This is a genomic window from Streptomyces sp. NPDC047072, from assembly GCF_040643855.1.
Classification (GTDB): domain Bacteria; phylum Actinomycetota; class Actinomycetes; order Streptomycetales; family Streptomycetaceae; genus Streptomyces.
In genome coordinates this window covers 1-55,939 of the sequence record NZ_JBEYVC010000014.1, presented here as the reverse complement: position 1 = coordinate 55,939, position 55,939 = coordinate 1, and the positions used below count along the sequence as shown (strand labels likewise).

The window sequence follows — 55,939 nt, the reverse complement described above, 5'->3', positions numbered from 1 at the left end:
CTTCGGGTCGTTGAGCGTGGTCTTGTCACCGTCCCAGAAGGAGGTGATCCCGCTCTGCCCGTACGCGGCGTCCAGCGCCTGGGCGATGGACCCGGCGCCACCGCGGATGGTGTAGCCGAACTCGTTCTTCTTGGCGTCGGTGAGCTTCGCCGCGGCGTCGTAGAACTTCTCCCACGTCGTCGGCTCGTCGAGACCGGCCTTCTTGAACAGGTCGGTCCGGTAGTACAGCACACCGTTGTTGGCGGAGGTGGGGATCGAGTACAGGGTCCCGTCGCCGCCGCCCGCCGCCTTCAGCGAGTCGACCATGTTCTCGTTGAGCTTGCCGTTCAGGGAGGACCCCGCGAGCCGGTCGTCCAGCGGCTCCAGCGCGTTCTGCGCGGAGAAGCCGGCGAGCATGGCCGCGCCGACACCGCCGACGTCCGGCAGGCCGCCGCCCTGGATCGCGGTGTCGACCTTGGACTGGTACTCGGTGGAGGCGATGCCGACGTACTCGACCTTGATGTCGGGGTTGGCCTTCTGGAAGTCGGCGATGATCTCCTTCCAGATGTCGGTGCGCACACCGCCGTTGTTGTCCCAGAAGACGATCTTGCCCTTGCCGCTGCCCTCGTCGCCCTTGTCGCCGCCGGCCCCGCTGCCGTCGTCACCGCAGGCGGTGGCGGTCAGCGCGAGGACGGAGCCCAGGGCGACGGCCATGGCGGCGCGCCTGCTTCTGCGGATGCTGATCTTCATTGGTCGGCTCTCTTCTTCCTGATTCCAGCGGATATGAAGTTGTGGGGGTCAGTGACGGGCGGACGGCGCCCAACCGTCCGTGCCCTTGAGGTAGTTGGCGACCGTGTACGCCCGGGCGTCCTCGCTGCTCAGCTGCGGCCGGTCCGCGCTCGGGGTCGCGCCGGGCCCGACGTTGCGGTACTCGGCGAACCGCGCGTCCCGCCACGAGAAGCCGCTCATGTCGGTCCAGGGCGAGGACTTCACCGCGGCCGGCAGCTCGGTGTCGCGGATCAACACCTGGGCCACGGCGTCTGGTTCACCGCCGGGGTGCCAGGGCCGTCCCAGATGGAAGGTGCCGGCCGGTGCGTCGCTCACGACCTTCGACCGGGTGATGAGGAAGCCGTACGGGTTGCCCGTCCAGGTCGAAGCGGCCGTGATGTAGCCGTTGTTGGAGTCGGATCCCCGGCTCAGCGCCCTGATCACCGACCGCTCGATGACCGTCGTCGCCCGGCCGTAGATGAAGTCGACATCACCCTCGATGTACGAGTCGCGGATGTAGACCCGGCTGATCACGTCGAGCTTGGGGCTGTCGGTCATCAGGGTGTCCTGGTTGCCCAGGAAGGCGGTGTCCTCGAAGACGATCCGGTCGCCGGTCGTCTTCATCGCCAGCGCCTGCTCGCCGTTCAGCTCGACCGCGGCCTCGTCGAAGTCGTTGCTGAAGGTGAGATGGCGGGCGGAGACGTCGTTCGCGGCGATGCGGACCGTCGCGCTGCCCGTCGAACCGCCGTACGCGGCAGGCGTGTCGAAGACGATGACGGTGTCGGACCGGTCATGTCCAGTCCCCTGGAGCACGATGTTCGGCTTGCTCGCCGGAATGAGGACCTTGGCACGGTAGGTGCCGGGGGCGATCGCGATCGTCAGCGGTACGGCGTTCCCGTCCGGGACCGCGTCCACGGCGGACTGCACGGTCGGGTAGTCGCCGGGGACGTGCAGGGTCACGCCGATCCGCTTCTGCGGGCCCGAGAACCTCGACACCAGCGCGGGCACGGCGGCGGCCGGGTCCAGGCGGTAGTCGTAGAACTCGTGGGGGTCGAATGCCGTGCCCCACGCGTCCGTTCGCCCGGTCGTGTTCCTCAGGATCGACCCGCGCTGCACCAACTCGGCGGCGGCGTCGGCCTGGTAGGGATGCTGGACGCCGTCGTAGTAGCTGTTCTCGATGACCATCTTCGTCTTGCCGCGCGCCCAGTTCCCGTACGTCCACACCGGGTCGCCGTCGGCGACCTGGGACGACAGGTAGTTGTTGTAGAGGTGGGCGTAGGCGAGGTTGTCAGCCGAGGGGTTGCGCTGCTTGGTGCCGTGGAACCAGTTGTGGTCGATCGTCATCTCGGTGAGGACATTGGTGGTCCAGCCGATCCCGAACGCCTTGTTGTGGTTCGTGAACTGGTTGTAGGAGACGGTGATGTAGCGGCTGTCCTTGCGGATGTCGAGCAGCCCGTCGCCCATGTGCGTGAAGCGGTTGTGGTCGATCCAGACGTGGTCGACGGTGTCCATCTGGATGGCGTCGAAGTCCGTGGTCTTGCCGTCCCAGTCGCCCTCGACGTACGAGTCGCGGATCGTCAGGTTGCGGATGATCACGTTGTGCGTACCGGGGTTGAGGTGCAGCTCGCCGTGGACGATCTCGCCGGTGTCGCCGACGCCGATGATCGTCTTGTCCGAGCCGACCACGATGTCCGAGCCGAAGGGCTCGACGGCGATCGCGCCGGACACCCGGATGACGTACGGCTCCTCGGCCGACGCGTACTCGGCCAGGGCGGCCTGGTCGGTGACGGTGACGACCTTGCCGCCGGCCCCTCCGGTGGTACCGCCGGCGAGGGAGGCGAAGCCGTGTGGCTTGTCGCCGAAGCGGCCGGCCGGGACCGGCTTCCCGGAGGTCGGTGCCACTGCGGCAGCCGCCCCGGATACCGGTGCCATTGCGGCCACCGCCCCAGAGGCCGGTGCCACGGAAGCCCGTCCTTCTCCGGCCGCCCCGAGGCCCAGCGCGGCCACGAGGCCGAGCACGGCGGCCACGACTCTGCCGTACCCCGGTCTCGGCAAGCGCTTGCTATCAAGGTGCTGCGTCATTGCGGCTCCCAACAGGCTTACGGGTGCGGTGCGTTACAGGGGGTCGATCCTGAAGTGCGAGAAGGTTGCCGCTCCGGCGTGGCCGGATCCGACGGGCGCGAGGGCGAACAGGCCGAGCAGCGCGCCGACCCAGCGCCAGGGGGTCGCCGCGAAGACGGGACCGGAGGGGCGCAGGCCCTCGCCGATGTCGTAGAAGAAACGACACCGCGCGCCCGGGCCGATCTCGATCCGCAGTCGCGCCCTGTCGTCGACGGCGGGTCGCGGGTGGTCGGCGTCCCGCTCCCGTTCGGCGACGCCCTCGGCGAACCGGTGCACGAGGTGGACCGTCCCGTCCCCCTCGCGCTGGAGTCCGATCCAGCCGAACGCGTCCCCGAGGACCGCGAGCCCGGCCCGCGCCCCCGGCTCCTCGCTGTGCAATTGCAGTTCCACGTCGACGGCCGATGGCATACCGGGCAGCCGCTGGGTGAGGACGTTCGGCAGGGTGCGCAGGTCGTGCGCGTCGGCCGAGCGGACGCAGGTCAGCCGGAGGCCGTCCCCGGAGTGCTGGGTGGCCCAGCCGTCCTGCGGGTTGGCGGTCCAGCTCCACTGGCGGCCGAAGCGTCCGCCGGGGAAGTCGTCGTCGGTGGCGGGCGCGGCGGGCTGCTGCGCCGGCAGGTCGGGCTTCTCGTGTACGACGACGGGGGCGCCCTCGTCGCCGACCACCGGCCAGCCGTCCTCGTCCCAACGCATCGGCTGGAGATGCACGACCCGGCCGTAGGCCCCGCGCTGCTGGAAGTGCAGGAACCAGTCCTGCCCGGACGAGGTGCGCACCCAGCCGCCCTGGTGGGGGCCGTTGACGTCGGTGTCCTGCTGTTCGAGGACGACCTTCTCCTCGTAGGGGCCGAAGAACTCCCGTGCGCGGAAGGCGCCTTGCCAGCCGGTCTCGACTCCGCCGGCGGGGGCGAGGATCCAGAACCAGCCGTCGTGGCGGTAGAGCTTGGGGCCCTCCAGGGTGAACCAGCCGGGTATCCGGTCGCCGTCGACGATCAGCTTGCCCTCGTCGAGGAGTTCGAGCCCGTCGGGGTCCATGCGGTGGCCGGTGAGGCGGTTCTTCACGCCCGAACGGGACTTGGCCCAGGCGTGCACCAGGTACGCCTCACCGCTCTCCTCGTCCCACAGGGGACAGGGGTCGATGAGGCCCTTGCCCTCCTTCAGCAGGTGCGGGCGGCTCCAAGGGCCCCTGATCTCGGGGGCGTTGATCTGGAAGATGCCCTGGTCGGGGTCGCCCCAGAAGATCCAGAACCGCTCGTCGTGGTAGCGGAGCGAGGGCGCCCAGACCCCGCAGTCGTGCCGCGGCTTCGCGAACTCGCCTGCCGGTTCCAGGCGTTCGAGGGCGTGGCCGATCAGGGTCCAGTTGACCAGGTCCCGGGAGTGCAGCAGGGGAAGGCCCGGGACCCGGCCGAAACTGGAGGCGGTGAGGTAGAAGTCGTCGCCGACGCGGACGACGTCGGGGTCGGACCAGTCGGCGTTCAGGATCGGGTTGGTGTACGTCACTGGCTCACCGCCTTGCGTACCAGCGCCGCGACTTCGAGCTTGGGCAGGCGCCCGTCGGCGACGACGGTGACGATCCGCCGGACGACGGTCTCGCCGGGCGGGATCGGTAGCCGGGTGTCGTGGGCCAACGAGGAGCCGACGCCCGGGTATTCGTCGGCGCGCACGAACCACGGGTCCTGCCGGGTCTGGTCGGTGGCGCCCGCGAAGACCAGCGTCCAGCCGTCGCCCGCGAGGGCGACCCAGTCGGCGCGGGTGCCGTGGATCGCGGACTCGCCCTCGCGGTCGACGGTGAAGACCTCGGGCGCCCGCGACTCCTTGCGGGCCCGCCAGAAGAAGCCGCCGTAGGCGGCGCCGGGGCGGCCGTTGGTGGCCGGGCTGCCGATCGACAGCGGGTCGGGCGTGACGTTGGTGAGGGAGAAGGTGAAGTCCAACGCCCAGGCGAAGACGGTCAGTTCGGTGGCCGCGACCGTACGGCGCTCGCGCAGCAGCTCGTTGCCGCCGGCGACCCAGCGCAGTTCCTCCACGAAGCCGTCGGGGTCGCGGAGTTGGAAGGAGCTGTGGCGCTGGGCGCCGTGGTTGTCGAGCTCGGTGGGGCCCTGGTCGCGGACGTAGGTGCGGCCGCCCCAGAAGTTGTGCCCCTCGACGTCGGGAACGGCGACACCGACGCCGAGGTGGTGGATGTGGTCGGCGGGGCTCAGTTCGGTGACCGCCGTGCCGGCCAGGGTGGTGACGGGGTGGAGGTAGGGGCGGGGGGAGAGCCGGGCGGGGAGTTCCGGCCGGGTGACGTAGCGGCCGACCGGGCGGCCCGCGACGCGCAGGACCGGGGAGTCGGGGGTCGTCATGTGCTCACCTCGTTCTGTGGGGGGTCCTCCGGGGAGGCCTGCGCAGCGGCGTTTCCGGAGGCGCTCGGGGACGCCCAGGGGGCGCCCAGTTCGGAGTAGAGGGAGAGGGTGTCGGCGGCGGCCGCGACCAGGCCGTCGATGCCGCGCACGACGCGGCGCTCCTCGTCGGCGAGCAGGAACCAGCTCTCCTGCGGGAGCGGGGCCGGGTCGGGGGCCGTCCGGATCGCCTCGACGACCTTCATGAAGGCACCGGTCACGTCCGGGACAACCAGGAGATCGGCGCCGTCGGTGAGGTGGTCGACCAGGTTCTCCAGCAGGTCGGTGCGGCCGTACTCGTACTCCTCGGGGCCGTGCCCGGCCCGCTGGAGCAGCACGCGGTCCTGCTTGTACCAGTAGGTGATCCGGCCCCGGGTGCCGTGCGCGACGACGTACGGCTCGTCCGGGTCCTCGGCGCACAGGGTCGCGGCCACGGTCACCTTCCGGCCGTTCGCGGTGGTCACGCGGACGCAGGAGGTGTCGTCGGACTCGATGTCGTTGGCGCGCAGCAGCTCGGTCTCAATGCCGGTGACGTCCTCGGCGCGGGTCGCGTCCGCCAGGGCGAGGGCGGTCGCGACGGCGTGCGCGAGCGGGTTGGTCAGCGCCCCGTCGATCACGTCCACGCCGTTCAGACGGCGCTTGCCGGCCCAGGGCGCACGGCGGTAGTACGCCTCGGCGCGGGCCCACGCGCCGGCGCCGCCGACCCCCTCCAGCTCGCCGATCGCGCCCTCGCCGATCAGCTCGCGGATCGCGGGCACGGCGTGCGAGCCCAGCGACTGGAAGCCGATCTGGCAGGCGACACCGGCCGCGGCGACCCCGTCGGCCATCCGGCGGAATTCGGCGTACGACGGCGCCGGGGGCTTCTCCAGCAGGAGGTGCACGCCACGGCGGGCGGCTTCGAGCGCCAGGTCCGTGTGGGTGGGAATCGGCGTGCAGATCACGGCGACCCGCGCGCCCGTCGAGTCGAGGAGCGCGCCGAAGTCGGCGGACTGCTCGGGAGCGCCCAGGCCGTCGGGGATCTCGTCCGGCGCGAGCGGAGTCAGCTCGCAGATCCCCGCCAGTCGTACGATCCCCTTGTCCTGGAGGCGGCGGATGTTCTCCAGGTGCCAGCGGCCGTGCCCGCGCGCGCCCGCCAGGACGATGTCTACGGTGCTCATGGAAGCCTCCCTGCGCCCGCGCCGCGTGCCACCTCTCGGTCGGCCGTCTCGGCGCTGTCGATCTTTGTGTGCAGGGTAGGCGTCCAGCCGACGTCTTCCGTGAGATCCCGCTCGCTGCCGGAGTTGTAGGCGTTGTAGACGGCCACGAGATCCACCGGATAGCCGTTGAAGAGGGTGCCGGTCTGGTGGAAGGCGCTGCCGTTCCAGCTCTTGACCAGGTCGGCGACCTCGATGTGGCCGGGGGTGTGGAAGGCGTTGTTCTCGGCGTAGAGCGCGGACTCGGTGGAGACGCCGATGGAATAGCGGTAGTCGTCGCTCGGCACGACGTACCGGTTGTTGTACAAGTGCACCTGTCCGAAGCGGACGCGGGGTGCGCGCTGTACCACCGACTCGAACTGGTTGTGGTGCAGTGTCACACGGAGCCTGCCGCGGTCCCCGCTCGCCGTGTCGCTGCTGCCGATGAGCATCGCCTTGTCGTGGTCGGCGAACCGGCTCCAGGAGACGGTGACCAGGTCGGAGCCGTTGGTGATGTCCAACAGGCCGTCGTGGCGCAGGTAGTTGCGGGCGAAGCAGGTGGGCTCCTCGGCGTCCGGGTGGCCCTTGTCGCTGAGGGTCACGTGGTCGACCCAGACGTGCGAGGCGCCGGAGAGCCAGATGGTGTCGTACGCCGTCTTCCAGTCGCCGAGGCCGCCGGTGTTGGGCTGCCAGACGGGGAAGCAGTCGTAGGCGTCGCGGACGTCGAGGTTGCGGATGATGACGTTGGTCGCGTTCCTGACCTGGAGGCTGCCGCCCTTGAGCACGGCGTTCTTCAGGCCGACGATCGTGGTGTTGGAGCCGACGGGCAGCTCGACGCGCTCGGCCTGCCCGGAGGAGGCCGAGTGGGCCTCCTCCGGTTCGCCTTGGGGTTCTGCCGAACCCTGAGTACGCGGGCCGATCGCAGCCAGGTACTTCTTCAGGCCTTGGTGTCCTCCACAGCCCTGAAGCCGCAGATTCCGGTCCGTGCCGCTACGTGGCACCACCTCGGGTTCCTGCTTCACAAGCCCTCGCCGGCCACCGAGGTGAGCGGTCTTACGTGGGCCTCCACAAGCGTTACTTCCCGCCCACCCGGCGGTAGGACCGACAGTCAGGCCGACGGACGACGCCACGCTATCGACGACGGTTCGGCCACCGATGCCGGGCCCCCCAAACCCACCCTTACGTGGGACATCGACTGTGCCAAGTTGACGCGTCACCCCTTCACCGCCCCCGCGCTGAACCCGGTGATCAGCCACTTCTGGATGAAGGCGAAGACGATCACCACGGGGACGGCGGCGATGATGCCGCCCGCGGCGAGTGCGCCGAGGTCGACGCTGTCCGCGCTCATCAGGGTGTTGAGACCGACCGGGATCGTCTGCTTGTCCTGGTTGTTGAGGAACATCAGGGCGAACAGGAAGTGGTTCCAGGAGTGCACGAAGGCGAAGGAGCCCACCGCGATCAACCCGGGCCGCAGCAGCGGGAGTACGACGATCCTGAAGGCCGTCATCCTGTTGCAGCCGTCGACCCAGGCCGCCTCCTCCAGGGAGTACGGCACGTTCTTGATGAAGTTGCTGATCAGGATCATCGACAGCGGCAGTTGGAAGACCGTCTCGGCGATGATGACGCTGCCCAGCGAGTTGATCATCTTCAGCTCGGCGAAGATCTCGAACAGCGGCACCAGCAGCAGTGCGCCCGGCACGAACTGGGAGCAGAGCAGGGCCAGCATGAAGGCGTTCTTGATCTTGAAGTCGAACCGGGCGAGGGCGTAGCCGCCGGCCAGGGCGACCAGCGTCGTCATCACCAGGGTCGCGAGACCGACGTACACACTGTTCTCGAAGTAGGTGCCGAAGGCCCGCTGGGTCCACACCTTCTCGAAGTGGTCGAAGGTGATGGGCCAGGGCACGAGCGAGGTGGAGCCGGCCGGGCGCAGGGCGAAGAGCAGGATCCAGTAGAAGGGGATGAGCGTGAAGACGAGGTAGATGCCCAGCGGCAGATAGATCTGCCAGCGGGGGGCTTCGTCCCAGGCGCGGCGCTGTTTCGCCGGACGGGTCGCCTGAGGTGTCTCCGGCAAGGGAGGCGCGACCTCCGTGGCCTCCTTGGTGATCACTTGGAACCCCCTCCGAACTTGCTCAGCCGCAGATAGACCATCGAGCAGAAGAGCAGGATCACGAACGCGACCGTGGTCAGGGCGGACGCGTAGCCGAAGTTGTGGGCGTCGACGCTGGTGTTGGCGATGTAGAGCGGGAGGGTGGTGGTCTCCCCCGCGGGACCGCCGCCGGTCAACGTGTAGAGCAGGTCGACGTTGTTGAACTCCCACACCGCCCGCAGCAGCGTGGACAGGATGATCGCGTCCTTGAGGTGCGGCAGCGTGATGTGCCAGAACTGCTTGATCCGGCTGGCCCCGTCGACCTCGGCGGCCTCGTACAGGTCCTTCGAGACGGACTGGAGGTCGGCGAGGATCAGGATCGCGAAGAAGGGGACACCGCGCCACAGGTCGGCGACGACCGCCGCCGAGAAGACGGTGGAGGTGTCCGACAGCCAACTGGTGCCGTAGGTGCCGATGCCCATGTCGGCGAGGTAACGGGTGATGCCCGTCTGGGAGTTGTAGAGCAGCACCCAGATCGCCGAGGTCAGGACGCCGGAGACGGCCCATGGCGAGAAGACGAGCGCGCGGCCGAGGCCCCGGCCCACGAAAGTCTGGTTGACGATCAGCGCGAGCGCGAGACCGAACAGCAGCTGGAGTCCGACCTCGACGAAGACCCACTTGGCGCTGAAGGCCAGAGTGTCCCAGAACTGCGGGTCCTTGGTGAAGATCTGGACGAAGTTGTCGAAGCCCGCGTAGCCGTTCCGCCACGGCTTGGTGGGGTTGTAGTTCTGCAGGCTGTAGTAGAAGACGCTGAGGACCGGGTAGGCGATGAAGCCCAGCATCAGCAGGGCCGCCGGCGCGATCAGCAGGTACGGCAGCCTGCGGGGCGTGGCGGAGGCACGGCGCCGCCGGGGTGGCGTGGGCGGTTTCGCCACGGCTGCGGCTTGGGCCATGACAGGGTCTCCGTTCTCGGTGCGGTAAGCGCTTTCTCGCTAGCGCGGTGCGGGGTGCCTCTTGAGGTTGTGTGGCGTGTGCGGCTTGCGTTGTGGCTGGTCGCGCAGTTCCCCGCGCCCCTTGGGTGGGTGCAGTCAGCCTGCGTACGGGTCCGGGACCTTGCCTTGTCTTGCCAGGAACTCGAAGTCGCAGCCTGTGTTCGCCTGCGTGATCTGGTCGTTGTACAGGGCGCCGTAGCCTCGCTCGTAGCGGGTGGGCGGGGGTGTCCACGCCGCCCTCCTACGCTCCAACTCCTCGTCGTCCACGTTGAGTTGGAGAGACCTCGCCTCTACGTCGAGCGTGATCATGTCCCCCGTGCGAACCAGGGCGAGCGGGCCGCCGATGTACGACTCCGGGGCCACATGGAGCACGCACGCGCCGTAACTCGTGCCGCTCATCCGGGCGTCGGAGATGCGGACCATGTCCCGTACACCCTGCTTGAGCAGGTGGTCGGGGATCGGCAGCATGCCGTACTCGGGCATGCCCGGCCCGCCCTTGGGGCCGGAGTTGCGCAGCACCAGGACGCTGTCTGCGGTGATGCCCAACTCGGGGTCGTTGATGGTGCGTTGCATGGTCTTGTAGTCGTCGAAGACGACGGCCCGCCCGGTGTGCTTGAGCAGGTGCTTCTCGGCGCTGATGTGCTTGATGACAGCGCCGTCCGGGCACAGGTTGCCGCGCAGAACGGCGACCCCGCCCTCGTCGGCGACCGGGTTGTTCCGGGTGCGGATGACGTCGTCGTTGTGGACGACCGCGCCCTCGATCTGCTCCCCCAGCGTGCCGCTGACCGTCGGCCGGTCCAGATGGAGCAGATCGGTGATCCGCGACAGGAACGCGGGCAGTCCGCCGGCGAAGTGGAAGTCCTCCATGAGGTACGTCTGTCCGCCGGGCCGTACGTTGGCCAGCACCGGGACGGTGCGGGCGATGCGGTCGAAGTCGTCGAGGCTCAACGGGACTTGGCAGCGGCCCGCCATCGCGATCAGATGGATCACCGCGTTGGTGGAGCCGCCGAGACCCAGGACGGTCGTCACCGCGTCCTCGAAAGCCTCCCGGGTGAGGATCTCCGACGGCTTGAGGCCGGTCCAGGCCAGCTCCACGGCCCGGCGCCCGGAGGCGGCGGCCATCCGCTCGTGCCCGGAGTCGACGGCCGGGAGCGAGGAGGCACCCGGCAGCGTCATACCGAGCACCTCGGCGGCGGCGGTCATCGTGGAGGCGGTGCCCATGGTCATGCAGTGACCGGGTGAGCGCGCCAACCCGCCCTGGAGTTCCCGCAGTTCGCAGTCGGTCAGGTTGCCCGCGCGGTGCTCGTCCCAGTACTTCCACATGTCGGTGCCGGACCCGAGGGTCTCCCCGCGCCAGTGACCGGGGAGCATCGGCCCCGCGGGCACGAAGATCGACGGTACGTCAGCGGAGGAGGCGCCCATGAGGAGGGCGGGTGTCGACTTGTCGCAGCCGCCGAGCAGGACCGCCGCGTCGATCGGATACGACCGCAGCAGTTCCTCGGTCTCCATCGCGAGGAGGTTGCGGTAGAGCATCGGGGTCGGCTTCTGGTAGGTCTCCGACAGCGTGGCGACCGGGAACTCCAGCGGGAAACCGCCCGCCTGCCAGACTCCCCGCTTGACCGCCTCGGCGCGCTCGCGCAGATGGACGTGGCAGGGGTTGATGTCGGACCAGGTGTTGAGGACGGCGATCACCGGGCGGCCCCGGTACTCCTCGGCCTCGTAACCGAGCTGCCGCATCCGGGCGTTGTGCGACCAGGTGCGCAACTGCCCTTCGGTGCCGTACCACTGATGGCTTCTCAGTTCTTCGGGACGCTTCCTGTCGGTCATATGGACCACCCGGCGGCTATCGCGGCGACCTCCGCGCGCTCCTCCTCGGGCAGTTCCCTGCTCGGGGGGCGGACCTCGCGGCGGCACAGTCCGAGGGAGGCGAGGGCCTCCTTGACGACGGTGACGTTGTTGGCGGAGCCGTTCGCCGCGCGCAGTTCCTCGAAGCGGCGGATCTGCTCCCAGACCTTCATGGCGGCCGGGTAGTCGCCGGATCGAAGCGCTTCGATCATGTTCAGCGAAACGGCCGGGGAGACGTTCACGAGCCCGGAGGTGAAGCCGGTGGCGCCCGCCGAGAAGTAGGAGGGGGCGTACGGTTCGGCGAGCCCGGCGACCCACACGAACCGGTCGAGCCCCGCGTCCCGCGCGAAGGCGGCGAACTTGGCGGCGTCCGGGACCGCGTACTTCACGCCGATGACGTTCGGGCAGTCGTCGGCGAGTTGGGCGAGCCGGACACCGGCGAGCTGAGCGTTGCGGATGTACGGGACCACGCCCAGTTCGGGGACGGCGGAGGCGATGGCGCGGTGGTAGTCGACCCAGCCCTGCTGCGAGACGTACGGGTGGACGGGCTGGTGGACCATGACCATCCGGGCGCCGCGTTCACGGGCGTGCCGGGCGGAGGCGACGGCGGTGGGCACGTCGTGGCCGACGCCGACCAGGATCGTGCCCCGCCCGCCGGCCTCGTCGACGGTCAACTCCGTGACCAGGCGGCGCTCTTCGGGGGCGAGGGCGTAGAACTCACCGGTGTTGCCGTTGGGGGTGAGGGTGGTGATGCCACCGTCGAGCAGGCGACGCAGCAGGGCCCGGTGGGCGTCCTGGTCGACGGTGCCGTCCTCGGCGAACGGGGTCACCGGGATCGCCACCACGTCGGCCAGGGCCGTCCGTTGGGTCTCGAACGTCTCGCTGCTCATTCCTGACCTTCCTGTCGCGGTGCCTCGGGTTCCGGTGCCTCGGGGAACGCCCGCTGGACGAAGGACGCGATGTGGGCGTGGAGCGCGCGGGCGGCGCCGTCCGCGTCACCGGCCAGGGCGAGGCGCAGGATCTCGCGGTGCTCGGCGGCCTCCCGCTCCCAGGAGGGGTTGGCGGCCCAGGCGACGGCCGAGACCAGGGCGGCCTGGTCGCGGACCTCGTCGAGCATCCGGCCGAGCAGCGGGTTGCCGCAGGGGACGTAGAGGGCGCGGTGGAACTCCCGGTTGGCGAGGGAGCGTTCGGCGGCGTCGCCGGCTCCGTCGGCGCGGCCGAGCGCGTCCCGGGCGTCGTCGAGGGAGGCGCCCCGTTTCACGACCCGCTTCAGCGCCTCGGGTTCGAGGAGGAGCCGCACGTCGTAGACCTCGCGCGCCATGTCCGCGTCCACCATGCGCACCGTGACGCCCTTGTACTGGCTCATCACGACCAGTCCGGTGCCGGCCAGGGTCTTGAGCGCCTCGCGCACGGGGGTCTTGGACACCCCGAACTGCGCGGCGAGCTCGGTCTCGACCAGGGCCTGACCTGGCGTCAACCGCCCGGTGAGGATGCGGCGTTTGATCTCCTCCAGCACGTACTGCGTGCGGGAGGGGATCGGCGTGGGCACAGAGGTCATGCGCGCCTCTCGGATCTCGCGTATCGCGTCTCATATATGACGTACGAAGTACGACGCGTTGAAGGTAGGAGGGCGCGTGTGTTTCGTCAATGCTTCCGACAGAAGAAGTCGGCGCCGGATGGAAAGCGCTTCACACGAGGCGGGTGGCGCCCTCGAACGCGGTCTCGGTACGGCCGGTGAAGGCAATGGCGGCGCGGGCGGTCGCCGACTCCCTGGTGAGCGTGGGTCCGACGTGGGTGACGACCAACTCCCGCGCCCCGGCCTTGCGGGCGATGTCGCCGGCGTCCTCGGGCGTCAGGTGCACCTGTTCGCCTTCGCGATGGCGGTCGATGTCGGCCTCGCACAGGAACACGTCGGATTCGGCGGCGAGTTCGACGAGCGCGGCGCAGGGGCCGCTGTCGCCGGAGTAGGCGAGGACGCGTCCCGAGCACTCGGCGCGCAGCCCGTAGCTCTCGACGTCGTGGGCGACGGCGCGGGAGGTGAGCCGGAGGTTCCAGTGCCGGACGCCGTGATGGTCGTACAGGTGCTGGAAGTCGAGGATGTCCGCGAGGAACCGCGCGTCGGGGCGCCCGAAGAACCCGGCGAGGCGCTGTGCGCAGCCGGGTGGGGCGTAGACGGGGATCGGTGCGGGCGGGGTCAGCCCGCCGTAGGCGTACGCGTACACGGCGGACAGCAGATCGGCGCTGTGGTCGGCGTGCAGATGCGAGATCCAGATCGCCGTCAGCCGGCTCGGATCGGTGTGCCGCTGCAACTCCGCGAACGTCCCGGGCCCGGCATCCACCCACACCTCGGCACCCCCACCCCGCAACAGATACCCGGAACACGGCCGCCCGGGCCCGGGATACGGAGAGGCGGTACCGAGCACGGTGAGACTGAGGGGCGGCATGGTGGCGAGGGTACGGTCCGGGCCCCCCGCGCGCGTCCCGTTTCCGTTCCTCTACGGCGGTCTCGTACCCCTGTCTACGACGCTCGGCCCGGCTGCGCCGCGCAGGCCGCCTCCGGGACACGTGCTCAGACGGCGTGGGCGCGGGGCGCCGCGGGGTGAGCACCGTCAACGGACCGACGCGGCACGGAAGCCCTGTTGCCGGGGCGCACACGCGACTTGGCACGTCCGTCGCCGCCCGGGCCGACTCGCGGCCCGCGAACCTCCGCCCGAGCTTGGCCCCCGGCCCTCTTGCCAACTTCCGGCCCGCGTCGGCTCATCGGCCTGCGTTCAGCCCACTCCTCGCCCAACTCCCCCGTTTCAGACCGACGTCCAACCCGGGTCGCGGCCGCTCAGTCCGATCGTGCGGGCGAGCAGCGGTGCGTCGTCCGGGACCCGGACGATCGGGCCGAAGATGGAGTCGCGGGAGGGGTCCTCCGCGGAGGCCTGGAGGAAGGCGTGGGTCGCCTGGAGGGCGGGTGGGTCCGGGGTGTAGGGGAGATCGAGCGCCTTGGCCAAGTCCCAGCCGTGGACGACCAGTTCGTCGATGGCCACCGCCGCCGCGATCTCGCCCGGGAGGTCCACGCCACCCGCGCGGGTCATGCCGGTCCACGCGGCCGGGTCGCGCCACGCGTCGGCCAATTCGTCGAGGGCCTTGGGGAGTTCCTCACGCCAGCCGGGGCCGATGTCCGGGCGGGAGGCGGTCGGCGGGGTGTCCGTCGTCGCGCCGAGGTCCTTGCGGGCGGCGTCGCGGAAGGCCACGCTCAGCCCGAGCAGATGGCCCAGCAGATGTCGTACCGGATACTCCGGACACGGCGTCCGGTCCGCCAGCCGCTCGTCGGTGACGGCCTCGGCCAGCCGGGCGACGATCCGGGCCTGCGGTCCGAGATCCAGGGTCGGGACGGTCATGCGGTGCTCCTCACGGTCGCGGGGTCGTGAGGGGTGGACCGTCGCAAGCGCGAGAACTCATCGCGGTCGCGCGAAAACTCCTCAGGAGTCCGGTGACATCTAGGGCAACTGCCCCATCCCAGCCGCCGGGCCTTAGAACCACGCTGTCCAGGCATGAAGACCTGGCCCCTGCCGCCCGTTCTGCGGAACCGCGACGCCGCGCTCTGTCTCGCCGGAGTCACGGTCTCCGGCTTCGGCACCTCCGCGCTGTGGCTGGTGTCCGGCGTATGGGTCAAGGACCTCACCGGCTCCAACGGACTGGCCGCGCTGTGCCTGCTCGCGATGTGGACACCGACGCTCGCCGGCCCCCTCCTCGGCGCGCTCGCCGACCGCTTCCCCCGAAAACCCCTCCTGATCGGCACGAACCTGCTGCTCGCGGCCCTCCTCCCGGTACTGCTCCCCGTCGACTCCCCGCAAGGCGTCTGGCTGATCCTCACAGTCCTCTTCGTGTACGGCGCGACAGGCGTGGTCCACGACGCGGCGGAGTCGGCCCTGGTCGCGGGCGCGGTCCCCCCGGCCCTCCTGGGCGACTTCAACGGCGTACGGATGGCGATCACGGAGGGCATGAAGCTGCTCGCCCCGCTCGCCGGAGCGGGCCTGTACACGGTGTACGGCGGCCCGGCCGTCGCCCTCCTGGACGCCCTCACCTTCGCGCTGGCGGCGCTGCTGTACGCGGGCCTACGGGTCCAGGCGACCCCGACCGTGCGGAACCCACCCGGAGGCCACCCCTTCTCCGAAGGCGCCCGCCACCTCCGCAGCCACCCCCACCTGCGCCCCCTCGTCCTCGCCGCCGGCACCACCATGCTCTTCGCCGGCCTCAACGGCGCCCTGCTCTACGCCGTGATCGACGCCCTCGGTCACTCCCCCGCGTACGCCGGCGCGCTGTACGCCGTCCAGGGCGCCGGTTCCGTGGTGATCGGGCTGCTCTCCGGGCCCACCCTGCGTCGGCTCGGCGAACGCCGCTTCGCGGCCTGCGGGATCGCGCTGACGGCCGTAGGCGCCGGGCTGCGGGCGGTCCCCTCGGACCCGGTGGCCCTCGCGTGCGGCGCGGCGATCGGCGTCGGACTCCCCTGCGTGCTGATCGCCGCCCTGACCGCCGTACAGCGCGAGACCCCGGACGCCCTGCTCGGCCGTACCGTGGCCACCGCCAGCACCGTCGTCTACGCACCGAACGTGATCGGCCTCGCGGCGGGCGCGGCGCTGGTCGAACTGGTCGACCAGCGGCCCCTGTCGATCGCACTCGGCATCGTGTGGCTGGCGACGGCCCTACCAATGGCGCGTCAGAGCGAGGCAAGCCCCGCGCGGATCGCCTCCAGGTCGCCGTCCGACGCCAACCCTGCGTGATACAGCCGCACTTCGGTCGCCCCCAGCTCCCGCGCCCGCGCCACGTCCGCCGCGAGCGTGCCGGGGCTGCCGCCCATCTGGGAGATGACCGGGAAGTTGGCGGCGAGCACCGCCTCCTTCCCGGTGGCGGCGAACGGCGTGAGCAGCTCCGGTCCGCCCGCGCACGGGACGACCACACCGTCCGCGACGGACAGGATGTGCTCGGGGTCGACGCCCGGGTTGGCACCGACGTGGTAGGTCACGGGGTCGGCATGCAGCAGGATCTGGAAGCCCTCGGGGGCGGCCGCACGGACGGCGCGGACGGCCGTCTCCTGGAGCGTGCGGGCGGTTTCGTCGCGCCACGCGCGCGTGGCGGCCGCGTACGAAGCGCCGAGCAACTTCTCGACCCCGGCCCAGCCCTCGTCCGGGGCCCCCTGCCACAGCGGCTCCAGAGCCCGGCGTACGGCCGCCGCCAGCTCGTCGGCGTCGACGCCCTGCTCGCCGTACCCCTCCCGGCAGGTGGCGCAGAAGCAGAGCGCCATGAGGTACATCCCGGCGTCGCCGAGCGGCACCCCGCCGGTCTTGTCGTGGGCGTGCAGGTGCTGGAGCCCGTACCAGCCGAGGGACTCCAGCTCGGTGCCGGCCGCGCCGTGGCGTACGGCGGCCTCGACGGCGAGGTCGACGAGGTACGCGCGCGTGGCGGGCTGCGCGATACAGGGCGCCCAGGGATAGCGGTCGCCGTAGGCGTTGACGACCGAGGTGGCCGGATGCTCGGCGCCCAGGCGGGAGTTGTGCGCGAGGACGACCCAGGTGTGCACTTCCAGGCCCGCGTCGAGGAGGGCTTTGGACGCCTCGCCGAACGCGTCTCCAGGGGCCCAGTCGCCCGCCGGGTACGGGCGCAGTTCGCGGCCCTCCCAGCGCGCGTCCGTCGGGTACAGCACGGACGCGTGCTCGGCGGTGACGATGCGGTGGCGGGGGTGACGGGGGGTCAACGCGCGCGTGGAGTGGTACGCGGCGGCCAGTGTCGCCTGCCGTACGCCGAGCGCGGCGATGCGGTCGGCGGCCTCCGGGTCCCCGTTGACGTCCCAGGGGTAGACGAACGTCGACGCCTTCACTTGTGCTCCTCCAGGAGTCCGTAACCTCGCTCGGTGATCTCCGCGAGCTGCTTCACATGATCCTCGTCCGGCTCGTGCAGCGGCGGGCGGACCTCGCCGACGTCCAGACCGCGCATCCGTACGCCCGCCTTGACGAGGGAGACCGCGTAGCCGCGGCCACGCGCGCGTAGCTCGACGAAGGGCCGGTAGAAGCCGTCCAGGAGGCGGTGCGCGGTGGCCGTGTCGCCCTCGGTGAGCGCCCGGTGGAAGGCGAGGGCGATCTCCGGGGCGAAGCAGAAGACGGCCGAGGAGTAGAGGGTGACCCCGAGGGCGCGGTAGGCGAGCTGGGTCTGCTCGGCGGTCGGCAGGCCGTTGAAGTACAGGAAGTCACCGGGGATATCGGTGCGCACCGCGCTGACGATCCGCTGCATGAGGTCGAGGTCGCCGAGGCCGTCCTTGAGGCCGACGATCCCCTCGGTGCGGGCCAGTTCTACGACGGTCTCCGGGGTGAACACCGCGTTGTCGCGCTGGTAGACGATCACCGGCAGGGCGGTCGCGGCGGCCACCTCGCGGTAGTGCCGCAGCAGGCCCTCCTGGCCCGCGACGACGAGGTACGGCGGCAGGGCGAGCAGTCCGTCGGCCCCGGCGCCCTCGGCGAGGCGCGCGTAGCGCACGGCGAGCGCGGTGCCGTAGCCCGCCCCCGCGATCACGGGCACCCGCCCCGCCGTCGCCTCGACGGCCGCCCGGACGCACGCCTCGAACTCCTCGGGGGTGAGCGCGTGGAACTCCCCGGTGCCGCAGCACGCGAACACGGCGGCGGCCCCGGCTTCCACGCCCGCGCGCACGTGCGTGCGGTAGACGTCGAGATCGACGGAGCCGTCCGGGCCGTAGGCGGTGACCGGGAAGAACAGCGGCCCGCTGGGGATGCCGAGTCGGTGGACGAGGTCGGCGGACGGCGTCACAGGTTCCCCCCATAGAATGAGACACAGAATGCTGACCGGAGTTTACATTTATGAACGCCCATCGTGCCACCCTTGACGAAGTCAAGACACGATCCCTAACTTGTCCACGGATGTGAATACCGTGTACACAGAGGCCACTCAAGGAGACCCGAGGATGCCCGCTCCCCGCACCGTCCTGCTCACCGGCGCCGCCGGCGGCCTCGGCACCCTGATGCGGGACCTCCTGCCCGCCTACGGCTACGAACTGCGCCTGCTGGACCTGCGCCCCGTCGACGGCGAACCGGACGCGATCGTCGCGGACCTCGCCGACAAGGAGGCCGTGCGCGAGGCCGTGCGGGGCGTCGACGCGATCATCCACCTCGCGGGCATCTCCCTGGAAGCCCCCTTCGAGAAGATCCTCAAGGCGAACATCGAGGGCACCCACCACCTGTACGAGGCCGCACACGCGGAGGGCGTCTCCCGGATCGTCTTCGCCTCCTCCAACCACGCGGTCGGCTACACGCCCCGCCCGCAGGGCGACGACCCGCTGATCCCGATCGACGCCCCGCACCGCCCGGACACCTTCTACGGCCTGTCCAAGGCCTTCGGCGAGGACCTGGCGCAGTTCTACTGGGACAAGTACGGCCTGGAGACCGTGTCCGTGCGCATCGGCTCCTGCTTCCCCGAGCCGACCAGCGTGCGCATGCTCTCGCTGTGGATGAGCCCGGCCGACGGCGCCCGCCTCCTGCACGCCTCCCTGACCGCCGAGAACGTCGGCCACACGGTCGTCTACGGCTCCTCCGCCAACACCCGCCTGTGGTGGGACCTGACCACCGCGAGGGCGCTCGGCTACGACCCCCAGGACGACTCCGAGCCCTACGCGGAGAAGCTCATCGCCGAACAGGGCGAACTCCAGCAGGGCAACGAGGGCCACGCCTACCTGGGCGGCCAGTTCGTGACGGACCCGCCGATCTGGCCGTACTGAAAGGCCGGGCGGGCACAGAACGGACCCGCCCGCAGCCATTCCGGGCACGAGGAGGGGGTGGGGGGCAGGCGCGAAGCGCCACCCCCCAGGGGCGCGGGGAACTGCGCGACCAGCCACAACAAACCCGCGGCCGCCGCACAACCGCCCCACCCGAGTCAGTAGGCCCACCCCGCCCGAACGGGCATACACGGTCACTATCCCAGCCGCAACAGACCTGGTCACCACCCCCCACCCGCTGTACAACTTCCTGCAACGGCCCGAACGGGCACCGCACCGCACGACAGGAAAGCGGGTGACCGAATGACCAGTACCGCCGAAGAACGCCAGCGGGAGATCGTAAGGACCGCCCGCTCCACCGGCGCCGTGGACGTCAACACCCTCGCCGCCCAGCTCGGCGTCGCCAAGGAAACCGTACGAAGGGACCTCCGCGCCCTGGAGGACCACGGCCTGATCCGCCGCACCCACGGCGGCGCCTACCCCGTGGAGAGCGCCGGTTTCGAGACCACCCTCGCCTTCCGCGCCACCAGCCACGTCCCCGAGAAGCGAAGGATCGCGGCCGCCGCGGCCGAGCTGCTCGGGGACGCCGAGACGGTCTTCGTCGACGAGGGCTTCACCCCCCAGCTCATCGCCGAGGCCCTGCCCAGGGACCGCCCGCTGACCGTGGTCACCGCGTCCCTGCCGGTCGCGGGCGCGCTGGCCGAGGCGGACGGTATGTCGGTACTCCTCCTCGGCGGCCGGGTCCGCCCCGGCACCCTCGCCACCGTCGACCACTGGACGACGAAGATGCTCGCCGGCTTCGTCGTCGGCCTCGCCTACATCGGCGCCAACGGCATCTCGCGCGAGCACGGCCTCACCACCCCCGACCCGGCCGTGAGCGAGGTCAAGGCGCAGGCGATCCGGGCCGCGCGCCGCACGGTCTTCGCGGGCGTCCACACCAAGTTCGGCGCGGTCAGCTTCTGCCGGTTCGCGGAGATCGGCGCACTGGAGACGATCGTGACGAGCACGCTGCTGCCGTCGGCGGAGGCCCACCGCTACTCCCTTCTGGGCCCCCAGGTCATCAGGGTCTGAAAAACCAACTCACTCCCCAGGTCCAACCCACCCCCTATAGGGCACCCCCAGCCCTCGAAGTGCCCCTTATGTACCCCTCTATCCAGGAGCGATCCATGCGCACCCCGAGCCGACGACGGCCGCCGCGAGCCACGCTCGCCCTGGCCGCCGCAGGGACGCTGCTCGCCCCGCTGCTCTCCGGCTGTTGGGTCGGGGCGGGCGGGTCCGGTTCCGGCGGCGACTCCATCAACGTCCTGATGGTCAACAACCCGCAGATGGTGGAGCTGCAGAAACTCACCAAGGCCCACTTCACCGCCGAGACCGGCATCAAGGTCAACTTCACGGTCCTGCCCGAGAACGACGTCCGCGACAAGATCAGCCAGGACTTCGCCAACCAGGCCGGCCAGTACGACGTGGCCACCCTCTCGAACTACGAGATCCCCATCTACGCCCGCAACGGCTGGCTGCACGAGATGGACTCGTACGTCGCCAAGGACCCGTCGTACGACGAACAGGACGTCCTCAAGCCCATGCGCCAGTCGCTGACGGGCGACGACGGCAAGCTCTACGGCCAGCCCTTCTACGGCGAGTCGTCCTTCCTGATGTACCGCAAGGACGTCTTCGCGGCGAAGGGCCTCACCATGCCCGCGCATCCCACCTGGCAGCAGGTCGCCGACCTGGCAGCGAAGGCGGACGGCGCCGAGTCCGGCATGAAGGGCATCTGCCTGCGCGGGCTGCCGGGTTGGGGCGAGGTGATGGCACCGCTCACGACCGTCGTGAACACCTTCGGCGGCACCTGGTTCGACAAGAGCTGGAAAGCCCGACTGGACTCGCCCGCCTTCGAGAAGGCGACGAAGTTCTATGTCGACCTGGTCCGCGCGCACGGCGAGTCCGGCGCCGCCCAGTCCGGCTTCGCCGAGTGCCTCAACAACATGACCCAGGGCAAGGTCGCCATGTGGTACGACGCCACCAGCGCCGCCGGTTCCCTGGAGGCGTCCGGCTCCCCGGTCAAGGGCAAGGTGGGCTACGCCCCCGCCCCCGTCGAGGAGACGAAGTCCTCCGGCTGGCTCTACACCTGGGCCTGGGGCATCCAGGACGCCTCCCGCAACCCCGACAAGGCCTGGAAGTTCGTCTCCTGGGCCTCCAGCAAGCAGTACGAGCAGTTGGTCGGCGACCAGATCGGCTGGTCGAACGTCCCGGCCGGCAAGCGCGCGTCGACGTACACGAACCCGGCGTACCTCAAGGAGGCCGGTGCCTTCCAGGAGATGACCAAGGAGGCCATCGAGGGGGCTCAGCCGAACGATCCGGGGGTGCAGCCGCGCCCCGCGCCCGGCATCCAGTTCGTCGGCATCCCCGAGTTCACCGATCTCGGCACCAGGGTCTCGCAGGAGATCAGCGCGGCCATCGCCGGACGCCAGTCCGTCGAGTCGGCCCTGAAGAAATCGCAGGCGCTCGCCGAGAAGATCTCCGAGGAGTACGAGGGACGATGACCGCGACAACCACGGCCCCACCAGCCTCTCTGTCCGTCCGCTCCGCGGACCCCTCGAAGGCCCGCCTGCGCGCCTGGGCGACCCGCGCCCCGCTGCTGCCCGCCCTGGTCTTCATGATCGTGGTCACCCAACTCCCGTTCGTGGCCACGGTGGTGATCTCCTTCTTCGACTGGAATTCCCTGTATCCGAAGGCCCGTCACTTCACCGGCGTCGACAACTACAAGGAGGTCCTCACCGATGCGGACCTGCGCCACTCGGTGTGGACGACGGTCCTGCTGACGGTGACGGTGGTGCTGGTCAGCCTGGTGCTGGGGCTGGTCCTGGCGTTGCTGCTCGACCGTCGCTTCAAGGGCCGGGGCGTGGTCCGCACCCTGCTGATCGCCCCGTTCCTGGTGGTCCCGGTGGCGGCCGCACTGCTCTGGAAGCATGTGCTCTACAACCCCGAATACGGCCTGTTCAATGGGTTGTTGCACTATGTGGGCGGCCCACAGCCCGACTGGATCTCCACCACCCCGCTGCTCGCGGTGGAGGCCTCGCTGGTCTGGCAGTGGACGCCGTTCATGATGCTGATCCTGCTGGCCGGACTGCAGAGCCGCGACCAGCAGCAGATGGAGGCCGCGCGGGTCGACGGCGCGAGCGACTGGCAGATCTTCCGCTATCTGACGCTCCCGCACCTGCGCCGCTACCTCGAACTCGGCGCTCTGCTCGGGTCGATCTACATCGTCCAGAACTTCGACGCGGTCTTCACGATCACGTCCGGCGGCCTGGGCACCGCCAACCTGCCCTACACCGTCTACCAGAGCTTCTACCAGGCCCACGAGAACGGCCTCGCCTCGGCGGCCGGCGTCCTGGTCGTCATCGGCTCGATCGTCATCGCGACCTTCGCCCTGCGCGTGGTGTCGTCCCTGTTCCGTGAGGAGGCGGGTCGCGCATGACCGCCCTGATACGCCGCAACGGGCTGGGCCTGGTGGCCTGGCTGCTCGGGATCCTGTTCTTCCTGCCCATCGCCTGGATGGCCCTGACGTCCTTCCACTCGGAGACGGACGCGGCGACCAACCCGCCGAGCTTCGGCGCCGCGCTCACCCTGGACGGCTACCGCGAGTTCTTCGGCACCGGCGGCGGCGCGAGCCCCTGGCCGGCGCTCACCAACTCGCTGGTGGCGTCGCTGTCCTCGACCCTGTTCGTCCTGCTGCTGGCCCTCCCGGCGGCGTACGCGCTCTCCATCCGCCGGGTGCGGAAGTGGACGGACGTCCTGTTCTTCTTCCTGTCCACGAAGATGCTGCCGGTGGTGGCGGGCCTGCTGCCGATCTACCTGTTCGCGAAGAACACCGGGATGCTCGACAACATCTGGCTGCTGGTCATCCTCTACACCTCCATGAACCTGCCGATCGCGGTGTGGATGATGCAGTCCTTCCTCGCCGAGGTCCCGGTGGCGGTGATCGAGGCCGCGCGCGTGGACGGCGCCCGTCTTCCGACGATCCTCGCGCGCGTGGTGGCCCCCATCGCCCTGCCCGGCATCGCCGCAACAGCCCTGATCTGCTTCATCTTCAGCTGGAACGAGCTGCTGTTCGCGCGGGTGCTCACCGGTGTGGTCGCCGAGACCGCCCCCGTCTTCCTGACCGGCTTCATCACCAGCCAGGGCCTGTTCCTGGCGAAGGTGTGCGCCGCGTCGCTCGTGATCTCCCTGCCGGTGCTCGCCGCGGGGTTCGCCGCCCAGGACAAGCTGGTCCAGGGCCTGTCGTTGGGAGCCGTGAAATGAAGGCCGCCGTCATCGAGTCCGTGGGCAAGGCCGTCGTCGCCGAGGTCCCGGACCCGACGCCAGGGCCGCGCGAGGTCGTCGTCGAGGTCGCCGCGTGCGGTCTGTGCGGCACCGACCTGCACATCCTCCAGGGCGAGTTCGCCCCCACGCTGCCGATCGTGCCGGGCCACGAGTTCGCGGGCGAGGTGGTGGGGGTGGGCACCCGGGTCACGGAGCTGGCGGTCGGCGACCGGGTGGCCGTAGACCCGTCCCTGTACTGCCACGAGTGCCGGTACTGCCGTACGGGCCACAACAACCTCTGCGAACGCTGGGCCGCGATCGGTGTGACCACGGCGGGTGGCGCGGCGCGGTACGCGGTCGCGCCGGTGGCCAACTGCGTACGGCTGCCCGAGCACATCCGCACCCAGGACGCGGCCCTCGTCGAGCCCCTGTCCTGCGCGGTCCGGGGGTACGACGTGCTGCGGTCCCGGCTCGGCGCCCATGTCCTGATCTACGGCTCGGGCACGATGGGCCTGATGATGCTGGAGCTGGCCAAGCGGACGGGCGCGGCGAGCGTGGACGTGGTCGACGTGAACCCGGCCCGGCTGGAGACCGCCCGCCGCCTGGGCGTGTCGGCGTCCGCGGCGAACCCGGACGAGCTGGACCGTCCGCAGGGCTGGGACCTCGTGATCGACGCGACGGGCAACGCGGCGGCGATCCAGGACGGCCTGGGCCGGGTCGCCAAGGCGGGCACGTTCCTGCAGTTCGGCGTGGCCGACTACGCGACCCGGGTGACGATCGACCCGTACCGCATCTACAACCAGGAGATCACCATCACCGGCTCGATGGCGGTCCTGCACAGCTTCGAACGGGCGGCGGAACTTTTCGCGACCGGAGTCCTGGACCCGGAGGTCTTCATCAGCGACCGGATCCCGCTGGAGCGGTATCCGGAGGCGTTGGAGCAGTTCGCGGCGGGCGTGGGCCGGAAGATCGTGGTGGTGCCGTAGACCGCGGAAGATTAAGGGAACGGTAAAGCGCCGTCGCTCGTTCACCGGGCATGACAGCTATGACCCCCGGCTCGAACATCCCCCTCCCCGTCGCCCGCGTGACGGTGGACGTCTCCGCACCGGTGCGGCTCGACGTATCGGGCCTGCTGCTCACCGCCGACGGCAAGGTGCGCTCCGACGACGACTTCATCTTCTACAACCAGCCCACGGGGCCGGGGGTCACCTACCGGTCGGGCGGCGGTACGGCGCCGGACGCGATCAGCGTCGACACCACCGCCCTGCCCCCGGGCATCGAGAAGATCGTCGTCACCGCCAGCCCGGACGCGGCGGGGCAGACCTTCCAGGGCATCGAGCCGACGGCCACGATCCGCAGCGCGGACGACAACACCGTGCTGGCCACGTTCACGCCGCCGCAGCTCGGCACCGAGACGGCGCTGGTGGTCGTGGAGATCTACCTGCGCAACGGCGCCTGGAAGGCGCGGGCGGTGGGGCAGGGGTACGCCAACGGGCTGGCGGGGATCGCGACGGACTTCGGGGTGACGGTGGAGGAGCCCGCGCCGGCGCCCGCGCCCGCGCCGGTGGCTCCGCCGGTCACCCAGGCCCCGCCGCCTCCGCCGGTACAGGCGCCCGCGGCTCCCCCCGTCGCGCCCCCGGCCCCGCCGGCTCCTCCCGCGCCGGGCACCGGGAAGATCAACCTCGACAAGGGCCGGGTCAGCCTCCAGAAGAACCAGACCGTGTCCCTGGTCAAGGGCGGCCGCCCCCTTCTCTCCCAGGTCAAGATGGGCCTCGGCTGGGAGCCGGCGTACCGCGGCAAGGACATCGACCTCGACGCCTCGGTCATCGCCTACGGCCCGCAGCGCAACCACATCGACAGCTGCTACTTCGGCAAGCTCTCCATCGTGGGCGGCGCGATCAAGCACTCCGGCGACAACCTCACGGGTGAGGGCGGGGGCGACGACGAGGTCATCGTCGTGGACCTCGGCCGCCTCCCCCAGGAGGTCACCGGCCTGGTCTTCACGGTCAACTCCTTCTCCGGCCAGAAGTTCACGGAGGTCGCCAAGGCGTACTGCCGCCTCCTGGACGCCGCGTCCGGCGAGGAACTGGTCCGCTTCGACCTCACCAACGCGGAGCCCCAGACCGGCGTGATGATGGCGAAACTGATCAAGCAGTTCTCCGGCGAGTGGGAGATGACGGCCATGGGCGACTTCGTCAAGTCCCGCACGGTGAGGGGAATGGTGAAGCCCGCGGCGCAGGCGCTGTGAGACAGACGGGACGGTCGGGGAGGGGGCCGGTCGCCCCCTACCCGACAGCTTGGGCCTCAGCGGCCCGGGCGCCCTCTCAGTACGCGGTGGTCGACGCGTACCACTTGGAACCGCTGGGATCGACGACCCAGCCTGCCGCGGTGCTCACATACCCCGCGTCGTCGAGCATCTCGGTGTAGCAGTAGTAGCCACCGAGCGACGAAGAGTACTGCGACACCGTGCAGGACGCGGCGGCGTCGGGTCCGGTCTGCCGGGCGACCTTCGCCCCGCCGCCGTCCCTCTTGAAGTTGACCACGCGTGCCCACACCGTGCGGCAGGCCGTGCTGTACCGCAGGTCGATGCGCCCGGCCACGTAACCGTTCAGCGCCATCCAGGTGTGACGGGCGGTCACCGCGGTGTTCGCGCAGCCCGAGGCAACGGGGTCCGCTCCGTCGTAGGGCAAGGCTTGCGCCGGGCTCGCGAATCCGATCAGACTCGCGGTGACAGCACTGGCGACGAGCATCGCGTACCTGGCTTTCATGGGCGCCTCCCGGTCGTGTGACCCACGGTGCGGGCCCCGGCGGATCGCATGGGGGCCGTGCCGCACCAGGATGACCGGGGCCGGTCAGGACATCATTCGCAGGCGGTCGCCACTTCCTTGACTGTGCGTCTACTCCTGCCCCGAGGGAACCCGTCCCGCCGAGCGCCGCTCACCCGGACCGGTCGGCTACGCCCGTAGCCCCTCCGTCAGGAGGGTCAGGTAGCGGCGGATCTCCGCGCCGTCCCCGCTCGCCAGTTCCGCCGCCGTGGCGACGCCGTGGGCCAGGCGGAGCAGATCGACCGCCACGATGTCCCCCCGCAGGGTCCCTTCCGCCTGTGCCGCGGACACCAGGTGGCCCGCCGCCTCCCGCACCCGCGTCCCGCACACCGTCACGGTCGCCGAGCCGCCGTCCGTCACCGCCGACCCGATCAGGCTCTTCAGTCCGCGGATCTGGATCGTGCCGACGCACAGCTCGTACAGCCACTCCGCCAGCGCCTCGCCCGGCGGCAGCTCCCCCGCGATCTCGTCCGCCCGGCGCGCGAACATCTCGACACGGTCGACGTACGCCGCCTCCAGCAGCGCCTGCCGGGTCGGGAAGTGCCGGTACAGCGTCCCCGACCCCACCCCCGCCCGCTTGGCGATGTCGTCGAGCGACGCGCCTTCCCCATGCTCGGCGAAGGCCTCCGCCGCCACCTTCAGCAAGCGCTCGTAGTTGCGCCGAGCGTCCGCCCGCATGGGCCTGACCTGCGTCATCCAGATACTCCTTGCAAACCGGGGACTCTCTCCGTATTTTATCGAGCACTAACCGGAGACAGTCCCCGGTTAAGGGAGGACTCCCATGCCCGTCCCGTCCGCGCCGTCCGCGCGCACCGACACCCGCTCCGCTCCACCACAGCCCGCAAGGCTCGGCACCACACTCCTCGTCGTCGTCACCGCCTACCTGATGGTCGGCGTCGACTCCACCGTCGTCAACGTAGCGCTCCCCGACATCCAACAGGATCTCGGCTTCGGCCCGACCGGCCTGTCCTGGGTGCTCAACGCCTACACGCTCGCCTTCGGCGGGCTGCTGCTGCTCGGCGGCCGCGTCGGGGACATCGCCGGCCGCCGCCGTACCCTCACCACCGGCGTCCTCGTCTTCGCCGGCTCCTCCCTGCTCGGCGGTCTCGCCACGGACAGCGCCTGGCTGCTGGCCGCCCGCGCGCTCCAGGGAGTCGGCGCCGCCCTCATCGCCCCCAGCACCCTGGCCCTGATCACCACGAACTTCCCGGAGGGCCCGCGCCGCCACCACGCCCTCAGCGTCTACAGCTCCACAGCGGGCATCGGGGCCTCCGTCGGCCTGGTCCTCGGCGGCGCGCTCACCGACTGGGCGTCCTGGCGCTGGGCCCTGCTGATCAACGTACCGATCGGCATCGCGGTGGCCTCGGCGCTCCCCCGCCTCGCCGCCGAGACCCCGCGCCACGCGGGCCGCTTCGACCTGGCGGGCGCGCTCACCGGCACCGCCGGGACGACCTCGCTGGTGTACGCGTTCATCCGGGTCTCGGAGCAGGGGTGGAGCGACACCCAGGCGCTGCTCGGGTTCAGTACGGCGGCCGCCCTGCTCGCCGGGTTCCTGCTGGTCGAGGCCCGGGCCGAACAGCCCGTGCTGCCGCTGAAGTTGTTCGCCGACCGCGACCGGGCGGGCGCGTACGCCGGTGTCATGCTGCTGCCCGCGGGCATGTTCGGGGCGTTCTACTTCCTGACCCTGATCAGCCAACAGGTGCTGCACTACAGCCCGTTGCGCGCGGGGCTGGCCTTCCTGCCGATGACCCTGGCCATGTTCACCACCGTGCGCCTGGTGCCCCGGCTGCTCCAACTCCTCGGTGCCAAGCCGGTGTTGGTCACCGGAATCACTCTGGTCGCCGGAGCGGCCGGCTGGCTGTGGCGGCTCGACGTCTCGGACGGCTACCTCTCCGGGCTGCTCGGTCCGCTGTTCCTGCTGGGCGTCGGCATCGGGCTGAGCCTCATGCCGCTGAACGCCACGATCCTCGCCCGGGTCGAGCCGCGCGAGGCGGGCTCCGCCTCGGGGCTGCTCCAGACCCTCCAGTGGCTCGGCGGCACCCTCGGTCTGTCGATCCTGGTCACCGTCTACGGCACGGCCACCCGGCACGCCACCGGCTCGCCCTCCGAGATCCTGGTCGGAGGCGCGTCCAGAGCGTTCGGCGCGGGCGCCCTCGTCGCCGTGACCGCGCTGCTCGTATGCGGGACGGTGATCAGGGGAAACCGGCCGAAGCGCCCCGCCTAGAGGCCCCCGGCCTACGTCCCCGGTCCCGTCCAGGACCGTCCGGACACCCGATGCCGGTCGCCGGGACGCGGGACACGATGGCGGTGCCCCCCTCCCGGAAGGAGCGCATCGATGTCGTTCCCGGAAGACCTCGACCACCCGCAGCCGCGCTACCACGCCGACCGGGGCGAGGTGAACGCGCTGCACCGCCCGGCCGACACCCCCGCGGACATCGCCGGCACCTCCACCACCCACCACCTCGCCACGCACGAGACGACCGGAGGCGAATTCGGCCTGTACAAGGTGGAGTTGGGGGCATGGTCCGGCGGCGCCGGAACGCACTTCCACCGGGCCATGTCCGAGTCCTTCTACGTTCTCTCCGGCCAGGGCGACTTCCTGTACGTGCCGGTCGGCGGTCCGCACGCCTTCAGGAACACCGCCGACGAGCCCCTGTCGATGGAGGACTGAAACACCGTCGGCGGCACGCCGGTTCACATCTTCGTGGCCCCCGCCGCCAGGTCCCGCAGGAAGTGCCGGGCCCCGATCAGGAAGACGGCGATCAGCGGCAGCACGCTCATCAACGCGCCCGCCATCACCACCGCGTAGTCGGTGTTGTAGGCGATGTTGAGGTTGGCGAGCGCCACCTGGAGCGTCACCTTCTCGGGGTTGACCATCACGACCAGCGGCCAGATGTAGTCGTTCCAGAGGCTGATGAAGGTGAAGATGCCGAGGAAGGCGAGCGCGGGCCGGAACAGCGGCAGCGCGACCTGCGCGTAGAGCCGGAAGAAGCCGGCGCCGTCGATCCGTCCGGCGTCGAGGAGTTCGTCCGGCAGGGAGTTCTGGGCGTACTGGCGCATCCAGAAGATACCGAAGGCGTTGGCGGCCCCCGGGATCACCAGCGCCTTCAGCGTGCCGGCCCAGCCGAACTCGGCCATGGTGACGAACTGCGGCACCAGCGACAGCTGCGCCGGGATCATGTACGTCGCCATCAGCACGCCGAAGAGGAACTTCCGGCCCGGGAAGTCGTACTTGGCGAAGGCGAAGGCCGCCAGCGAGTCGAAGAACAGCACCAGCAGGGTGCCGAGCGTGGCCACCACGACCGTGTTGAACAGCGAGGTGAAGAAATCGATGCGGTCGATCACCTCCCGCATGTTGTGCAGGAGTTGGGTGCCGGGCACGAGCCGCGGCGGGTAGGCGAGGATGTCCTGGGTGGTGACGGAGGCCATCACCACCAGCCAGTAGAAGGGGAACAGCGAGACCAGCACCCCGAGCAGCAGGGCGACCCGCACGAGGATCCGGGTCCGCCGGCTCCCCGCGCCGATCGCAAGGCCGGCGTTGGACGTCGTGGGCTCAACGGCCATTGCGGCGGCCCCCCTTGGACAGCAGCGGAATCCCGCGGCGCTCGTCGCGGTCGCCCCCGGACACCAGCCGCCAGTTGATGATCGCGAAGACCGCGATCAGCGCGAAGAGCAGCCAGCCCATCGCGGCGCCGTAGCCGAACTGCAGGTCGTTGAAGGACTTCTGCCACAGATAGAGCACGATCGTCATGCCTTCCTGGCCGGGCCCGCCCGCGGTGCCCGGGTCGTCCGAGTAGAACAGCACCTGCGACTCGGTGAAGATCTGCAGGCCGTTGATGGTGGACGTGATGACGGCGAACAGGATCACCGGCCTGAGCTGCGGGACCACGACCCGGAACAGCAGCTGCCGGCTGCTCGCCCCGTCGACCCGCGCGGCCTCGAACAGCTCGTTCGGGATGGCCTGGAGACCGGCGAGGAAGATCAGCGCGTTGTAGCCGACCCACCGCCAGATGATCATGATGGAGATCGCCGACTTGATGCCGAGCGAGGAGGTCAGCCAGCCGACGCCGTCCAACCCCACCGCTTTCAAAAGGGAGTTGGCGAGGCCCGCCTGGGCGAAGACCGAGCCGAAGACGATGGTCATCGCGACCATGGAGGTGACGTTCGGGATGAAGTAGGCCACCCGCCAGGCGGAGGAGTGGCGGACCTGCGAGTGCAGCAGGAAGGCCAGCACCAGCGCCAGGAACAGCATCGGCACCGTCGACAGGAACCAGATCTCGAAGGTGTTGGCGATCGAGTGCCAGAACACCGAGTCGTGCAACAGCCAGTAGTACTGCCTGAGGCCGACGAACTTCATGTCGCCGATGCCGTCCCAGTCCTGGAAGGACAGATAGAACGAGAAGAACACCGGGAAGGCGCCGAAGACGCCGAAGAGGATGTAGTACGGCGAGATCGCGACGTACGGCGGAAGGTGCCGCCGCCACCGGCCCCGGGGAGCCGCGGCCGAAGGTGTCTCCTGGGCGGACGCCGGTGCCTCGGTCAGGGCGGTCATGTCAGCTCACCCCCCGCTGGGCGAGCGCCCGTTCGGCGGCGTTCATGGCGTCCCGCCAGGCCCGGTCGGGGTTCTTGCCGAGCGTCTCCACGTTCGTCAGCTCCTGGTAGACGGGGGTGGACGCGGTGTTCTCGTAGGCGCTCATGAAGAGGACCGGGGCCTTCTCGGCGGCCGGTCCGAAGACGTCCACGGGGGCCTGGCCGCCGAAGAACGGGTCCGGCCTGCGCATCGCCGGCTGGGCGTAGGTGGCCGGGGTGGTGGGGAACAGCGCCATCTCCTGGTAGCTCTTCAGCTGGTTCTCCGGGCTGAACATCCACTTCAGGAAGGCGAACGCCCCTTCCGGGTCCCGGCAGTAGCGGGTGATGCCGACGTACGAACCGCCGTAGTTCGTGGGGCCGTCGGGCATCCCCGTCAGCCGCCACTGGCCCGAGGTCTTGGGCGCGGTGTCCTTGAGGCCGTTGATGTACCAGACCGCGTTGATGATGGTGCCGATACGGCCGCCGCCCATCGCCGAGTTGAAGTCGGGCGTGCCGTCCAGGACCCGTGCGCTGAGTCCCTGCCGGTAGGTCTCGATCGCCAAGTCCCAGGCGCGCTTCACGTGTTGCTGGTCGCCGATGAAGCGGTTGTCGGCGTCGACGAACTGCTTCGGGCTCTGGTACAGCGCCATCCGGAACACGAAGGCGATCTGTGAGACGAGGTACGGATGCGTCGGCGCCTTCGCCTTGAGGGTCTTGCCGACCTGGAGGTACTTCTCCCAGGTCGAGGTGGCCTCGCCGACCTCCGCCGGCTCGGTGGGCAGTCCGGCCTTCTCGAAGAGGTCGCGGCGGTAGTAGAGCGCGGTGGGGCCGGCGTCCAGCGGGAAGCCGATCATCCGGCCGGTGGGGCTGACACAGCTCTTCCACTTCCAGCCGAGGTACTCGTCCTCGACGGCGTCCGCGCCGAGGTCCCTGAGGTCCAGGAACTCGTTCTCGTCCGGGAAGTAGTCCCCGATCGGGGTGTTGACGCAGGCCAGGTCGGGGACGTAGGCGCGGGCCGCCATCACGGTGCGCAGCTTGCCGCGGTAGTCGCCGGCGATCGGGGCGCCCTTGACCTTCAGTCCGGCCACGCCGGGGACACCGCGTGCGGAGGTGGCGAGGAGCTTGTTGCTCAGCGAGCCGTTCCAGTACCAGATCGTCAGGTGGTCGGTGCCCGCGGAGATCGAGCCGTGGGAACTCCCGCACCCCGACACACCCAGCAGAGCGGCGCCCGCACCGCCGAGTGAGGCGCTTAGCAGACGCCTGCGGGACAGCGTTCGGTCTGGCATGGAGCGCACTCGCCTTCCGGATCAGACAACGATGTCGTGATGCCCGTGAACGTTCACGTGAACGTTGCCGACGAGTATTGAGGTGGCCGAAAACAAGAGTCAAGGCGTATGCGGGTGCTATCTGCTGACGTGGGCTCAGATGGGGCGGGGTTGGGGGTGTCGGGCATCGCGAGCTGGTGGTGTCGGGTGCTGCGGGGCTGGTCTCGGCGTAGCTCGAAGCCGGTCTCGGCGTAGCTCGGGGCCGGTCTCGGATGCCGCGGGGCTGGTCTCGGCGCAGCTCGAAGCCGGTCTTGGGTGCTGCGGGGTCGCTCTCGGGGACCACGACGCTCAGGCCGAGGCCCGTACCACCAGCTCGGGCGCTACCCACGCGTCCACACCGGTCAGGGGCTCCTCGCCCGCGCGCAGCCTCGCCACCTGTTCGACGGCGAGCCGTCCCAGCCGGCGTTTGTCGAGGTGGAGGGTGGTGAGGGCGGGCTCCACGAGGGCGCCCAGGGAGAGGCCGTCGAAGCCGAGCACGGCGAGGTCCTCGGGGACCCGGCGGCCCCGGCGCCGGGCGGCCCGCATCGCGCCGACGGCGATCAGATCGTTGAAGCCGAACACCGCGGTCATCTCGGGCCGGGCGTCGAGGAGCCGCTCCATGGCCGCCTCGCCGCCCTCGACACTGTGGCCGGAGGACCGCACGATCCAGCTGTCGTCGACCGGCAGCCCGTGCCTCCGCGTCTCGGCGAGGAACGCCTCACGCCGGGGCCCGGGCACTTCGAGCCGGTCGCCGTCCAGCATGCCGATACGGCGGTGACCCGCCCGCACGAGATGGGCGACGCCCTGTTCGAGACCCGCGGCGGCGTCGATGCCCACGGCCGCGAACCGGGTCTGCTGCGGGCCGCGTTCCAGCAGGACGAGCGGCATACCGCCGAGGTGCCGGGCCAGGACCTCGTCGTCGTTCTTGAAGTAGCCCACCACCGCGTCCACTTGGTGCGACAGCACCCCGAGCGCCTCGCGCTCCTTGACGCCGTCGGTACGCGTGTCGCACACCACGACCTGCCAGCCCCGCTCCTCGGCGGCCTCCAGCACCCCCGCCGCGACCTCGGGGAAGAACGGGTTGCGCAGGTCCGGGATGACCAGTCCCGCGGTCACCGTACCCTTGCGCACCAGCCCGCGCGCGAACCGGCTGGGCCGGTAGTCCAGCATCCGGGCCGCCTCCAGCACCCGTTCCTTGGTGGCCGGATCGATCTCGCCCTTGTCGTTGACGGCCCGCGAGACGGTCTGCCGGGACACCCCGGCCAGCTTCGCGACGTCGTGGATCGTGGCCCGACGACGCGGTGCGTCGGACGCGGCGGAACCCGGCTGCCGGTGCTGTTCGTCGGCCCACATGCAGTGCACCTTATCCAGCCGTCCCGTGAACATGCCCGGGTGCGGGTGCGACCGCCGTGATCCCGGTGTGTCCGGCCGCGGGGGCGACCGCCGTGATCCCGGTGTGTAACGTGCAGGCCGCGCCGGACTGATCGCGCTCGGACCGAACGGAAGCGGGGGTGCCATGCCGAAGCGTCATGCGGTGGTGGTCGGGGCGGGGATCGGCGGACTCACGGCCGCCGTGGCGCTGCACCGCCGAGGCTGGCGGGTCACCGTCTGCGAACGCGCCCCCGAACCCCCCACGACCGGCGCCGGCATCGGCCTCGCCCCCAACGCCCTGCGCGCCCTGGACGCCATCGGGGTCGACGCGGCCCGGGCCGCCGGCAGCGCGGTCCCCGTGACGATGGGCGTGCGCCGCTCCGACGGCCGGTGGCTCGCCCGGGCCGAGACCGCGGACATGGCGGCCCGCTACGGCATTCCGCCGATCGCGGTCCCCCGCCCGACCTTCACCGCAGCCCTGGCCGCGTACCTGCCGCCGGAGGCGCTCCTCTACGGCACCGAAGTGACCGGCGTCGAAGTGACAGGGCGCGCAGCAGCCGGGCTCGAATTGACCGGGCTCAAAGCAACCGGCCCCGCAGCGACCGGGTTTGAAGCGACCGGCCGCGACGACGCCTCGGTCCGCCCGACCGTCCGCACCGCGTCCGGAGCGGACCTCTCCGCCGACCTGGTAGTCGCCGCCGACGGCATCCGCAGCCCGCTGCGCCGCGCGTACTTCCCCGACCACCCCGGACTGCACTACATCGGCGAGACGGCCTGGCGTGCGATCGTGGACGCCCCTGACCTGCGGATACCGTCCATGAGCGAGACCTGGGGAAGAGGCGGGCGGTTCGGCGTGACCCCGCTGGCCGACGGCCGGCTGTATCTCTACGCCACCGCCGTCCTCCCCGCCGGCACCCGCTCGGCCGACCCCCGCGCCGAACTCCGCCGCCGCTTCGGCACCTGGCACGACCCGATCCCGGCCCTGCTGGACCGCGTCCAACACCTCGACGAAGCCGCCGTCCTCCAGAACGACCTCTACGACCTGGCCGCCCCGCTCCCCCGCCTCCACCACGGCCGGATCGCCTGGCTCGGCGACGCGGCCCACGCCATGGCCCCCAACCTCGGCCAGGGCGGCTGCCAGGCCATCGAGGACGCGGTGATCCTCGCGCACCTGCTCCCCCACGGAGCTGACGGAAACGGCGCAGACTCCGTCCCGGCCGCCCTGGCCGCGTACACCGCCGCCCGCCGCGACCGTACGAACGCCGTCCGTGTCCGCGCCCGCAGGGTCGGCCGTCTGGGAGCCCTCCGCAACCCCCTCGCGACGACGGCCCGCAACCTCGCGGTCCGCGCCACCCCCACCCGCCTGGCCCTCCGAGGCATGGACGACCTCTTCAACGGCTTCCGGCTCCCCGGTGCCGAGGACCGGTGGGCAGCACCGGCCGCCGGATGAGCGAACTCCCGTCCTACGGCCACGAGTTCGCCGGCCCCGGCAAGTCCCCGTATTCGCCACGGAACCGCACATTCCACCGTGGGGTGCTTTACCGTGAATTCCGCACCCACGCGAGAGAAGAACGGTCGAGGCTGGTCACGTGGCAGACACCCCCACCGTAGTCATCCTCACCGCCCTGCCCGTGGAGTACGCCGCAGTACGGGCCCACCTGACCGACACCAAGACGCTCAAGCACGTCTCCGGCACCCTCGTCGAACGAGGCCGACTCCCCGGAACCCCCTGGTATGTCGCCCTCGCCGAGATCGGTGTGGGCACCCTCACCGCGGCCACCATCACCGAACGCGTCAACTCCTGGCTCGCTCCGCGGTTCCTCCTCGTCGTGGGTGTCGCCGGCGGCCTCAAGAACGACATCGACATCGGTGACGTCGTGGTGGCGACCAAGGTGTACGGCATTCACGGGGGCAAGCACACCCCCGAGGGCTTCCTCGTACGCCCCGAGGCCTGGCACGCCTCCCACCGCCTCGAACAGGCCGCCCGCCACGCCCTGCGCGGCACCACCGGGTACCGGGCCCACTTCGGGGCGATCGCCGTCGGGGACGTCGTCGTCGCCGACACCGGGTCCGAGATCACCCGCCACATCCACGAGCACTACAACGACGCCGCCGCCATCGAGATGGAAGGCGCCGGCGCCGTCCAGGCCGCCCACCTCATCGGCACCTTGGACACACTGGTCGTCCGGGGCATCAGCGACAAGGCCGACTCGGACAAGAGCAGGCGGGACGCGGAGGGTTCGCAGCCCCGGGCCGCCAGGAACGCGGCCGCGGCCGCCGTCGCCACGCTCCACGAACTGGCACGGACGGAGACCCACGAACGGGTACCGGCCGAGACCGAGGCCGCCGACCTGCCGGCGCGGGCCGTCGCCGAACGGTGGACCCTGCCGGACCGGCGCATGCTGCTGAACGCCATCGGTGTCCTCGGCCTGGCCGTCGCCGACACCATCCTGACGTTCCCCGGCCGTTCCGCCGACCCGGCGGCGGCTTCGGCGCCCGGCGCTTCCGGCGCTTCCGGCGCTTCCGGCAAGGCTTCGGCACCCGGCGCTTCCGGCGAAGCGTCGAACACGGCGGCGCCGGCGGTGATGGCCCCGCTGGGAGACCCGCTGATGGGTCACACCGACCGTGTCTACTCGGTGGCCTTCCGGCCGGGCGGGCGTGTACTGGCCAGTGGCAGCGCCGACCAGACCGTCAGGTTCTGGGACCTGGCCGATCCGTCGCACCCCAAGCCGATCGGCTCCCCCCTCACCGGCCCCACCGACACGGTCTACTCGGTGGCCTTCGCCCCCGACGGGAACCTCCTGGCCGACGCGAGCGCCGATCAGAAGATCCGCCTACTGAACGTGGCCGACCCTGCCCGGCCGGTGCTCCTCAGCAGCCCGGTCACCGGCCATACGGACGCCGCCTTCTCGGTGGCCTTCAGCCCCAGCGGGGAACTACTGGCAGGCGGCAGCGGCGACCGCACGATCCGCCTGTGGCGGATCACCGACCCCGCGCACCCCGAACTCCTCGGCGGACCCGTCTACGGGCACACCGATGCCGTCCTGTCGGTGGCGTTCAGCCACGACGAGGACGTCATGGGCAGCGGCGGCTCCGACCACGCCGTCCGGTTGTGGAACGTGGCCGACCCTCCGGCTCCCGTCGGCCCGGCCCTGCCCGGCCACACGGGCCGCGTCTACAGCGTGGCGTTCAGCCCGGACGGACACCTGCTGGCCAGCGGCAGCGAGGACCGCACGATCCGTCTGTGGAAGGTCACCGACCCCGCGAACCCGGTGTTCCTCGGCCGCGCCACCGGGCACGGGGACGCCGTCAACTCCGTCGCCTTCAGCCCCGACGGAAAAGTCCTGGCCAGCGGCAGCAGCGACACCACGGTCCGCCTGTGGCGCGTGACCGACTCCGCCGGCCCGGCTCCCCTCGGGCGCCCCCTCACCGGTCATCGCGGCGCCGTCTTCACCGTGGCGTTCAACCCGGACGGAGACCTCCTGGCCAGCGGCAGCGCCGACCAGACGGTCCGTCTGTGGAAACGCACCCGCTGACCGACCGGCCGTCTCCGGCGGACAGACCCTAGAACAGCGCGCTGTACCCGTTGAGCGCGGGCTGGCCGCCGAGGTGGGCGTAGAGGACGGTGGAGTCGGCCGCGATCTCCCCGCGGCGGACCAGGTCGATCATGCCCGCCATCGACTTGCCCTCGTAGACGGGGTCGGTGACCATGCCCTCGGTGCGGGCGGCGAGGCGCATCGCGTCCAGGGTGGTCTCGTCGGGGATGCCGTAGATCCCGGCGTGGTACCGCTCGTCCAGCTCCACGTCCGCTTCCGCCAACTCCTGCCGTACGCCGATGAGTTGCCCGGTGTTGTGGGCGATCCGCGCGATCTGCTCCCGGGTGGCGACGGGCTTGGCGGAGGCGTCGATGCCGAGCACGCGACGCGGACGGCCACCCGACTCCTCCAGCGCGCGGAAGCCCGCGACCATGCCGGCCTGGGTGGAGCCGGTCACCGAGCAGACCACGACCGTGTCGAAGAAGACGCCCAAGTCGCGCTCCTGCTCGGCGACTTCGTAGGCCCAGCCCGCGAAGCCGAGACCGCCGAGCGGGTGGTCGGAGGCGCCGGCGGGGATGGCGTACGGCGTGCCGCCGCGCTCCTCGACATCCCTGAGTGCCTGCTCCCAGCTCTCCTTGAACCCGATCCCGAACCCGGCCTTCACCAGCCGTACGTCGGCCCCGGCGAGCCGGCTGATCAGGATGTTGCCGACCTTGTCGTAGACGGCGTCCGGCCAGTCCACCCAACTCTCCTGCACCAGCACGCACTTGAGCCCGGCGCGGGCGGCCACGGCGGCGACCTGCCGGGTGTGGTTGGACTGGACGCCGCCGATGGAGACGAGGGTGTCGCAGCCCTTGGCGAGCGCGTCGGCGACCAGGTACTCCAGCTTGCGGGTCTTGTTGCCGCCGTACGCGACACCGGAGTTGCAGTCCTCGCGCTTGGCCCACAGGGCGGCGCCGCCGAGGTGTGCGGTGAGGCGCTCCAGCCTGTGCACCGGGGACGGGCCGAAGAGGAGGGGGTAACGGTCGTACGAGGAAAGGGACATGGGGTGCCTCCGGGAGGAGCGGTCAGTCGGTGGTGTCGTCGGCCAGGTCGGAGAGGCTGTGCCAGATGTCGGCCGTGACCGCGACCGCGCGGTGCACGTCGCCCTCGGCGCAGGCCTCGATCAGGCGCTCGTGCAGTCCGGCCGAGCGGCAGGAGCCGCCCTCGCCGAAGCGGCGGCGCTCCAGGCGGCGGATGAGGGGGGTGTAGCGGGCGACGGTGGCGGCGGCCGCGCGGTTGCCGCCGACCCGGACCAGCACGTCGTGCAGTTCGTCGTCGGCGCGCAGGGCCGCGTCCACGTCGCCGCGTGCGACGGCGGCGGCGAACCGGTCGTTGGCGGCCCGCATCACCTCCAGGTCGGCGGCCCGCAGTCGGGGGACGGCGACGCGGGTGACCAGTTCGTGCATGGCGCCGACCACGGCCGCCGCGTCCCGTACGTCGGCGGCCACCACCGGGGTCACCCGCGTGTAGCTCTGCGGCTTGCTCTCCAGGAGCCCTTCGTCGACGAGCCGCGAGAACGCCTCCCGCACGGGCGCCCGGGACAGCCCGAGCCGCTCCGCGAACTCGGCGTCCCGCACCACCGCCCCGGGCTCGATCTCCCCGGCGACGATGGCGTCCCGGATCGCTTGGTAGGCACGGTCCCGCAGCAGGGTGCGCGGGACGGGCCGTAGGGTCTCCATGAACTGAAATGTTAGATGTCAACCTAAGGCGGAGGCAAGGGTGTGGCCCGCACCCCCCGTGACGGTGCGGGCCACGTTCAAGGACCGGCGCGCGAAAGGCGCAGGTCAGACCGCCCAGGGCCAGTCGGCGTTCCGGCCGGCCTCCAGCAGCGGCACCATCCGGAAGGCCGAGTCCGTGAGGCCGCCGAAGGTGTGCCGGTTGCCGGTGCCGGAGGGGCCGTGGCCCGCCCGGTAGCCGGCGAGGTTCCAGGTGTAGACCGGCACGTGCGCCGGGACCTGCTCGGTCGGGGCGCCGTGGCGGTTGTACGCGTACTGCTCGTCGGTGACGATCAGCACCCGGTCCTGGCCCCGGTAGTGCGAGCGGATCGCCGAGGTGGTGTCGGTGCCGCCCAGGTCGCCGAAGCGGCCGAGGATCCTCAGCACCGACTCGCCCCGGCCGAACGTCAGCCGCCGGCTCGTGGTGCCGAACTCGACGAGGTCGGCGTGCTCCGCCCGCAGCGCGAGCGCCGTGCCGAAGACCGCCGCCGCGTCCGCCCGGTTGAGCTGGGAACGGTCGGACAGCCGCGCCCACATCGAGCCCGAGCGGTCGACGAGGACCAGCGTCCGGCCCGGCAGCGCGGGCACGTTGGCCAGCGAGTGGCCGAGCGCCCGCTCCAGCGGGTGGGACCAGCGCAGCGAGGGCGCGTGCTGGTACGCGGCGAGATACCGGAAGGGGAACTGCCGCGACCGTACGACCTCCGCCGGGTCGCTGATCCGGGCGGCCACCTGCTCCGCGACCTCGTCGGAGACGCCGGCCTCGTCGAAGTTGCGCAGGTTGCGGACGAGCGCCATCGGACCCATCGACGGAATGACCGCCTCCCAGGCCGCCCTGTCCATCGGACCCTGGAGCCAGCCCGCGAGCGCCTCCCACGTCATCCCGGCCGCGGCCAGCCGCTCGGCACCGCCCTCGGACGTGACCACAGCGCGCCGCTGTTCGACGGGCAACGCCATCAACTCACGGTGCGCGGCGAGCACTTGGCTCGACTCCGGCGGTACGGCGGTGTCCGGGTGGTGGCGCCGGTCGAGCGCGTACCGGAACAGCTCGCCCTGCCACGGCTTATCCGGGTCCGGGGTCGCGTGCACGAGGTTGAGGATGTCGCCGAAGCGGTAGCCCTTGGACGCGGTGTCGTACTTCAGCAGCGCCTTGCCGCTGTAGAGACGCCGTACGGCGTCGGCGATGCCGCGCTTGACGGGCTGGGGCACATTGCGGCCGTACGTCGCCGTCCAGTAGCCGAGGAACTCGCCGGGCTCGTCGGGCCGTTGGAGTACGGAGGTCACGACCTGGCGGTTCGAGGGGCCGTCGGTGACGCCCGCGTCGAGGCGCGCCTTGACGTACTCGGCGGCGCCTACGATCGAGGCGGTACGGAGGTTGCCCTCGCCGCGCAGCCAGCCGAGCAGGCCCGCGGTCCAGGTGGAGTCGGTGACGGCGAGTTCGGCCACGAGCCGCGCGAACCGGTCGTCGCGGTCGGCGCCGGACTCGTAGAAGGTCTGCTGGGAGATGAAGTTGGCGACCGACAGCAGAAAAAGCTCGGAGCGGGCGTCGCGTTCCCGACCCCGGCCGCCTTCGAAGGTACGCAGCACCCGGCCCGTCGACGTGATGCGCGAGGTGGGCTGCGCCTTGGCGGCACGGCTGTTGAATCGAGCCATGGTGAATTCCCCCCGAATTCAATGGAGTTCCGGAGGGAAGCGCGGCATAGGTGGGTGCCCGAGATCAGGAGTCGGCGGCGGACTTATTCCGGTGCTCTGCCCAATTGAGCTACACCGACCCGAAGTCGATGACGGGACTCGAACCCGCAACCGCCGGATCCCATGAAGTAACCGCTGCCTGCGCACCGGGCGCCCACCATGAGCTGCGCCTCCCGAGATCAATTCGACGGCGGCGTCGGGTTCTTTTAGAGAGAAGTAGCCGCCGTCTTCGCACCGGGAGGTGCGTTGTCGTGATCTCACTGTAGGAGGCGCAACTCGGGGGTGGCGACCGAATTAACTAGCCGCGCTTCTGCCGCTTCCAGGGCCCCGTGATGGCCAGCATGATTCCGGGGGTCTGGATGTTGGCGTAGAGCGTCTTTCCGTCGGGCGAGAAGGTGACGCCGGTGAACTCGCTGTACTCCGGGTCCTCTTCGGTGCCGTTGTTGAGTTCGTTGCGGGCGATCGGGTAGGTGCGGCCGCTCTCGGTCGCGCCGAAGAGGTGCTGGAGGCCCTCGCCGTCCTCGGCGATGACGAGACCGCCGTAGGGGGAGACGGTGATGTTGTCGGGGCCGTCGAAGTTGCCCTCGACGGACGGGTCGGGGTTGACGCCGATGAGGACCTTGAGGGTCAGGGTGCGCCGCTTGGGGTCGTAGAACCAGACCGCGCCGTCGTGCTGGACGGGGCTCTCGGAGCGGGCGTAGGAGGAGACGATGTACGTGCCGCCGTCACCCCACCACATGCCCTCCAGCTTGCGGGCGCGGGTGACCTGCCCTGCGGCGAACTGCTTGCGCACGGAGGTCGACTTGGCGTCGCGGTCGGGGACGTCGACCCAGTCCACGCCGTACACCGTGCCGATCTTCGTGGCGCGGGAGAGGTCGTCGACGAACTGGCCGCCGGAGTCGAAGCACTTGAAGGCCTGGAGGACGCCCGCGTTCTCGGCGAGGGTGCGCAGCCTGCCGTGGCCGTGGCAGAAGCCCTCGGGCGGGGTCCAGCGGTACAGCAGGCCGTTGGGGTTGGAGGCGTCCTCGGTGAGGTAGAGGTGGCCGCGCTTGGGGTCGACGACGACGGCCTCGTGGGCGTAGCGGCCCAGCGCCTTGATGGGGTGCGGGTTCCTGTTGGCGCGGCGGTCGGAGGGGTCGACCTCGAAGACGTAGCCGTGGTCCTTGGTGAAGCCGTTGGTGCCGGCCTTGTCCTCGGTCTCCTCGCAGGTGAGCCAGGTGCCCCAAGGGGTGTTGCCGCCCGCGCAGTTGGTGGCGGTGCCGGCGATGCCGACCCACTCGGCGACCTTGCCGCCGGGGCGCACCTCGACGACCGTGCAGCCACCGGCCGCGGCGGGGTCGTAGACGAGGCCCTCGGTGAGCGGCACGGGGTGCGGCCAGTTGGCGCGCGGACCGGCCAGCTCGTGGTTGTTGACGAGCAGGGTCGTACCGCGCGGGCCGTCGAAGGTGGACGTGCCGTCGTGGTTGGAGGGAGTGAACTCCCCGGACTCCAGCCTGGTCTTGCCGCTGTAGGTGATGACCTTGTACGTGAACCCGGCGGGCAGCGCGAGCAGGCCGTCGGGGTCGGGGATCAGCGGTCCGTAGCCGACACCGCCGTGGGCGCCTGCGGTCTTGGCGTCCGTGCTCTCGACGTCGGTGGCCGCGAGGGCGTTCGGCGCGGTGGCGAGGGCACCGACAGTGCCCGCCAGCGCGACCCCGGCCCCGGTGAGCGCGGTTCTACTGGCGAAGTCCCTGCGGGTGAGCGACATGGTGTCTCCTGAGACGATGGGCAAACGCCGTGGAGGGTGGCGGACCTCGGTTCGGCGCAACCGTCCCGCCCATGTCTGAACACCAGTTGAACGGCGGGGAGATTCAGTGGACCTGGTTCCATGAATCAACAAAGGATGCGGAAACTTATCCAGGGGCGCGGAGAACTGCGCGACCAGCCCTCACACACCCGCACCCAGCGAACCGGCCTCAACCCCCCTGCTGTGACCGCGCCTTGAACGCAGCCTTCCGTGCCTCCTTCGCCACCCTCTTGTCCGGATGCAGCCGCCCCATCGCCTCCAGCACATCCGCGGTGGCCGGATGGTCGACCTTCCAGGCCGCCGCGAAGAACCCGCTGTGCTGCTGGGCCAGGCCCTCCACCAGCCCCTGCAGTTCCTCGGAGTTCCCCTCCGCCGCCAGTTGCGCGGCCAGTGTGTCCACCGTCAGCCAGAAGACCATGTCCTCCGAAGGCGCGGGCACTTCTCCGAATCCCCGCTCGACCAGCCAGACCCGGGCGAGCCCGCCCAGCTCGGCGTCGTCCAGGACTTCCCGCAGCGCCGGCTCGGCGACCGTACCGACCAGTGACAGCGCCTGCTGGCAGCGCAGCCGGCGCAACGGCGCCCCCTCGTCGCTCCCGCGCGCCGCCGCCAGCAACTCCCGTGCCGCGGCGAGGGGTTCACGCCGGTCCAGCCACTGCTCGGTCTCGGCCTGAGCAGCGGCCGGCGGAAACACAGAGGTCCCGTCGAGCAGCGCGTCCGCCCCCTTGTCGGCGAGGTCCCCGACGGCCGGCGCGGCGATGCCCGCCTCCAGCAGCCGGGAGCGCAGCCCGAACAGCCCGAGCGGGGTCAGCCGGACCATGCCGTAGCGCGAGACGTCCGTCTCGTCGACCGGCGCCGAGGGCTCCTCGTCGGTGTCCGCCATGAGCGCCTCGTCGACCGGCTGGTAATCCACGAGCCCGACCGGCTCCAGGATCCGGAACTGGTCGTCCAGCCGCATCATCGCGTCGGACACCTGTTCCAGGACATCGTTGGTCGGCTCCCCCATGTCGCTCGGCACGATCATGGACGCGGCGAGCGCGGGCAGCGGCACCGTCCCGTCGCCGGGGCCGTCCTCGCTGACCGTGAGGAGGTAGAGGTTGCCGAGGACGCCGTCGAGGAACTCCTGCTCGGCCTCCGGGTCCCAGTCCAGGGAGGAGAGGTCGATCTCGCCGCCGTCCTCCATCGCGTCGACCAGGTCGTCCAGGTCGGGCACGCTCGCGTCCGCCAGCACCGTCTCCAGCGCGCTCAGCCACACCCCGAGCACGTCCTGCGGGGACCCGGCGAGCAGCGCCAGGTCGGCGCCCGCGGCGACGGTTCCCGCCTCCTCGTCGACGATCTCCACGAGCCCGGTGTCGACGGCGACCCGCCAGGCCTCGCTCGCGAAGGCGTCCGCGTCCTCCCCGGTCAGCCCGAGCACCGCGGCCGCCGCGGGCAGCTGCTCCTCGACGAGCCCGCCCCCGGCGTCGACCCGGGTCTCCTCGCCGGCCCAGCGGGCGAGGAGCGCCGCCCGGGTGAGCAGCGGCGTGGACAGCGCGGCCCGCGCCAGCTCCGCTTCGGGGTGCAGCCGCACCGGCGGCAGGGGGGAGCTGTCTGACATCGGCTGGTTCTCCTAGGAAGGGTGGTGCACTCAGCCGCTCAGCGTAGACGGATATCGACCCATGCCGCCCGGTTCATCTCCCGGACGGGGTCCGTACATGGCTGAAACCTTGACAAGTGGCGTGACCAGGCACGAGATTGACGCGCGTAGAAATCGGATGCACATCTGTTCACCGTATTTTCTACGCGCGTCACCACGCGCCGCACCACCCGCATCACCGGCACCACCCGCACCACCACCCGCACCACCGCCCGCCCGCACCGCCACCCCCGCCGTCCCGGCATTCACCCACGTCCCCGGAGGGATCCGTTGCCGAGCAAGAAGTCCGCGCGTCTCGGCGCGCTCACCGTCGCCGCCGTCTCCGCGGCCTCCACGATCGCCCTCACCTCGCCCGCGCACGCGGACTCGGTGCGCATCCACGACATCCAGGGCACGACCCGGATATCGCCGTACGCCGGCCAGAAGGTTGCGGACGTGGCCGGAATCGTCACCGGCGTACGCACCTACGGCTCCTCCAGAGGCTTCTGGATCCAGGATCCGAACCCGGACGACAACCCGGCGACGAGCGAGGGCGTCTTCGTCTTCACCAGCTCGACGCCGAAGGTCGCCGTCGGTGACTCCGTCACGGTCAGCGGCACGGTCTCGGAGTTCGTCCCGGGCGGCACCTCGACCGGCAACCAGTCGATCACCGAGATCACCAAGCCGACGGTCACGGTCCTCTCCAGCGGCAACGCGGTCCCGGCCGCGACGGTGATCGACGCGAAGTCGGTGCCCGCCGCCTACGCCCCGGCCGGCGACCCCGCCGCGAACAACTCGGTCAACGGCCTCACCCTGGAGCCGAAGAAGTACGCCCTGGACTACTACGAGTCCCTTGAGGGCATGAACGTCCAGGTCGCCGACGCCCGCGTGACCGGCGCGACCGACCCGTACACCGAGCTGTGGGTGACGGTGAAGCCGCGCGAGAACGCCACCCAGCGCGGCGGCACGCTCTACGGCTCCTACGACTCCCAGAACACCGGCCGGCTCCAGATCCAGTCGCTGGGCTCGACCGCCGCCTTCCCGGTGGCGAACGTCGGTGACGTCCTCACCGGCACCACCGCGGGCCCGCTGGACTACAACCAGTTCGGCGGCTACACGCTGGTCGCCAACGAGATCGGCACGCTGAAAAGCGCGGGCCTCACCCGCGAGACCACCCGCAAGCAGAAGAACGGCGAGCTCGCGGTCGCGACGTACAACGTCGAGAACCTCGACCCGTCCGACGCCACCTTCGAGGAGCACGCCTCCGCGATCGTGAACAACCTGAAGTCGCCCGACATCGTGTCCCTGGAGGAGATCCAGGACAACAACGGCGCGACGGACGACGGTACGACCGCCGCCGACGTGACGGTGAACAAGCTGATCGACGCGATCGTCGCGGCGGGCGGCCCCCGGTACGAGTGGCGCTCCATCGACCCGACGAACGACACCGACGGCGGCGAGCCGGGCGGCAACATCCGCCAGGTCTTCCTCTTCAACCCGGAGCGGGTCTCCTTCACGGACCGCGCGGGCGGCGACGCCACGACCGCGGTCGGTGTCACCAAGGTGCGCGGCAAGGCCGAGCTGACGGCCTCCCCGGGCCGTATCGACCCGACGAACACGGCCTGGACCAGCAGCCGCAAGCCGCTGGCCGGCGAGTTCGTCTTCCGTGGCCGCACGGTCTTCGTGATCGCCAACCACTTCAACTCCAAGGGCGGCGACTACGGGCTGACCTCGGCGACCCAGCCGGTGCCGCGCAGCTCGGAGGTCCAGCGCCACCAGCAGGCGACGCTCGTCAACGCCTTCGTCAAGAGCATCCTCGACGTCCAGAAGAACGCGGACGTCATCGCGCTCGGCGACATCAACGACTTCGAGTTCTCCGACACCGCCAAGATCCTGGAGGGTGACGGCGAGCTCTGGTCGGCGATCAAGTCGCTGCCGAAGAGCGAGCGTTACACCTACGACTACCAGGGCAACGCGCAGGTCCTGGACCAGATCCTGATCAGCCCGTCGATCCGCCGCGGCTGCGACGTCGACTACGACTCCGTGCACATCAACTCGGAGTTCCACGACCAGATCAGCGACCACGACCCGCAGGTGCTGCGCTTCAAGCCGTAACGCCCGTGGCTAGAGGGGCTGGTTGAACACACCGCTCAGCCAGCCCTGCCACTCGCTCTCGCACTCCTTGATGTCGGAGTCGGGGGCGAAGTCGTGCAGGGAGATACCGACCGGGTGACCCCAGTGGTTGCGCCCGAAGATCCGGGTCAGGCCCCGGTCGGTGCACAGACCGATGAAGTAGGCGTTGCGGAAGTCGACCACGGCCTCGAACTCATCGGGCCCATGGACGGTCAACCGCGTACCCGCGGCCACGTCCGCACCGACACCGAGCGCCTCTCCTACGACGGCCAGGGCGTCCGGCGCCTTGGCCGCCTCGGGTCCGTCGAAGGTCGCGAAGGCGGCCGGACGCGGCGCGAAGTGGGCCAGGTACTCACGCAGGGTGTGCAGATAGAAGTCGGTGTGCCGGGCGGCGCCGTCGTACTGGTTGTCCCAGTCGTCGACGAAGATCCCGCTGTGCACGTACCGCACCCAGGCCCTACGGCCCTCGTCGCGCGGCTCGATGGTGTAGTCGAGCTGGTTGCGGCTCTGCTCCGCGATCCCCTCGACGTTCTCGACCAGGTTGGTGTACCGGTGCGGCGGGTCCCAGGCGGTGACCTCCGACCCGAAGGGCCCCTTGCCGCCGACCCGGGGCTCCGGCGGCTCCATCGGCCACAGATAGCCGTCGGTCCCGGTGGTGACCGCCGCCCACACCTGCTCCGGGGTGGCGTCGACCTCGAACTCGCGGGCGATCTCGAACTCTTTGGACATGTTCTACTCCAACTCGGTCTTCTTGAGCGTGGGGTGGACGGCCACAACGATCCGGTGGTCCCTGCCGCCCTCGGCGCCGGGAGTGTCGTACTTGCGAATGAGCCCGCTGATCCCCGCCGTCAACTCCTCGATGAACGCGGCCCGTTCGGCGGCGGAAGCGAAGCGCACCTCGCCGTCCAGCGCGTAAGTGGCCAGTCGCTGACGGGCCTTGGCCGCACCGGTGATCAACTGACCGACGTCCCGCACCAGTCGGGCCCCGAGTGCCAGCAGCCAGCGCGCGGAGAGCTGGTCGCGGAAGCGGTCGGGGTCGGGCTGCACGGCAGCGAGGGCGAGCGGTGAGATCACGTACGACGCGGCGGTCGCCCGCATCAGCCGCTCGGTGACATTGCCCTTGCGGCGCTCACCGGCCAGCTCGACCAGGCCGTGCCGCTCCAGTGCCTTCAGGTGGTAGTTCACCTTCTGCCGGGGCAGCCCGACCTGACCGGCCAGCATGGCGGCCGACGCGGGCCCGGCCGCCAGCTCGGCGAGCAGGCGCGCCCTTATGGGGTCCAGGGAGACGGCCGCCGCCTCTGGGTCCTCGATCACGGTCACGTCCAACATGACCCCACCGTCTCACCGAAAACTTTTTTTGTCCAGACGAGCAGAATTTTCGGAGACTGAGGGAGGAGGCTAGGGGATCAGGCCGAGCGCGTGCCGATAACGGCTGATCGTGGACCCCTTGAATCCGGGATACGTCCGCACCCGCTGCCACAGCTCCGTCGGCGACCCGATCCCCTCCCCCGGCGCCGCGATGGCCCTGTCATAGGCCTCGGAGCTCTCCCACTCGGCGTAGTTGAGGGCGTGCGTGCCGTCGCCGCTCAGATGGAAGTGGGCGGAGATCAGCCCCGCGTGGCCCCCGGGATCGTCGGCGAGGGCGCGCAGCACGGTGTCGATCCAGCCGGGCCGGGGATCCTCGGCGCCCGGCTCGAAGTCGATGCGCACGACCGCGAGCAGGCCGGGCACGCGGGCGTCCCCGGCAGCCCGCTCGCGGCTGCGGTGGCGCCGGTAGCGGCCGAGTCCCACCCGCTCGATGTCCGGCACGGCGGTGTCGATCTCGTCGACGCGCTCCTGCCGGTGCGTCTTCACGAAGGCCTCGTACGCCCGCTCGCTCGTCCACTGCGAGTGGTGCAGCAGTGTGGAGCCGTCCTGGCCGGCGTAGACGTGGTACGCGAGCAGGTCGCCGGCCGGCCAGGGGCGCCGTTCCCAGGTGCGGGCGATCGCCTCGACGGTCCGCCGCTGCCGTTCGGGGGTGCCGACCCGCCAGGTGCTGAAGAGGGGCGCTCCGGCGTCGGCGCGGGTGAGATCGGGATGGATTTCGGTACGACGTGTCATGCCCCCCACCTTTCAACCTCAAGCAAGATTCAGGTCAAGCGGGCGGTTCGGGGGGCCGTTTCGGGAGACCCGCGAGGGCATGGACGAACACGCGGACGACCAGCCGAAGAGCCCGTCCAAGCTGACCGCGCGGTCCTGGCGGGCGGTGCTGAAGCGCACGGCGAAGGAGCTGCTGGACGACGAACTCGCCGACCGCGCGGCCGCGTTGACGTACTACGGCGTCCTGTCGCTGTTCCCCGCCCTGCTGTTGCTGGTGTCCCTGTTGGGCGTGGTCGGCCAGCGGGCCACGAACAAGATCCTCGACAACATCGGCGACCTGGCCCCCGGACCGGCCCGGGACATCCTGCGGGACGCGGTGGTGCAGCTCGGCGACAGCGGCGGCACGGGGAGCGTGCTGGCCGTGGTCGGGCTGCTGGCCGCGCTGTGGTCGGCGTCCGGGTACGTGGGCGCGTTCATCCGTACGTCCAACGCGGTGTACGACCTGCCCGAGGGGCGCCCGGTGTGGAAACTGACGCCGCTGCGGCTGGCGTTGACCGTGACGCTGATGCTGATGCTGGCGGCGAGCGCGCTGATCGTGGTCTTCACCGGACCGCTCGCCGAACGGGCCGGAGGCGCGCTGGGGTTCGGGGACGCGGCGATCGCGGTGTGGGGCGTGGCGAAGTGGCCGGTGCTGCTGGTGCTGGTCGTGCTGATGATCGCCCTGCTGTACTGGGCGGCGCCCAACGTCCGTGGCCGGGGCTTCCGTTGGGTCTCCCCGGGCAGTGTGCTCGCCACGCTGGTCTGGCTCGCCGCGTCGGCCGGGTTCGCCCTGTACGCCGCGAACTTCGGCTCGTACAACAAGACGTACGGCACGCTCGCGGGGGCGATCGTCTTCCTGGTCTGGCTGTGGCTGACCAACCTGGCGATCCTGCTGGGCCTGGAGTTCGACGCGGAACTGGCCCGGGAGCGGGCGATCGCCTCCGGCGAGGCGGAGCCGGCGGAGGAGCCGTATGTGGAGCCGCGGGACACCAGGAAGTGGCCGCCGAAGCTGCGGGCGAAGCGGGGAGGACAACCACAGCACTGATCGTGGGTGAGGGGCGCGGGTGTCATCACCCACGCCCCTCACCCGCATGAACCCCTACTTCACCCGCGTGAACCCCTACTTCTTCGGGTACCGCCAGGACACCACCGCGACCGCGATCACCGCCGCGCCGACGATCAGCACCGGCCTCGGGTGCCGGACCGCCGCCGTCACCACGGGCCGGGCCGGCCAGGGCACGCCCCGCTCGGCCTTTCGCTCCAGCGTGTGTCCTGTGCGTGCCGCCTTGTCCTGGCCGGCGTGGCCCAGCCGTACCGTCCGGTCATGGACCTTGTGGCCGGCCCGGGTCGCCCGGTCGTGCACGGTGTGACCCGCCTGTGTCGCCCGGTCGTGCACGGTGTGGCCGGCCTGCGCGGCGGTGCTGCGCAGCTGCACGGTCATCGCGCCCGCCTTGTCCCTGAGATCCGCCGCCCTTGCCCGCGCGCGGCCCTTCACGTCCATCTTCCCTGCCAACTCCTCCACGGTGTCGCCGAGTTCGCCGCGGGTCAGCTCGATCTGCCGCCGCAGCTCCTCGGGTCCCTTGACGCCCTGCCCCTGCACAGCGTTGTCCGGCTCGTTCGTCATCGGTGTGCCCTTCCCCTGATCTCCTCGACATCGGCCTTGACGCTGCCGAGGGCCTCCTCGGGCGTGGGGGGTGCGGCGCGGCGCAACTGGGCGCGGCCCGTCGCGGCGAGCACGCCGGCGATCACGAACAGCACGGCCGTCACGATCAGCGCCGCGGCCCAGACCGACAGCACCAGTGAGAGGGCGGCGGTGGCCGTTCCGGCGAGGGCCAGCAGCCCGGCGTAGGCGAACGCCCCGGCGGCGCCGAGCAGTCCGCCGCCGCGCCCGGCCCGCCGACCCTTGGCGGCCAACTCCTCTTTGGCGAGGGCGACTTCCTGCCGTACCAGCCGGGAGAGTTGCTCGGTGGCCTGTCCGACGAGTTCGCCCACCGAGTGCTGTTCGTCGTGCGACGGCCTGGGGGCCGTGGTTCCGGTCACGGTGCTCCGCCTCCTCTCGGTCGGACCACCCGGGTACCCGGCCGGGCCCCCGCCAAGCGCTCCGCGGGAGGCACCGGGTTCACGCGCCGACCGGCCACGACTCAGGGCACGGTCACCCGGCCCCGCGCGACGGCGACCGCCGCCGAAACGCCCGTCGACCGTGCGCACACGGCGCGTCAACCACCCCGCACGTCACGGGACGGGACGGCACGGCACTGCACGGGACAGGACGGCACGGCACGGCACGGCACGGGACGGGACAGGACGGCACGGCACGGGGCAGGACAGGACGGCACGGCACGGCACGGGGCAGGACGGCACGGGACGGGACTGCACGGGACGGCAGCAGCCACGCGACACAGCGACAGCCCACCCCTCACGCCGCGACGGCAGCGACCCCACCCGGCACACCGACAGCCCGCCCCGCGCACCGCGACCCCGCCCCGGCGGCACCGAGACAGCCCCGCGCCCTCTCGGCGACTCACCCCCCGTCGCCCGCCCCCCGCTTCCCCAGCCGCGCCAGCTGGCTCTGGAACCAATCCAGGCGGGCCTGCAACAGGGCAGCCTCCGCGACGAGTTCGGGGACGCCGAGCCCCTCGGGCAGATCGGGAGCGGAAGCGGCGCCGGTGCCGGCCACCACCCGCAGCCCCTCCCCCGCCAGCCGCGCGAACCCGGCGAGCGAGACCGCCGTACGCCCCCGCAGGCAGCCCGCGCAGGAGGGCTCCAGGCCCCGCCACCCGGGTCTGCCCCAGCCGGCGTCGGCGAGGGCCGCCGCGACCGTGCCGCAGGCGCAGGGTCCGACGGTGGCCGTGCGCACCCGCTGACGGGCGTAGCGGAAGCCGAGTTCGAAGCGGAGGTAGCGGCCGAGGACTAGGACGTCGAGGAGGACGGCCGTGCGGTGCTCGGCGGTGCACAGCAGCGCCTCCGCGGTCGCCCGGTCGTGCACGCAGTGGAAGCCGCAGTCGCAGCGGCGGTGCGGTGCCGCGTGGCGCAGGCCGTAGACGCAGGACGCGTCGGCCAGGACTCCGTACGGCAGCGCGCCGCCGAGCGACACACCGGTGAACCCGGCCCGGGTGCCGTCCTGGGACAGCACCGGGTGGGCGATCTTGTATCCGGTCGGCGGCTCCGTCGGGCGTTCCTCCGGAAGCCGCAGCCTCATCGGGCCGCCGGGACCTCTTCGGGGACCGGCACGTCCACGGTCTCCTCGGGCAGTTCGAGTACGGGCTCCTCGACGGGTGCCTGTTCTTCCGCGACTCCGGTGGCCAGTGCCTTGCCGAGTTTCATGACGCCTCCCACACACAGGGTCCGTTCTCGCCATGGTGACCCATGGGGGCCGTCCTGCCCATAGGGCCTACGACACCTCCATGAAGCATCCCTTACGAATACCCCGTAGAAGAATTAAGTGGAGCTTCATCATCTGTGCGCCGACACTACAGGGCATGACTACAGCGACCCCCTTCGGCCGGACCCTCTGCGCGATGATCACCCCCTTCACCAAGGAGGGCGCGCTCGATCTCGACGGCGCGCAGCGGCTCGCCGACCGGCTGGTCTCCGAGGGCTGCGACGGCCTGGTCCTGTCCGGTACCACGGGCGAGTCGCCGACCACCTCGGACGCGGAGAAGTCCGCGCTGGTCACGGCGGTCCGGGAGGCGGTGGGCGAGCGGGCGTCGGTCGTGACGGGCGTGGGCACCTCCGACACCCGGCACACCGTCGAGCTGGCCCTGGCGGCGGAAAAGGCGGGCGCGGACGGGGTGTTGGTGGTGACCCCGTACTACAGCAGGCCACCGCAGGACGCCGTGGAGGCGCACTTCCGGGAGATCGCGGACGCCTCCGGACTGCCCGTCATGCTGTACGACATCCCGGGCCGCACCGGCACCCGCATCGAGCCGGAGACGGTGATCCGGCTCGCCGAGCACCCCCGGATCGTGGCGGTCAAGGACTGCTCGTACGACTTCCTCGGCGCCCAGAAGGTGCTGGCCCGCACGGAGTTGGCGTACTACGCGGGCTGCGACGAGCACAACCTCGCCCTGTACGCGGTGGGCGGCACGGGCTACGTCAGCACGGTCGCCAACCTGATCCCGGCCCAACTGCGGGCCGTACTGGACGTGTTCGAGGCGGGCGACCCCCCTGCGGCCGCCCGCCTCCAGCAACGGGCCACGCGGCTCGTCGAGTTGACGATGGCGAGCGGGCTCCCCGGCACGGTCACCGCCAAGGCCCTGCTCAACGCCCTCGGTCTGCCCGCGGGCCCGGTCCGCGCCCCGCTGCGGCCCGCCGGCCGGGAGACGGCCGACGGGCTGCTGGCGGAGTACGAACGGCTGATGGCCGACGCCTGATCAGGGCCCGCCGCGGTCCGATCGGGACTCGCCGCGGTCCGATCAGAGCTCGCCGCGGTCCGATCAGAGCTCACCGCCGTCCGATCAGAGCTCACCGCCGTCCGATCCGGGCTCACCGCCGTCCGATCCGGGCTCGCCACCGTCCGATCGGCGCCGGCCGCCGCCCGTCAGGGCTGTGCGAAGAGCGGTTCCCAGCGTCCGGGGTCGCCGTCGTCGCCCTCGCGGAAGCCGCTGAGCGGTACCTGCTTCTCACTGCCGATCGTGATCAGCACGAGCCGCTGGTGGAACTCGCTGTCCTTGGCTCCGGCGATGTCCCAGGCGATCAGCTGCCTGTCACCGACCCAGGCAAGCAGCTGCTGCCCGCGCACCTCGGTCTTCGCGCCGGTCATGGCGTCGACGACGTAGGAGGAGGTGTGCCACTTCCGGCCCGCGAAGTCCCCGGCGACGAGCTTGCCGTTCGGTGACTTGCCCGCGTCGACGTACGAGGACAGGTACTTGTCGCCGGGCGCCGGGGAGACCTTCTTGCCCGTGAGGTCGTAGAACACGTTGCCGGGTTCGAAGGGGCTGCCCTCCCAGACGTGCCGGCCGTCGTCGGTGACGTTGAAGTCCTGGCGGCTGCCCATGAAGACGCCGCCGCCCCCCAGGCCGCCGGAGTCGCTCTTGGACCTGACCTCGGTCCAGCCGCCGTTCCCCGAGGCCACGTCGAGGACGTAGAAGCCGGTACGGCTGGACGTCCACTCCTGGCCCCAGTCCTCGGAGCCCGCCTCCTTGACCCGCCCGTCGGGGTTCTTGCCGTACGTCGTCGCGACCAGCTTGCGGCCGTCGCGGGAGAAGGCGAGCCCGGCGACCCGGTGGTCGACGTCGATCCAGCGCGCGACCTTGCCGGTGGTGAGGTCGAGCAGGCCGATCCGCGAGGCGGGCAGGTCCCGTTCGAGGACGGCCGCGGTCTTCGCGCCGGGCGCGACGGCGACCCAGGACCAGCGCTCGTCCTTCTCGTACTTGCCGCTCTGTCGGTCCAGCAGCCAATAGGTGCGCTGGTAGACGGCGGTGTCGTCGGACGTCTTGACGGTCTCCGGGAGGTAGTACCCGGCCAGCGTGGTGCCGCCGGCCGAGATGAGGTCGCGCGGCGGCGACTGGTCGGGGTGTGCCTTGGTCCCCTTCTGCTCCACCACGACACCGCCCGAGGGACGGACGTCCTGCTTGCCGGAGTCCAGCAGCGGCACCGCCACTCCGACGGCGACCGCGACGACGGCGGTCACGGCGGCGGCCACGATCCTGTGGTTGCGGCGGCGTCGGCGGACGGCCAGCACACGGTCGGCGAACCCCCCTGCCGCCGGGGCCTGTTCGGTGGCCTGCTCGCGCAGGGCGTCGCGCACGAGTTCGTCGACGTTCACGGCCGCACCTCCACGGGCGAGTAGTCACGGGACGGAAGGCGCTCGGCCTCGGCCTCGCCGAGGGCGGCCAGTTCGGGCGCGAGCGAACGCAGCCGGGCCAGCGAGCGGTGGGTGGTGGACCGTACGGTGCCGACGGAGCAGCCCAGGATGCGGGCCACGTCCGCCTCGGGCAGGTCCTCGAAGTAGCGCAGCACCAGGACGGTGCGCTGGCGGGCGGTGAGCCGGGACAGGGCCTGGCGCATCACCAGGCGCAGGTCGGCGGCGGCCGCCGTGTCGGCGGGGGGCGCGCCCGTCTCGGCGGGGTCCGGCGGTTCGGCGACGCTCACCTCCCGCCGGGGCCACTTCAGGCGCCAGCGGCTGACCTGCTGGCGGTACAGGATCCGCCGTACATACGCCTCGGGCTCGTCGATCCGCTGCCACCGTCCGGCCGCCCTGACCAGGGCGTTCTGGAGCAGGTCCTCACCGGCGTGCCGGTCTCCGCCGCACAGCAGCACGGCCGTCCTCAACAGCGCGGAGGACCTGCTGTCCACGAACTCCCGGAAACTCTCGAGCCCTTCGGCATTCATCGTCACCTTCTCTTCCCCGGCGGCGCCGGCGCCCCGCCCCTCTGCCCCTTGGGACGCGCGCGGCACCGGGCCGCTATGCCACCGGCACGAAAAAAGTCGCCGTAGAAGATCCCGGTCTTCTACGGCGACTGCCGCGCGGGTCGTGCTCGCGGGGTACGTCAGTTGTGGCTGTGCAGGACCTCGTTGAGGCCGCCCCAGACCGCGTTGTTCGGGCGGGCCTCGACCGTGCCGGTGACGGAGTTGCGGCGGAAGAGGATGTTCGAGGCGCCGTTCAGCTCGCGGGCCTTGACGATCTGGCCGTCGGGCATGGTGACGCGGGTGCCCGCGGTGACGTAGAGGCCGGCCTCGACGACGCACTCGTCGCCGAGCGCGATGCCGACGCCCGCCTCGGCGCCGACCAGGCAGCGCTCGCCGATGGTGATGCGGACGTTGCCGCCGCCGGAGAGCGTGCCCATGGTGGAGGCGCCGCCGCCGATGTCCGAACCGTCGCCGACCACGACACCGGCGGAGATGCGGCCCTCGACCATGGAGGTGCCGAGGGTGCCCGCGTTGAAGTTCACGAAGCCCTCGTGCATGACGGTGGTGCCCTCGGCGAGGTGCGCGCCGAGCCGGACCCGGTCGGCGTCGGCGATCCGGACGCCCTTCGGGGCCACGTAGTCCGTCATGCGCGGGAACTTGTCGACGCTGGTCACGGCGAGGTGCAGGCCCTCGGCGCGGGCGTTGAGGCGCACCTTCTCGATGTCGTCGACGGCGACCGGGCCGAGCGAGGTCCAGGCGACGTTGGGCAGCAGGCCGAAGATGCCGTCCAGGCTCTGGCCGTGCGGCTTGACCAGGCGGTGGGAGAGCAGGTGCAGCCGCAGGTAGGCGTCGTGCGTGTCGAGCGGCTTGTCGTCGAGGGAGGCGATGACCGTGCGGACGGCGACCACCTCGACACCGCGGCGGGCGTCCGGGCCGACCGCCTTGGCGGCGCCCTCGCCGAGCAGTTCCACGGCCCGCTCGGCGGACAGCCGCTCGGTACCGGCCGGGCCGGGTTCGGCGGAGAGCTCGGGGGCCGGGAACCAGGTGTCGAGAACGGTGCCGTCGGCGGCGACGGTGGCGAGGCCTGCGGCGATGGCGCCGGTGGTACGAGGAGCAGTCGTGTCGGTCATGAGGGCAACCTAACCGGCCGGGGGCCGAGGAGGCGAACCAGCGTGGGGGGTGTCTCGGGTGGTGGGCGACGGGCGCTGTTCCGCGCACGGCGGGGGCAGTCCCCTGTGCGGCGAGGCCTGTTCCGCGTGCGGCGGGCGCGGGCCCGCGGGCGGCCCGTACACCCCGTGGTGCGGGCCACCCGGCCCGAGACCCCTCGGGCGACCCGGCCGGCCCGGCACCCCTGGAGCGAGCCGCCCCGTCCGGCGCCCATGGCACAAACCGCCCGGCCCGGGGCCCGGCGCCGTGTTCATGTTCGTGACCGGCGCCTGGATCGTCTCCCTGTGCCTGCACGAGTACGCCCACGCCCGCACCGCCC

The 55,939-nt window shown here is 70.9% G+C and carries 51 protein-coding genes (1 of these 51 cut by a window edge); 15 read left to right on the top strand and 36 right to left on the bottom strand.

Annotation, left to right across the window (positions count from 1 at the left end; all coding sequences use genetic code 11):
• From ABZ896_RS09055 to ABZ896_RS08995, 13 genes are all read right to left on the bottom strand, one after another.
• A protein-coding gene (locus tag ABZ896_RS09055) for a sugar ABC transporter substrate-binding protein (RefSeq protein ID WP_360924270.1) crosses the window boundary here: on the bottom strand, positions 1 to 729 show its 5' portion. The gene continues 615 nt to the left of window position 1, outside the view; only the first 729 of its 1,344 coding nucleotides appear in the window; the start codon lies at positions 727 to 729; its stop codon lies off the left edge, out of view.
• Positions 730 to 777: 48 nt separating this feature from the next.
• Entirely contained in the window at positions 778 to 2,829 is a 2,052-nt protein-coding gene (locus ABZ896_RS09050; protein WP_360924267.1) for a pectinesterase family protein, read from the bottom strand.
• Positions 2,830 to 2,862: 33 nt separating this feature from the next.
• On the bottom strand, positions 2,863 to 4,362 hold the full coding sequence (locus tag ABZ896_RS09045) for a family 43 glycosylhydrolase (RefSeq protein WP_360924264.1): 1,500 nt from the start codon (positions 4,360 to 4,362) through the stop codon (positions 2,863 to 2,865).
• Positions 4,359 to 5,204, bottom strand: a complete 846-nt coding sequence (locus ABZ896_RS09040) for a PmoA family protein (protein WP_360924261.1) — start codon at positions 5,202 to 5,204, stop codon at positions 4,359 to 4,361. Before ABZ896_RS09040 ends, ABZ896_RS09045 begins: the two co-directional genes overlap by 4 nt.
• Positions 5,201 to 6,397, bottom strand: coding sequence for a Gfo/Idh/MocA family oxidoreductase (locus ABZ896_RS09035; RefSeq protein WP_360924259.1), 1,197 nt, complete (start codon positions 6,395 to 6,397; stop codon positions 5,201 to 5,203). Before ABZ896_RS09035 ends, ABZ896_RS09040 begins: the two co-directional genes overlap by 4 nt.
• Positions 6,394 to 7,413, bottom strand: coding sequence for a pectate lyase (locus ABZ896_RS09030; protein WP_360924423.1), 1,020 nt, complete (start codon positions 7,411 to 7,413; stop codon positions 6,394 to 6,396). The genes ABZ896_RS09035 and ABZ896_RS09030 overlap by 4 nt, the downstream gene beginning before the upstream one ends.
• A 212-nt stretch (positions 7,414 to 7,625) precedes the next feature.
• On the bottom strand, positions 7,626 to 8,519 hold the full coding sequence (locus ABZ896_RS09025; RefSeq protein ID WP_360924256.1) for a carbohydrate ABC transporter permease: 894 nt from the start codon (positions 8,517 to 8,519) through the stop codon (positions 7,626 to 7,628).
• The gene (locus tag ABZ896_RS09020; RefSeq protein WP_360924254.1) at positions 8,516 to 9,451 is read right to left on the bottom strand and encodes a sugar ABC transporter permease; all 936 of its coding nucleotides are present in this window, start codon (positions 9,449 to 9,451) and stop codon (positions 8,516 to 8,518) included. The genes ABZ896_RS09025 and ABZ896_RS09020 overlap by 4 nt, the downstream gene beginning before the upstream one ends.
• A 135-nt stretch (positions 9,452 to 9,586) precedes the next feature.
• Positions 9,587 to 11,317, bottom strand: coding sequence for an L-arabinonate dehydratase (gene araD, locus ABZ896_RS09015; protein ID WP_360924251.1), 1,731 nt, complete (start codon positions 11,315 to 11,317; stop codon positions 9,587 to 9,589).
• Complete coding sequence (locus ABZ896_RS09010) at positions 11,314 to 12,225, bottom strand: dihydrodipicolinate synthase family protein (RefSeq protein WP_360924248.1); 912 nt, start codon at positions 12,223 to 12,225, stop codon at positions 11,314 to 11,316. Before ABZ896_RS09010 ends, araD begins: the two co-directional genes overlap by 4 nt.
• Positions 12,222 to 12,893 carry a GntR family transcriptional regulator gene (locus ABZ896_RS09005; protein WP_360924245.1) on the bottom strand — a complete coding sequence of 224 codons (672 nt, stop codon included), beginning with the start codon at positions 12,891 to 12,893 and terminating at the stop codon, positions 12,222 to 12,224. Before ABZ896_RS09005 ends, ABZ896_RS09010 begins: the two co-directional genes overlap by 4 nt.
• Before the next feature lie 130 nt (positions 12,894 to 13,023).
• Complete coding sequence (locus tag ABZ896_RS09000) at positions 13,024 to 13,779, bottom strand: MBL fold metallo-hydrolase (RefSeq protein WP_360924242.1); 756 nt, start codon at positions 13,777 to 13,779, stop codon at positions 13,024 to 13,026.
• Between the two features lie 357 nt (positions 13,780 to 14,136).
• A complete protein-coding gene (locus ABZ896_RS08995; protein ID WP_360924239.1) occupies positions 14,137 to 14,724 on the bottom strand; it encodes a TIGR03086 family metal-binding protein in 588 nt (195 codons plus the stop codon).
• A 153-nt stretch (positions 14,725 to 14,877) separates the two neighbouring features.
• On the opposite strand from ABZ896_RS08995, the gene ABZ896_RS08990 reads away from it, so the two are divergent.
• The gene (locus ABZ896_RS08990) at positions 14,878 to 16,107 is read left to right on the top strand and encodes an MFS transporter (RefSeq protein ID WP_360924236.1); all 1,230 of its coding nucleotides are present in this window, start codon (positions 14,878 to 14,880) and stop codon (positions 16,105 to 16,107) included.
• Here ABZ896_RS08990 and ABZ896_RS08985 read toward each other — a convergent pair.
• Both ABZ896_RS08985 and ABZ896_RS08980 read right to left on the bottom strand, forming a co-directional pair.
• Positions 16,044 to 17,201, bottom strand: a complete 1,158-nt coding sequence (locus ABZ896_RS08985; RefSeq protein ID WP_360924233.1) for a hypothetical protein — start codon at positions 17,199 to 17,201, stop codon at positions 16,044 to 16,046. The genes ABZ896_RS08990 and ABZ896_RS08985 overlap by 64 nt on opposite strands.
• Positions 17,198 to 18,142 carry a 5-dehydro-4-deoxyglucarate dehydratase gene (locus tag ABZ896_RS08980; RefSeq protein ID WP_360924230.1) on the bottom strand — a complete coding sequence of 315 codons (945 nt, stop codon included), beginning with the start codon at positions 18,140 to 18,142 and terminating at the stop codon, positions 17,198 to 17,200. The genes ABZ896_RS08985 and ABZ896_RS08980 overlap by 4 nt, the downstream gene beginning before the upstream one ends.
• Positions 18,143 to 18,296: 154 nt before the next feature.
• On the opposite strand from ABZ896_RS08980, the gene ABZ896_RS08975 reads away from it, so the two are divergent.
• From ABZ896_RS08975 to ABZ896_RS08945, 7 genes are all read left to right on the top strand, one after another.
• Positions 18,297 to 19,106, top strand: a complete 810-nt coding sequence (locus tag ABZ896_RS08975; RefSeq protein WP_360924226.1) for an NAD(P)-dependent oxidoreductase — start codon at positions 18,297 to 18,299, stop codon at positions 19,104 to 19,106.
• Between the two features lie 300 nt (positions 19,107 to 19,406).
• A complete protein-coding gene (locus ABZ896_RS08970) occupies positions 19,407 to 20,174 on the top strand; it encodes a DeoR/GlpR family DNA-binding transcription regulator (protein ID WP_360924223.1) in 768 nt (255 codons plus the stop codon).
• 95 nt (positions 20,175 to 20,269) lie between these two features.
• Positions 20,270 to 21,643: a sugar ABC transporter substrate-binding protein gene (locus ABZ896_RS08965; protein ID WP_360924219.1), complete on the top strand. Its 1,374-nt coding sequence runs from the start codon at positions 20,270 to 20,272 to the stop codon at positions 21,641 to 21,643.
• Complete coding sequence (locus ABZ896_RS08960; RefSeq protein ID WP_360924216.1) at positions 21,640 to 22,578, top strand: sugar ABC transporter permease; 939 nt, start codon at positions 21,640 to 21,642, stop codon at positions 22,576 to 22,578. The genes ABZ896_RS08965 and ABZ896_RS08960 overlap by 4 nt, the downstream gene beginning before the upstream one ends.
• Positions 22,575 to 23,402, top strand: a complete 828-nt coding sequence (locus tag ABZ896_RS08955; RefSeq protein ID WP_360924213.1) for a carbohydrate ABC transporter permease — start codon at positions 22,575 to 22,577, stop codon at positions 23,400 to 23,402. Before ABZ896_RS08960 ends, ABZ896_RS08955 begins: the two co-directional genes overlap by 4 nt.
• A complete protein-coding gene (locus ABZ896_RS08950) occupies positions 23,399 to 24,388 on the top strand; it encodes a zinc-dependent alcohol dehydrogenase family protein (protein WP_360924210.1) in 990 nt (329 codons plus the stop codon). The genes ABZ896_RS08955 and ABZ896_RS08950 overlap by 4 nt, the downstream gene beginning before the upstream one ends.
• Before the next feature lie 59 nt (positions 24,389 to 24,447).
• The gene (locus ABZ896_RS08945; RefSeq protein WP_360924420.1) at positions 24,448 to 25,650 is read left to right on the top strand and encodes a TerD family protein; all 1,203 of its coding nucleotides are present in this window, start codon (positions 24,448 to 24,450) and stop codon (positions 25,648 to 25,650) included.
• Between the two features lie 76 nt (positions 25,651 to 25,726).
• Here the strand turns inward: ABZ896_RS08945 and ABZ896_RS08940 are convergent, their stop codons facing one another.
• Positions 25,727 to 26,170, bottom strand: a complete 444-nt coding sequence (locus tag ABZ896_RS08940; RefSeq protein ID WP_360924207.1) for a DUF2690 domain-containing protein — start codon at positions 26,168 to 26,170, stop codon at positions 25,727 to 25,729.
• A 186-nt stretch (positions 26,171 to 26,356) separates the two neighbouring features.
• Positions 26,357 to 26,923 (bottom strand): helix-turn-helix domain-containing protein, encoded by a 567-nt coding sequence (locus ABZ896_RS08935; RefSeq protein WP_360924204.1) that lies wholly within the window; start codon positions 26,921 to 26,923, stop codon positions 26,357 to 26,359.
• 85 nt (positions 26,924 to 27,008) lie between these two features.
• Here ABZ896_RS08935 and ABZ896_RS08930 point away from each other — a divergent pair, with 85 nt between their 5' ends.
• Together ABZ896_RS08930 and ABZ896_RS08925 are read left to right on the top strand one after the other, a co-directional pair.
• The gene (locus tag ABZ896_RS08930; RefSeq protein WP_360924201.1) at positions 27,009 to 28,451 is read left to right on the top strand and encodes an MFS transporter; all 1,443 of its coding nucleotides are present in this window, start codon (positions 27,009 to 27,011) and stop codon (positions 28,449 to 28,451) included.
• A gap of 111 nt (positions 28,452 to 28,562) precedes the next feature.
• Positions 28,563 to 28,898: a hypothetical protein gene (locus tag ABZ896_RS08925; protein ID WP_360924198.1), complete on the top strand. Its 336-nt coding sequence runs from the start codon at positions 28,563 to 28,565 to the stop codon at positions 28,896 to 28,898.
• Between the two features lie 23 nt (positions 28,899 to 28,921).
• On the opposite strand, the gene ABZ896_RS08920 is transcribed toward ABZ896_RS08925, so the two are convergent.
• From ABZ896_RS08920 to ABZ896_RS08905, 4 genes are all read right to left on the bottom strand, one after another.
• Entirely contained in the window at positions 28,922 to 29,791 is an 870-nt protein-coding gene (locus tag ABZ896_RS08920; protein ID WP_360924195.1) for a carbohydrate ABC transporter permease, read from the bottom strand.
• Positions 29,781 to 30,779 carry a sugar ABC transporter permease gene (locus ABZ896_RS08915; protein ID WP_360924193.1) on the bottom strand — a complete coding sequence of 333 codons (999 nt, stop codon included), beginning with the start codon at positions 30,777 to 30,779 and terminating at the stop codon, positions 29,781 to 29,783. Before ABZ896_RS08915 ends, ABZ896_RS08920 begins: the two co-directional genes overlap by 11 nt.
• A 1-nt stretch (position 30,780) precedes the next feature.
• The gene (locus tag ABZ896_RS08910; protein WP_360924190.1) at positions 30,781 to 32,082 is read right to left on the bottom strand and encodes an extracellular solute-binding protein; all 1,302 of its coding nucleotides are present in this window, start codon (positions 32,080 to 32,082) and stop codon (positions 30,781 to 30,783) included.
• A gap of 327 nt (positions 32,083 to 32,409) precedes the next feature.
• Positions 32,410 to 33,453, bottom strand: a complete 1,044-nt coding sequence (locus ABZ896_RS08905) for a LacI family DNA-binding transcriptional regulator (protein ID WP_360924187.1) — start codon at positions 33,451 to 33,453, stop codon at positions 32,410 to 32,412.
• A 163-nt stretch (positions 33,454 to 33,616) separates the two neighbouring features.
• Between ABZ896_RS08905 and ABZ896_RS08900 the strand changes: the two genes are divergently transcribed.
• Positions 33,617 to 34,921, top strand: coding sequence for an FAD-dependent oxidoreductase (locus ABZ896_RS08900; RefSeq protein WP_360924184.1), 1,305 nt, complete (start codon positions 33,617 to 33,619; stop codon positions 34,919 to 34,921).
• A gap of 139 nt (positions 34,922 to 35,060) precedes the next feature.
• Complete coding sequence (locus ABZ896_RS08895; RefSeq protein WP_360924181.1) at positions 35,061 to 37,007, top strand: hypothetical protein; 1,947 nt, start codon at positions 35,061 to 35,063, stop codon at positions 37,005 to 37,007.
• A 28-nt stretch (positions 37,008 to 37,035) separates the two neighbouring features.
• Here ABZ896_RS08895 and ABZ896_RS08890 read toward each other — a convergent pair whose 3' ends face one another.
• The 5 genes from ABZ896_RS08890 to ABZ896_RS08870 form a co-directional block, all read right to left on the bottom strand.
• The gene (locus ABZ896_RS08890) at positions 37,036 to 38,052 is read right to left on the bottom strand and encodes a 1-aminocyclopropane-1-carboxylate deaminase (protein WP_360924178.1); all 1,017 of its coding nucleotides are present in this window, start codon (positions 38,050 to 38,052) and stop codon (positions 37,036 to 37,038) included.
• A 22-nt stretch (positions 38,053 to 38,074) separates the two neighbouring features.
• On the bottom strand, positions 38,075 to 38,728 hold the full coding sequence (locus ABZ896_RS08885) for a GntR family transcriptional regulator (RefSeq protein WP_360924175.1): 654 nt from the start codon (positions 38,726 to 38,728) through the stop codon (positions 38,075 to 38,077).
• A 105-nt stretch (positions 38,729 to 38,833) separates the two neighbouring features.
• Positions 38,834 to 40,414, bottom strand: a complete 1,581-nt coding sequence (locus ABZ896_RS08880) for a TROVE domain-containing protein (RefSeq protein WP_360924172.1) — start codon at positions 40,412 to 40,414, stop codon at positions 38,834 to 38,836.
• A gap of 337 nt (positions 40,415 to 40,751) precedes the next feature.
• Positions 40,752 to 42,200: an alkaline phosphatase PhoX gene (locus tag ABZ896_RS08875; RefSeq protein WP_360924169.1), complete on the bottom strand. Its 1,449-nt coding sequence runs from the start codon at positions 42,198 to 42,200 to the stop codon at positions 40,752 to 40,754.
• A 208-nt stretch (positions 42,201 to 42,408) separates the two neighbouring features.
• Positions 42,409 to 43,833: a hypothetical protein gene (locus tag ABZ896_RS08870; protein ID WP_360924166.1), complete on the bottom strand. Its 1,425-nt coding sequence runs from the start codon at positions 43,831 to 43,833 to the stop codon at positions 42,409 to 42,411.
• 309 nt (positions 43,834 to 44,142) lie between these two features.
• Here ABZ896_RS08870 and ABZ896_RS08865 point away from each other — a divergent pair, with 309 nt between their 5' ends.
• Positions 44,143 to 45,966, top strand: a complete 1,824-nt coding sequence (locus ABZ896_RS08865) for an endonuclease/exonuclease/phosphatase family protein (RefSeq protein ID WP_360924163.1) — start codon at positions 44,143 to 44,145, stop codon at positions 45,964 to 45,966.
• Positions 45,967 to 45,975: 9 nt separating this feature from the next.
• Here the strand turns inward: ABZ896_RS08865 and ABZ896_RS08860 are convergent, their stop codons facing one another.
• The 3 genes from ABZ896_RS08860 to ABZ896_RS08850 all read right to left on the bottom strand — a co-directional run bounded on the left by ABZ896_RS08860 (position 45,976) and on the right by ABZ896_RS08850 (position 48,084).
• Entirely contained in the window at positions 45,976 to 46,713 is a 738-nt protein-coding gene (locus ABZ896_RS08860; RefSeq protein ID WP_360924160.1) for an SRPBCC domain-containing protein, read from the bottom strand.
• 3 nt (positions 46,714 to 46,716) lie between these two features.
• Complete coding sequence (locus ABZ896_RS08855) at positions 46,717 to 47,313, bottom strand: helix-turn-helix domain-containing protein (protein WP_360924157.1); 597 nt, start codon at positions 47,311 to 47,313, stop codon at positions 46,717 to 46,719.
• Positions 47,314 to 47,382: 69 nt separating this feature from the next.
• Complete coding sequence (locus ABZ896_RS08850; protein ID WP_360924154.1) at positions 47,383 to 48,084, bottom strand: antibiotic biosynthesis monooxygenase; 702 nt, start codon at positions 48,082 to 48,084, stop codon at positions 47,383 to 47,385.
• Between the two features lie 79 nt (positions 48,085 to 48,163).
• On the opposite strand from ABZ896_RS08850, the gene ABZ896_RS08845 reads away from it, so the two are divergent.
• Positions 48,164 to 49,147, top strand: a complete 984-nt coding sequence (locus tag ABZ896_RS08845; RefSeq protein ID WP_360924151.1) for a YihY/virulence factor BrkB family protein — start codon at positions 48,164 to 48,166, stop codon at positions 49,145 to 49,147.
• A gap of 75 nt (positions 49,148 to 49,222) precedes the next feature.
• Here the strand turns inward: ABZ896_RS08845 and ABZ896_RS08840 are convergent, their stop codons facing one another.
• From ABZ896_RS08840 to ABZ896_RS08825, 4 genes are all read right to left on the bottom strand, one after another.
• Positions 49,223 to 49,726, bottom strand: a complete 504-nt coding sequence (locus ABZ896_RS08840; protein WP_360924148.1) for a DUF3618 domain-containing protein — start codon at positions 49,724 to 49,726, stop codon at positions 49,223 to 49,225.
• Positions 49,723 to 50,142 carry a phage holin family protein gene (locus ABZ896_RS08835; RefSeq protein ID WP_360924145.1) on the bottom strand — a complete coding sequence of 140 codons (420 nt, stop codon included), beginning with the start codon at positions 50,140 to 50,142 and terminating at the stop codon, positions 49,723 to 49,725. Before ABZ896_RS08835 ends, ABZ896_RS08840 begins: the two co-directional genes overlap by 4 nt.
• A 481-nt stretch (positions 50,143 to 50,623) precedes the next feature.
• A complete protein-coding gene (locus ABZ896_RS08830; RefSeq protein WP_360924142.1) occupies positions 50,624 to 51,301 on the bottom strand; it encodes a hypothetical protein in 678 nt (225 codons plus the stop codon).
• Complete coding sequence (locus ABZ896_RS08825) at positions 51,298 to 51,426, bottom strand: hypothetical protein (protein ID WP_360924139.1); 129 nt, start codon at positions 51,424 to 51,426, stop codon at positions 51,298 to 51,300. Before ABZ896_RS08825 ends, ABZ896_RS08830 begins: the two co-directional genes overlap by 4 nt.
• A 155-nt stretch (positions 51,427 to 51,581) precedes the next feature.
• Between ABZ896_RS08825 and dapA the strand changes: the two genes are divergently transcribed.
• Positions 51,582 to 52,475: a 4-hydroxy-tetrahydrodipicolinate synthase gene (gene dapA / locus ABZ896_RS08820; RefSeq protein ID WP_360924136.1), complete on the top strand. Its 894-nt coding sequence runs from the start codon at positions 51,582 to 51,584 to the stop codon at positions 52,473 to 52,475.
• Between the two features lie 167 nt (positions 52,476 to 52,642).
• Here the strand turns inward: dapA and ABZ896_RS08815 are convergent, their stop codons facing one another.
• The 3 genes from ABZ896_RS08815 to dapD form a co-directional block, all read right to left on the bottom strand.
• Positions 52,643 to 53,869, bottom strand: a complete 1,227-nt coding sequence (locus ABZ896_RS08815; protein WP_360924133.1) for a WD40 repeat domain-containing protein — start codon at positions 53,867 to 53,869, stop codon at positions 52,643 to 52,645.
• The gene (locus ABZ896_RS08810) at positions 53,866 to 54,435 is read right to left on the bottom strand and encodes a SigE family RNA polymerase sigma factor (RefSeq protein WP_360924130.1); all 570 of its coding nucleotides are present in this window, start codon (positions 54,433 to 54,435) and stop codon (positions 53,866 to 53,868) included. The genes ABZ896_RS08815 and ABZ896_RS08810 overlap by 4 nt, the downstream gene beginning before the upstream one ends.
• A 158-nt stretch (positions 54,436 to 54,593) precedes the next feature.
• Positions 54,594 to 55,583, bottom strand: a complete 990-nt coding sequence (gene dapD / locus ABZ896_RS08805) for a 2,3,4,5-tetrahydropyridine-2,6-dicarboxylate N-succinyltransferase (protein ID WP_360924127.1) — start codon at positions 55,581 to 55,583, stop codon at positions 54,594 to 54,596.
• Between the last annotated feature and the right edge of the window lie 356 nt (positions 55,584 to 55,939).

Bases quoted from the DNA above. Each gene is read 5' to 3' on its own strand.
- ABZ896_RS09050 (WP_360924267.1), bottom strand. From the start codon at position 2,829: ATGACGCAGCACCTTGATAGCAAGCGCTTGCCGAGACCGGGGTACGGC.
- ABZ896_RS09040 (WP_360924261.1), bottom strand. From the start codon at position 5,204: ATGACGACCCCCGACTCCCCGGTCCTGCGCGTCGCGGGCCGCCCGGTC.
- ABZ896_RS09035 (WP_360924259.1), bottom strand. From the start codon at position 6,397: ATGAGCACCGTAGACATCGTCCTGGCGGGCGCGCGCGGGCACGGCCGC.
- ABZ896_RS09020 (WP_360924254.1), bottom strand. From the start codon at position 9,451: ATGGCCCAAGCCGCAGCCGTGGCGAAACCGCCCACGCCACCCCGGCGG.
- araD (WP_360924251.1), bottom strand. From the start codon at position 11,317: ATGACCGACAGGAAGCGTCCCGAAGAACTGAGAAGCCATCAGTGGTAC.
- ABZ896_RS09010 (WP_360924248.1), bottom strand. From the start codon at position 12,225: ATGAGCAGCGAGACGTTCGAGACCCAACGGACGGCCCTGGCCGACGTG.
- ABZ896_RS09005 (WP_360924245.1), bottom strand. From the start codon at position 12,893: ATGACCTCTGTGCCCACGCCGATCCCCTCCCGCACGCAGTACGTGCTG.
- ABZ896_RS09000 (WP_360924242.1), bottom strand. From the start codon at position 13,779: ATGCCGCCCCTCAGTCTCACCGTGCTCGGTACCGCCTCTCCGTATCCC.
- ABZ896_RS08995 (WP_360924239.1), bottom strand. From the start codon at position 14,724: ATGACCGTCCCGACCCTGGATCTCGGACCGCAGGCCCGGATCGTCGCC.
- ABZ896_RS08990 (WP_360924236.1), top strand. From the start codon at position 14,878: ATGAAGACCTGGCCCCTGCCGCCCGTTCTGCGGAACCGCGACGCCGCG.
- ABZ896_RS08975 (WP_360924226.1), top strand. From the start codon at position 18,297: ATGCCCGCTCCCCGCACCGTCCTGCTCACCGGCGCCGCCGGCGGCCTC.
- ABZ896_RS08970 (WP_360924223.1), top strand. From the start codon at position 19,407: ATGACCAGTACCGCCGAAGAACGCCAGCGGGAGATCGTAAGGACCGCC.
- ABZ896_RS08965 (WP_360924219.1), top strand. From the start codon at position 20,270: ATGCGCACCCCGAGCCGACGACGGCCGCCGCGAGCCACGCTCGCCCTG.
- ABZ896_RS08960 (WP_360924216.1), top strand. From the start codon at position 21,640: ATGACCGCGACAACCACGGCCCCACCAGCCTCTCTGTCCGTCCGCTCC.
- ABZ896_RS08955 (WP_360924213.1), top strand. From the start codon at position 22,575: ATGACCGCCCTGATACGCCGCAACGGGCTGGGCCTGGTGGCCTGGCTG.
- ABZ896_RS08950 (WP_360924210.1), top strand. From the start codon at position 23,399: ATGAAGGCCGCCGTCATCGAGTCCGTGGGCAAGGCCGTCGTCGCCGAG.
- ABZ896_RS08945 (WP_360924420.1), top strand. From the start codon at position 24,448: ATGACCCCCGGCTCGAACATCCCCCTCCCCGTCGCCCGCGTGACGGTG.
- ABZ896_RS08940 (WP_360924207.1), bottom strand. From the start codon at position 26,170: ATGAAAGCCAGGTACGCGATGCTCGTCGCCAGTGCTGTCACCGCGAGT.
- ABZ896_RS08935 (WP_360924204.1), bottom strand. From the start codon at position 26,923: ATGACGCAGGTCAGGCCCATGCGGGCGGACGCTCGGCGCAACTACGAG.
- ABZ896_RS08930 (WP_360924201.1), top strand. From the start codon at position 27,009: ATGCCCGTCCCGTCCGCGCCGTCCGCGCGCACCGACACCCGCTCCGCT.
- ABZ896_RS08925 (WP_360924198.1), top strand. From the start codon at position 28,563: ATGTCGTTCCCGGAAGACCTCGACCACCCGCAGCCGCGCTACCACGCC.
- ABZ896_RS08920 (WP_360924195.1), bottom strand. From the start codon at position 29,791: ATGGCCGTTGAGCCCACGACGTCCAACGCCGGCCTTGCGATCGGCGCG.
- ABZ896_RS08915 (WP_360924193.1), bottom strand. From the start codon at position 30,779: ATGACCGCCCTGACCGAGGCACCGGCGTCCGCCCAGGAGACACCTTCG.
- ABZ896_RS08910 (WP_360924190.1), bottom strand. From the start codon at position 32,082: ATGCCAGACCGAACGCTGTCCCGCAGGCGTCTGCTAAGCGCCTCACTC.
- ABZ896_RS08905 (WP_360924187.1), bottom strand. From the start codon at position 33,453: ATGTGGGCCGACGAACAGCACCGGCAGCCGGGTTCCGCCGCGTCCGAC.
- ABZ896_RS08900 (WP_360924184.1), top strand. From the start codon at position 33,617: ATGCCGAAGCGTCATGCGGTGGTGGTCGGGGCGGGGATCGGCGGACTC.
- ABZ896_RS08890 (WP_360924178.1), bottom strand. From the start codon at position 38,052: ATGTCCCTTTCCTCGTACGACCGTTACCCCCTCCTCTTCGGCCCGTCC.
- ABZ896_RS08885 (WP_360924175.1), bottom strand. From the start codon at position 38,728: ATGGAGACCCTACGGCCCGTCCCGCGCACCCTGCTGCGGGACCGTGCC.
- ABZ896_RS08880 (WP_360924172.1), bottom strand. From the start codon at position 40,414: ATGGCTCGATTCAACAGCCGTGCCGCCAAGGCGCAGCCCACCTCGCGC.
- ABZ896_RS08875 (WP_360924169.1), bottom strand. From the start codon at position 42,200: ATGTCGCTCACCCGCAGGGACTTCGCCAGTAGAACCGCGCTCACCGGG.
- ABZ896_RS08870 (WP_360924166.1), bottom strand. From the start codon at position 43,833: ATGTCAGACAGCTCCCCCCTGCCGCCGGTGCGGCTGCACCCCGAAGCG.
- ABZ896_RS08860 (WP_360924160.1), bottom strand. From the start codon at position 46,713: ATGTCCAAAGAGTTCGAGATCGCCCGCGAGTTCGAGGTCGACGCCACC.
- ABZ896_RS08855 (WP_360924157.1), bottom strand. From the start codon at position 47,313: ATGTTGGACGTGACCGTGATCGAGGACCCAGAGGCGGCGGCCGTCTCC.
- ABZ896_RS08850 (WP_360924154.1), bottom strand. From the start codon at position 48,084: ATGACACGTCGTACCGAAATCCATCCCGATCTCACCCGCGCCGACGCC.
- ABZ896_RS08845 (WP_360924151.1), top strand. From the start codon at position 48,164: ATGGACGAACACGCGGACGACCAGCCGAAGAGCCCGTCCAAGCTGACC.
- ABZ896_RS08840 (WP_360924148.1), bottom strand. From the start codon at position 49,726: ATGACGAACGAGCCGGACAACGCTGTGCAGGGGCAGGGCGTCAAGGGA.
- ABZ896_RS08830 (WP_360924142.1), bottom strand. From the start codon at position 51,301: ATGAGGCTGCGGCTTCCGGAGGAACGCCCGACGGAGCCGCCGACCGGA.
- ABZ896_RS08825 (WP_360924139.1), bottom strand. From the start codon at position 51,426: ATGAAACTCGGCAAGGCACTGGCCACCGGAGTCGCGGAAGAACAGGCA.
- dapA (WP_360924136.1), top strand. From the start codon at position 51,582: ATGACTACAGCGACCCCCTTCGGCCGGACCCTCTGCGCGATGATCACC.
- ABZ896_RS08810 (WP_360924130.1), bottom strand. From the start codon at position 54,435: ATGAATGCCGAAGGGCTCGAGAGTTTCCGGGAGTTCGTGGACAGCAGG.
- dapD (WP_360924127.1), bottom strand. From the start codon at position 55,583: ATGACCGACACGACTGCTCCTCGTACCACCGGCGCCATCGCCGCAGGC.